Origin of the sequence: Arthrobacter sp. Soil782 (assembly GCF_001428435.1) — a bacterium.
GTDB lineage: Bacteria > Actinomycetota > Actinomycetes > Actinomycetales > Micrococcaceae > Arthrobacter_D > Arthrobacter_D parietis.
Window position 1 is genome coordinate 57,672 of the sequence record NZ_LMSO01000001.1, and the last position, 56,794, is coordinate 114,465.

General features: G+C 64.1%; 54 protein-coding genes (1 of these 54 running past the window's edge). 35 read left to right on the forward strand and 19 right to left on the reverse strand.

Going from position 1 to position 56,794, the window contains the following annotated elements; genetic code table 11:
• Window positions 1–780: the 5' portion of a metallophosphoesterase gene (locus tag ASH00_RS00265; RefSeq protein ID WP_235563098.1), read on the reverse strand. The gene continues 156 nt to the left of window position 1, outside the view; the window shows 780 of its 936 coding nt (coding positions 1–780); its start codon is at window positions 778–780; its stop codon lies off the left edge, out of view.
• Window positions 781–782: 2 nt separating this feature from the next.
• Complete coding sequence (locus ASH00_RS00270; protein WP_162252833.1) at window positions 783–3,128, reverse strand: transglycosylase domain-containing protein; 2,346 nt, start codon at window positions 3,126–3,128, stop codon at window positions 783–785.
• A gap of 37 nt (window positions 3,129–3,165) precedes the next feature.
• Between ASH00_RS00270 and ASH00_RS16540 the strand changes: the two genes are divergently transcribed.
• The 4 genes from ASH00_RS16540 (at window position 3,166) to ASH00_RS00285 (ending at window position 5,844) form a co-directional block, all read left to right on the forward strand.
• Window positions 3,166–3,327 carry a DUF4177 domain-containing protein gene (locus ASH00_RS16540; protein WP_157358939.1) on the forward strand — a complete coding sequence of 54 codons (162 nt, stop codon included), beginning with the start codon at window positions 3,166–3,168 and terminating at the stop codon, window positions 3,325–3,327.
• A complete protein-coding gene (locus ASH00_RS00275) occupies window positions 3,324–3,806 on the forward strand; it encodes a RidA family protein (RefSeq protein ID WP_056543422.1) in 483 nt (160 codons plus the stop codon). The genes ASH00_RS16540 and ASH00_RS00275 overlap by 4 nt, the downstream gene beginning before the upstream one ends.
• 5 nt (window positions 3,807–3,811) lie before the next feature.
• Window positions 3,812–4,723, forward strand: a complete 912-nt coding sequence (locus tag ASH00_RS00280; RefSeq protein WP_056543425.1) for an NUDIX hydrolase — start codon at window positions 3,812–3,814, stop codon at window positions 4,721–4,723.
• Window positions 4,724–5,268: 545 nt separating this feature from the next.
• Complete coding sequence (locus tag ASH00_RS00285; RefSeq protein ID WP_157358940.1) at window positions 5,269–5,844, forward strand: hypothetical protein; 576 nt, start codon at window positions 5,269–5,271, stop codon at window positions 5,842–5,844.
• Between the two features lie 26 nt (window positions 5,845–5,870).
• Here ASH00_RS00285 and ASH00_RS00290 read toward each other — a convergent pair whose 3' ends face one another.
• On the reverse strand, window positions 5,871–6,548 hold the full coding sequence (locus tag ASH00_RS00290) for a Crp/Fnr family transcriptional regulator (RefSeq protein ID WP_026544229.1): 678 nt from the start codon (window positions 6,546–6,548) through the stop codon (window positions 5,871–5,873).
• A gap of 207 nt (window positions 6,549–6,755) precedes the next feature.
• Here ASH00_RS00290 and ASH00_RS00295 point away from each other — a divergent pair, with 207 nt between their 5' ends.
• From ASH00_RS00295 to ASH00_RS00310, 4 genes are all read left to right on the forward strand, one after another.
• On the forward strand, window positions 6,756–7,940 hold the full coding sequence (locus tag ASH00_RS00295; RefSeq protein ID WP_056543429.1) for a MarP family serine protease: 1,185 nt from the start codon (window positions 6,756–6,758) through the stop codon (window positions 7,938–7,940).
• 162 nt (window positions 7,941–8,102) lie between these two features.
• Window positions 8,103–9,797: an ABC transporter substrate-binding protein gene (locus ASH00_RS00300; protein WP_056543432.1), complete on the forward strand. Its 1,695-nt coding sequence runs from the start codon at window positions 8,103–8,105 to the stop codon at window positions 9,795–9,797.
• A gap of 85 nt (window positions 9,798–9,882) precedes the next feature.
• Window positions 9,883–10,887, forward strand: coding sequence for an ABC transporter permease (locus ASH00_RS00305; protein WP_056543435.1), 1,005 nt, complete (start codon window positions 9,883–9,885; stop codon window positions 10,885–10,887).
• Window positions 10,884–11,828 (forward strand): ABC transporter permease, encoded by a 945-nt coding sequence (locus ASH00_RS00310; RefSeq protein ID WP_056543438.1) that lies wholly within the window; start codon window positions 10,884–10,886, stop codon window positions 11,826–11,828. Before ASH00_RS00305 ends, ASH00_RS00310 begins: the two co-directional genes overlap by 4 nt.
• Window positions 11,829–11,985: 157 nt before the next feature.
• Here ASH00_RS00310 and ASH00_RS00315 read toward each other — a convergent pair whose 3' ends face one another.
• From ASH00_RS00315 to acs, 4 genes are all read right to left on the reverse strand, one after another.
• Complete coding sequence (locus tag ASH00_RS00315) at window positions 11,986–13,719, reverse strand: ABC transporter ATP-binding protein (RefSeq protein ID WP_056543441.1); 1,734 nt, start codon at window positions 13,717–13,719, stop codon at window positions 11,986–11,988.
• Window positions 13,720–13,723: 4 nt separating this feature from the next.
• The gene (gene aroQ / locus ASH00_RS00320; RefSeq protein WP_056543443.1) at window positions 13,724–14,200 is read right to left on the reverse strand and encodes a type II 3-dehydroquinate dehydratase; all 477 of its coding nucleotides are present in this window, start codon (window positions 14,198–14,200) and stop codon (window positions 13,724–13,726) included.
• Between the two features lie 50 nt (window positions 14,201–14,250).
• Window positions 14,251–15,549 carry an MFS transporter gene (locus ASH00_RS00325; RefSeq protein WP_056543446.1) on the reverse strand — a complete coding sequence of 433 codons (1,299 nt, stop codon included), beginning with the start codon at window positions 15,547–15,549 and terminating at the stop codon, window positions 14,251–14,253.
• A gap of 161 nt (window positions 15,550–15,710) precedes the next feature.
• Window positions 15,711–17,693 (reverse strand): acetate--CoA ligase, encoded by a 1,983-nt coding sequence (gene acs / locus ASH00_RS00330; protein WP_056543449.1) that lies wholly within the window; start codon window positions 17,691–17,693, stop codon window positions 15,711–15,713.
• Between the two features lie 304 nt (window positions 17,694–17,997).
• Here acs and ASH00_RS00335 point away from each other — a divergent pair, with 304 nt between their 5' ends.
• Genes ASH00_RS00335 through ASH00_RS00345 form a run of 3 tightly spaced genes read left to right on the forward strand, consistent with a single transcriptional unit; the run spans window position 17,998 to window position 20,903 of the window.
• Window positions 17,998–19,404: a hypothetical protein gene (locus tag ASH00_RS00335; protein WP_157358942.1), complete on the forward strand. Its 1,407-nt coding sequence runs from the start codon at window positions 17,998–18,000 to the stop codon at window positions 19,402–19,404.
• 39 nt (window positions 19,405–19,443) lie between these two features.
• A complete protein-coding gene (gene nth, locus ASH00_RS00340) occupies window positions 19,444–20,223 on the forward strand; it encodes an endonuclease III (protein WP_056543455.1) in 780 nt (259 codons plus the stop codon).
• Complete coding sequence (locus ASH00_RS00345) at window positions 20,220–20,903, forward strand: NUDIX hydrolase (protein ID WP_056543457.1); 684 nt, start codon at window positions 20,220–20,222, stop codon at window positions 20,901–20,903. Before nth ends, ASH00_RS00345 begins: the two co-directional genes overlap by 4 nt.
• A 40-nt stretch (window positions 20,904–20,943) precedes the next feature.
• Here ASH00_RS00345 and ASH00_RS00350 read toward each other — a convergent pair whose 3' ends face one another.
• Window positions 20,944–22,650, reverse strand: coding sequence for a bifunctional 3'-5' exonuclease/DNA polymerase (locus ASH00_RS00350; protein WP_056543460.1), 1,707 nt, complete (start codon window positions 22,648–22,650; stop codon window positions 20,944–20,946).
• Between the two features lie 154 nt (window positions 22,651–22,804).
• Here ASH00_RS00350 and ssd point away from each other — a divergent pair, with 154 nt between their 5' ends.
• The 7 genes from ssd (at window position 22,805) to ASH00_RS00385 (ending at window position 27,697) form a co-directional block, all read left to right on the forward strand.
• On the forward strand, window positions 22,805–23,872 hold the full coding sequence (gene ssd / locus ASH00_RS00355; RefSeq protein ID WP_056543463.1) for a septum site-determining protein Ssd: 1,068 nt from the start codon (window positions 22,805–22,807) through the stop codon (window positions 23,870–23,872).
• Window positions 23,873–23,929: 57 nt separating this feature from the next.
• Window positions 23,930–25,060: a TadA family conjugal transfer-associated ATPase gene (locus tag ASH00_RS00360; protein WP_056543466.1), complete on the forward strand. Its 1,131-nt coding sequence runs from the start codon at window positions 23,930–23,932 to the stop codon at window positions 25,058–25,060.
• A 1-nt stretch (window position 25,061) separates the two neighbouring features.
• On the forward strand, window positions 25,062–25,787 hold the full coding sequence (locus ASH00_RS00365; protein ID WP_082565807.1) for a type II secretion system F family protein: 726 nt from the start codon (window positions 25,062–25,064) through the stop codon (window positions 25,785–25,787).
• Window positions 25,784–26,347: a type II secretion system F family protein gene (locus ASH00_RS00370; RefSeq protein ID WP_082565808.1), complete on the forward strand. Its 564-nt coding sequence runs from the start codon at window positions 25,784–25,786 to the stop codon at window positions 26,345–26,347. Before ASH00_RS00365 ends, ASH00_RS00370 begins: the two co-directional genes overlap by 4 nt.
• 281 nt (window positions 26,348–26,628) lie before the next feature.
• Window positions 26,629–26,955 (forward strand): DUF4244 domain-containing protein, encoded by a 327-nt coding sequence (locus tag ASH00_RS16915; protein ID WP_056543474.1) that lies wholly within the window; start codon window positions 26,629–26,631, stop codon window positions 26,953–26,955.
• 53 nt (window positions 26,956–27,008) lie between these two features.
• Entirely contained in the window at window positions 27,009–27,329 is a 321-nt protein-coding gene (locus tag ASH00_RS00380) for a TadE family type IV pilus minor pilin (RefSeq protein WP_157358944.1), read from the forward strand.
• On the forward strand, window positions 27,326–27,697 hold the full coding sequence (locus tag ASH00_RS00385; RefSeq protein WP_056543479.1) for an Rv3654c family TadE-like protein: 372 nt from the start codon (window positions 27,326–27,328) through the stop codon (window positions 27,695–27,697). Before ASH00_RS00380 ends, ASH00_RS00385 begins: the two co-directional genes overlap by 4 nt.
• Here the strand turns inward: ASH00_RS00385 and ASH00_RS00390 are convergent.
• Window positions 27,694–30,063 (reverse strand): DEAD/DEAH box helicase, encoded by a 2,370-nt coding sequence (locus ASH00_RS00390; RefSeq protein WP_056543482.1) that lies wholly within the window; start codon window positions 30,061–30,063, stop codon window positions 27,694–27,696. The two genes, ASH00_RS00385 and ASH00_RS00390, sit on opposite strands and share 4 nt — an antisense overlap.
• Before the next feature lie 27 nt (window positions 30,064–30,090).
• Window positions 30,091–30,741 (reverse strand): GNAT family N-acetyltransferase, encoded by a 651-nt coding sequence (locus ASH00_RS00395; RefSeq protein WP_056543485.1) that lies wholly within the window; start codon window positions 30,739–30,741, stop codon window positions 30,091–30,093.
• 98 nt (window positions 30,742–30,839) lie between these two features.
• Between ASH00_RS00395 and trhO the strand changes: the two genes are divergently transcribed.
• Window positions 30,840–31,757, forward strand: a complete 918-nt coding sequence (trhO, locus tag ASH00_RS00400; RefSeq protein ID WP_056543488.1) for an oxygen-dependent tRNA uridine(34) hydroxylase TrhO — start codon at window positions 30,840–30,842, stop codon at window positions 31,755–31,757.
• 20 nt (window positions 31,758–31,777) lie between these two features.
• On the opposite strand, the gene srmL is transcribed toward trhO, so the two are convergent.
• Both srmL and ASH00_RS00410 read right to left on the reverse strand, forming a co-directional pair.
• Window positions 31,778–32,893 carry a PheS-related mystery ligase SrmL gene (srmL, locus tag ASH00_RS00405; RefSeq protein ID WP_056543490.1) on the reverse strand — a complete coding sequence of 372 codons (1,116 nt, stop codon included), beginning with the start codon at window positions 32,891–32,893 and terminating at the stop codon, window positions 31,778–31,780.
• 186 nt (window positions 32,894–33,079) lie between these two features.
• On the reverse strand, window positions 33,080–33,535 hold the full coding sequence (locus tag ASH00_RS00410; RefSeq protein WP_157358948.1) for a hypothetical protein: 456 nt from the start codon (window positions 33,533–33,535) through the stop codon (window positions 33,080–33,082).
• 47 nt (window positions 33,536–33,582) lie between these two features.
• Between ASH00_RS00410 and ASH00_RS00415 the strand changes: the two genes are divergently transcribed.
• From ASH00_RS00415 to proC, 4 genes are all read left to right on the forward strand, one after another.
• Window positions 33,583–35,211 (forward strand): DUF7059 domain-containing protein, encoded by a 1,629-nt coding sequence (locus ASH00_RS00415; RefSeq protein ID WP_056543496.1) that lies wholly within the window; start codon window positions 33,583–33,585, stop codon window positions 35,209–35,211.
• Window positions 35,212–35,323: 112 nt separating this feature from the next.
• Entirely contained in the window at window positions 35,324–38,083 is a 2,760-nt protein-coding gene (gene topA, locus ASH00_RS00420) for a type I DNA topoisomerase (protein ID WP_056543499.1), read from the forward strand.
• Window positions 38,084–38,151: 68 nt separating this feature from the next.
• On the forward strand, window positions 38,152–39,138 hold the full coding sequence (locus ASH00_RS00425; protein ID WP_056543501.1) for a Ppx/GppA phosphatase family protein: 987 nt from the start codon (window positions 38,152–38,154) through the stop codon (window positions 39,136–39,138).
• A gap of 248 nt (window positions 39,139–39,386) precedes the next feature.
• A complete protein-coding gene (gene proC, locus ASH00_RS00430) occupies window positions 39,387–40,220 on the forward strand; it encodes a pyrroline-5-carboxylate reductase (protein ID WP_157359027.1) in 834 nt (277 codons plus the stop codon).
• Window positions 40,221–40,256: 36 nt separating this feature from the next.
• Here the strand turns inward: proC and ASH00_RS00435 are convergent, their stop codons facing one another.
• Both ASH00_RS00435 and ASH00_RS00440 read right to left on the reverse strand, forming a co-directional pair.
• A complete protein-coding gene (locus ASH00_RS00435; RefSeq protein ID WP_056543507.1) occupies window positions 40,257–40,925 on the reverse strand; it encodes a potassium channel family protein in 669 nt (222 codons plus the stop codon).
• Window positions 40,918–42,330 (reverse strand): TrkH family potassium uptake protein, encoded by a 1,413-nt coding sequence (locus ASH00_RS00440; protein WP_056543511.1) that lies wholly within the window; start codon window positions 42,328–42,330, stop codon window positions 40,918–40,920. Before ASH00_RS00440 ends, ASH00_RS00435 begins: the two co-directional genes overlap by 8 nt.
• A 158-nt stretch (window positions 42,331–42,488) precedes the next feature.
• Between ASH00_RS00440 and ASH00_RS00445 the strand changes: the two genes are divergently transcribed.
• The 5 genes from ASH00_RS00445 to ASH00_RS16260 all read left to right on the forward strand — a co-directional run bounded on the left by ASH00_RS00445 (window position 42,489) and on the right by ASH00_RS16260 (window position 46,227).
• Window positions 42,489–43,637 carry an acetoin utilization protein AcuC gene (locus ASH00_RS00445; RefSeq protein WP_056546417.1) on the forward strand — a complete coding sequence of 383 codons (1,149 nt, stop codon included), beginning with the start codon at window positions 42,489–42,491 and terminating at the stop codon, window positions 43,635–43,637.
• A 111-nt stretch (window positions 43,638–43,748) separates the two neighbouring features.
• Window positions 43,749–44,198 (forward strand): ArsR/SmtB family transcription factor, encoded by a 450-nt coding sequence (locus tag ASH00_RS00450; RefSeq protein ID WP_056543514.1) that lies wholly within the window; start codon window positions 43,749–43,751, stop codon window positions 44,196–44,198.
• Window positions 44,199–44,484: 286 nt separating this feature from the next.
• Window positions 44,485–45,564, forward strand: a complete 1,080-nt coding sequence (locus ASH00_RS00455) for a 3-deoxy-7-phosphoheptulonate synthase (protein ID WP_056543517.1) — start codon at window positions 44,485–44,487, stop codon at window positions 45,562–45,564.
• Window positions 45,565–45,718: 154 nt separating this feature from the next.
• Entirely contained in the window at window positions 45,719–45,931 is a 213-nt protein-coding gene (locus tag ASH00_RS00460) for a helix-turn-helix domain-containing protein (protein ID WP_056543520.1), read from the forward strand.
• A gap of 197 nt (window positions 45,932–46,128) precedes the next feature.
• Window positions 46,129–46,227, forward strand: a complete 99-nt coding sequence (locus ASH00_RS16260; RefSeq protein WP_003792170.1) for a 30S ribosomal protein bS22 — start codon at window positions 46,129–46,131, stop codon at window positions 46,225–46,227.
• Window positions 46,228–46,275: 48 nt separating this feature from the next.
• On the opposite strand, the gene ASH00_RS00465 is transcribed toward ASH00_RS16260, so the two are convergent.
• Window positions 46,276–47,118 carry an HAD family hydrolase gene (locus tag ASH00_RS00465; protein ID WP_082565809.1) on the reverse strand — a complete coding sequence of 281 codons (843 nt, stop codon included), beginning with the start codon at window positions 47,116–47,118 and terminating at the stop codon, window positions 46,276–46,278.
• A 133-nt stretch (window positions 47,119–47,251) separates the two neighbouring features.
• Between ASH00_RS00465 and ASH00_RS00470 the strand changes: the two genes are divergently transcribed.
• Both ASH00_RS00470 and ASH00_RS00475 read left to right on the forward strand, forming a co-directional pair.
• Window positions 47,252–47,521, forward strand: a complete 270-nt coding sequence (locus ASH00_RS00470; RefSeq protein ID WP_056543526.1) for a glutaredoxin family protein — start codon at window positions 47,252–47,254, stop codon at window positions 47,519–47,521.
• 151 nt (window positions 47,522–47,672) lie between these two features.
• Window positions 47,673–48,383, forward strand: a complete 711-nt coding sequence (locus tag ASH00_RS00475; RefSeq protein ID WP_056546420.1) for a redox-sensing transcriptional repressor Rex — start codon at window positions 47,673–47,675, stop codon at window positions 48,381–48,383.
• Between the two features lie 25 nt (window positions 48,384–48,408).
• Here ASH00_RS00475 and ASH00_RS00480 read toward each other — a convergent pair whose 3' ends face one another.
• The gene (locus ASH00_RS00480; protein WP_056543529.1) at window positions 48,409–49,077 is read right to left on the reverse strand and encodes a hypothetical protein; all 669 of its coding nucleotides are present in this window, start codon (window positions 49,075–49,077) and stop codon (window positions 48,409–48,411) included.
• Window positions 49,078–49,190: 113 nt separating this feature from the next.
• Window positions 49,191–49,742, reverse strand: coding sequence for a YceI family protein (locus tag ASH00_RS00485; RefSeq protein WP_056543531.1), 552 nt, complete (start codon window positions 49,740–49,742; stop codon window positions 49,191–49,193).
• Window positions 49,743–49,944: 202 nt separating this feature from the next.
• Here ASH00_RS00485 and ASH00_RS00490 point away from each other — a divergent pair, with 202 nt between their 5' ends.
• From ASH00_RS00490 to ccsB, 5 genes are all read left to right on the forward strand, one after another.
• The gene (locus tag ASH00_RS00490) at window positions 49,945–50,610 is read left to right on the forward strand and encodes a histidine phosphatase family protein (protein ID WP_056543535.1); all 666 of its coding nucleotides are present in this window, start codon (window positions 49,945–49,947) and stop codon (window positions 50,608–50,610) included.
• Between the two features lie 86 nt (window positions 50,611–50,696).
• A complete protein-coding gene (locus ASH00_RS00495) occupies window positions 50,697–51,269 on the forward strand; it encodes a TlpA family protein disulfide reductase (protein WP_056543537.1) in 573 nt (190 codons plus the stop codon).
• 35 nt (window positions 51,270–51,304) lie between these two features.
• Window positions 51,305–52,072, forward strand: coding sequence for a cytochrome c biogenesis CcdA family protein (locus ASH00_RS00500; protein WP_056546421.1), 768 nt, complete (start codon window positions 51,305–51,307; stop codon window positions 52,070–52,072).
• A 31-nt stretch (window positions 52,073–52,103) separates the two neighbouring features.
• Complete coding sequence (resB, locus tag ASH00_RS00505) at window positions 52,104–53,792, forward strand: cytochrome c biogenesis protein ResB (protein ID WP_056543540.1); 1,689 nt, start codon at window positions 52,104–52,106, stop codon at window positions 53,790–53,792.
• Window positions 53,792–54,823, forward strand: a complete 1,032-nt coding sequence (ccsB, locus tag ASH00_RS00510) for a c-type cytochrome biogenesis protein CcsB (protein ID WP_056543542.1) — start codon at window positions 53,792–53,794, stop codon at window positions 54,821–54,823. The genes resB and ccsB overlap by 1 nt, the downstream gene beginning before the upstream one ends.
• A gap of 20 nt (window positions 54,824–54,843) precedes the next feature.
• On the opposite strand, the gene ASH00_RS00515 is transcribed toward ccsB, so the two are convergent.
• Together ASH00_RS00515 and ASH00_RS00520 are read right to left on the reverse strand one after the other, a co-directional pair.
• Window positions 54,844–55,488, reverse strand: coding sequence for a response regulator (locus tag ASH00_RS00515; protein WP_056543545.1), 645 nt, complete (start codon window positions 55,486–55,488; stop codon window positions 54,844–54,846).
• Window positions 55,481–56,776: a sensor histidine kinase gene (locus tag ASH00_RS00520; RefSeq protein ID WP_056543548.1), complete on the reverse strand. Its 1,296-nt coding sequence runs from the start codon at window positions 56,774–56,776 to the stop codon at window positions 55,481–55,483. Before ASH00_RS00520 ends, ASH00_RS00515 begins: the two co-directional genes overlap by 8 nt.
• Window positions 56,777–56,794 lie beyond the last annotated feature (18 nt).

The following is a 56,794-nucleotide window of genomic DNA, read 5'->3' on the forward strand; positions in this document are numbered from 1 at the left end:
ATCACAATTGCTGACAAGGGCGCCGTACCCGGGAACGCATACCTGTCCGCCATGTGTGTGGCCGGCGAATATCAGGTCTGCTCCGCCGTCGGTGAAGGTGTCGAGGACACGCTGGTACGGGGCATGGGCGACGCCGACACGAAGGTGGGGTGCCTCGCCTGCGGTGCTGCTTCCCGCCGGGAAGCCGGCGAACTTGTCCCGTCCCAAATGCGGATCATCAACGCCGCTCAGATCGAGCCGGACGCCGCGAACAGCAACCGACTGCGACCGGTTGGTCAGATCAACCCAGCCTGCGGAGCCGAACCGCGCGAACATTTGCTGCCAGGGAAGTTCCTTCAGCGGCTTGTCTGCCTTGCTTGAGGAGGGACCGGTGAAGTACTTGAACGGATTCTGCAGCCGCGGTGCGTAGTAATCGTTGGAACCGGGAACAAAGACACCCGGGAACTCGAGGAGCGGTTCGAGCGCATCCAGGAGGGGCGCAAGCGCCTTGGGGTGGCTGAGGTTGTCGCCGGTATTCACCACGAGGTCCGGCTTCAACTCGGCCAGGCCCTGCAGCCACTTGGTCTTGGCGGCCTGACGGGGCACCATGTGGATATCCGAGAGGTGCAGGACCTGCAGCGGCCTGCTGCCGGGGGGAAGAATCGCGAGGTTCTCCTTGCGAAGTCCGAAGAGGTTGCGCTCGACGAACGCTGCGTACCCGAAGGTGGCGACGCCGGCCGCTGCTGTTATGCCCAGCGCTACCGCTGCGCCGTTACGCGAACCCTCTGTGGTTGTCCCCACGATCAGCCGTTACCTCCGCCGTTGCCGTTTCCATTACCGTTGCCGTTCCCATTGTTGCCTGAATTGTCCGGGGGCGTAACGGGCAAGGTGTTACCGCCGGGTGCCGGAGGGAGAATCAGCTGACCGTTGTTGGTTGTGCCGTTGGTTGTCCCGTTGGAATTCGGCTGCTGTGAGAACTGGTCCTGCTGTTCCTGGCGGCTGGTATTGATCATGTTCGACGGCGGGTCAGCAAACGGCTCGGGCTGGTAGGAACCTTGGATCTGCTGCATGTAGCGGGCCCAGGACGGCGCAGCGATCAGCGAACCGTCGATCTCCGGGTAAGTCCGTCCGCCAATCTGCATTCCGCTAAGGCTCGTGTTGCCTTCTTTCCAGTTACCGATCCACGAGGCCGTTGCCATGGCGGAGTTGTAACCCATGAACCAGGTCTGCGAGCGGGCGTCATTGGTGCCGGTCTTGCCGGCCATGGGGATGTCGCCGAACTCAAGCAACTGGCCCGAACCGCGCTCTATCACTGCCTGGGTGGCGTAGTTTACTCCGCGCGCGATTTCCTTCGGGATGACCTGCTCACATGATTCCGGCGGAACCGGATAAGTGTCTCCGTTGACCGCAGTCACTTCAACAAGTGCCCGAGGCTCGCATTTGAGGCCTTCGGCGGCAAGGGTGGCATAGGCGGTTGCCATCGACATCGGGGAGACGTCGCTCGAACCACCGATGAGCATCGGGACGTTGACATCGACCGGAAGTGGCTCACCCTCCGAGCTCTTCCCGTTGTGCACGCCCATCTCGAAGGCCATGTCACGGATCTTGCAGAGGTCGAGCTGTTCGGCGGTCTCGAAGGTCACCGTGTTGTAGGACTGCGCAAGGCCTTCAAGAACGGTGTAATTGCCGTAATTGGTGTCGCCATAGTTCTGCGGCTCGTACTCGTAATTCGGGTCGTCGCTGAGGATCTCGTAGAACCCTCGCGGCAGGCAGCTGGCCTCCCAGCGATCGCCGGCAGGGTAAGCCTTCTTGCTGCCGTCCACCACTGTATTGAGCGACCGGCCGTCTTCCAGCCAGGCGGCCACGACAAACGGCTTGAAGGTCGAGCCCGGCTGGAATCCGCCGAGACCGCCAATGGGTTTGTTCGGATCACCCTTGTAATAGGAGTCCACGTTGAAGTTCTGCACGGAGTCGCCCGGCGTTTCACCCGGCATGAACCGCGTGTTCTGAGCCATGACCAGGATGTCTCCGGTGCCCGGCTCGAGGCTCACCATGGAGTGACCGACGGCGGGATCGGTGGTCTCGCGGTTCGCTGTCTCATTGATTGCCGTCTGGGCAGCTGCCTGTGCGCGCGCATCGAGTGTGGTTTTGATGGTCAGACCGCCGCGGTACAGCAGGTTCTCCCGGTCCTCACGGGTTTCGCCGTAGGCAGGATCATTGAGGACCAGGTGCGTCACGTAGTCGCAGAAGTAGGGTGCCTGCTCGGCGCCTACGCAGCCATTAAGGACCGGCGTAATGTTCAGTCCGAGATCGGAGGCAACGGCGGCGTCATACTCTTCCTGAGTAATTTTGCCGGTCTCCAGCATGCGGCCGATCACCAGGTTGCGGCGCTCCAGCGAGCGCTCCGGGTAGAGCTCGGGGCTGTAGAAGGTGGGACCGTTGACCACGCCGGCCAGCAACGCGGCCTGCTGGATGTTCAGGTCTTTCGCCTCAACGTTGAAGAAGTACTTGGAGGCGGCCTGGACGCCGTAGGTGTTGCCGGTGAACGGCACAATGTTCAGGTAGCCGGCGAGAATCTCGTCCTTGCTCAGCTCCTTCTCCACGGCGATAGCCAGCTTCGCTTCACGGAGCTTGTCGCCCAGGGTTTTTTGACCGCTGAAGGTGATGTCGCCGCCGCTCTGCATGCTGGCGTCGATGAGTACGTTGTTGACGTACTGCTGCGTGATGGTGGAAGCCCCACGGGTGGTGTCGCTGCTGATGTTGCTGATGGCAGCGCTGATGATGCCCTGCAGGTCAACGCCGCCGTGGTTGTAGAACTGGTCATCCTCGATGGCGATCAGCGCATCAGTCATGTTCTCGGAGACCTGATCCAGCGTCACGGGCTGGCGGTTCTCCTCATACAGAGTGGCGATCAGCGAGCCGTCGGAGGCAACGATCTTGGAGGGTTGGGCGAGCGCACCGCGCTCAAGCTCAGCCGGGAGGTTCTCGAAGAACTGGATGGACGCGGAGGCGCCGGTGCCGGCAGCAGCAGCCACGGGCACGAGGAGACCGGCAGCAAGCACCCCACTCAATCCACTGATTCCAAGAAATGCAATGATTTTCCCCAGGGTGGTTGCCGTGTCAAAGAAAGGAGATTTACGAGCAGCCATGCACTCCAGTTTACAAGCACGCGCTACCCTGTGAGTCATGACCAAATGGGAGTACTCCACAATTCCGCTCATCATCCATGCAACGAAACAGATTCTCGACCAGTGGGGTGAGGACGGCTGGGAGCTCGTGCAGGTGGTTCCGGGGCCTGACGGCAACGGTCTGGTTGCCTATCTCAAACGGGAGAAAAACGCGTCGTGACCAGCGCCAATGAAGCAGTGTCAGCGGTGGAGAGCAGGCTGAAGGATCTCGGGATCACCCTCCCCGAGGTGGCCGCTCCGGTGGCCGCCTACGTTCCCGCAGTAGTCTCCGGCAACTACGTCTACACCTCCGGGCAGCTTCCGTTTATTAACGGTGAACTCCCAGCTACAGGCAAGGTCGGCAGTGACATAGCAGCCGAGCAGGCCAAGGAGTTTGCGGCCGTCTGCGCAGTCAATGCACTCGCGGCTGTGAAGTCCCAGATCGGAGACCTCGACCGCATCAGCCGGATCGTCAAGGTGGTGGGCTTCGTCGCGTCGGATCCCACGTTCACGGGCCAGCCCGGGGTCATCAATGGAGCGTCCGAGCTGCTGGGGCAGGTATTCGGCGAGGCCGGCGCCCACGCGCGTTCCGCCGTCGGGGTTGCGGTACTACCATTGAATGCGTCGGTAGAAGTCGAGATTATCGCGGAGTTCATCTAGTCACCGTGAACCGTTCAAGCACCAGGCTCTTCCCAGTCCCGGAAGAGCAGCAGGGTGCCGCCCGCAGCTGGATTGATCACGGCGAGCGCACCCCAATGAAGCCGCGTCCGGCGTCGTCGGTCGTGTTGATCCGTGACGCTCCGGTCGGTACCGAGGTGTACCTCTCCTACCGCCGGGGGGAGTCACCGCTTGGCGTGGTGGCCTTCCCCGGCGGAAGTGTGGAGGAGAACGACGACGATCCCGTCACCTGGTTTGGCCCCTCACCTGCCCACTGGGCAGCGGCACTGGCAACCGATGATCATCATGTTGCGCGGCGATTTGTGATTGCCGCGATCCGCGAACTTTTCGAGGAGACCGGCGTGCTGCTCGCCGGCCCGGATGCGTCGAGCCTTGTTGAGGGCACCCGCCACCCGCAGTGGATGGAAGCCCGTGAAGCAATCGCCGCCGGTGACAGGACGTTTGCGGAGATCCTCGCCAAGCGGGGCCTCGGTCTGCGCACCGACCTGATCAAGCCGCTCTCCGCGTGGCTAAGCCCCGACTTTGCTCATCGCCGTTTCGATACGAGGTACTTTGCCGCGGCCCAGCCGGTGAACCAGGAGCCTACCCTCCTGGCGAGCAAGGGCGTGTGGGGACAGTGGCGGTGGTCTGCCGAGGAGATCATGCAGCGCAATACCACCTCCCTCGGCGACGAGGTCAACCAGCCGAACACCGCCGGCCGGACGCTGAGCGAGCTCACCGTCCCGGCGGTTGAGCTCATTCTCGAGAAGATTGGCTCCTCGCGCGGCTGCATCGCCTATCTTTCCCACAAGCGGCCGATGAAGGTCTTCTCCCCCCGGCTCGTTGAGGCCGAGGGTGAAACGAAGATCGAGGTCGAGTGCTCAACCGCCACGGAAGGCTCTGAGCAGCGCGGCCGGTAGCCGCCGTCGTCCAGCTTCAATCTGGAACTTTTGCGCACCTACGGTGACTTTCCAGCGTCGGAAGCCGCATGATCTGCGCAAAAGTTGCCGGCTGTGGATAGTCGGCGCACAGGATTCGGGAATGCGTTGAGATAGAACATGGCCAAACGCGCTCCCTTGCCCGACGAACTGGTTGGACGGTCCTTCACCTTGCGGTCAGCGCTCAGCGCTGACCTGTCGATCAGCCGAACGCGCGCGAAGGATCTGACCACCCCCAGCCGGGAAGTGCGCGTGCCCGTCGGCGCTATCCATCCCGTTTTATCGCGCTGCCGACCCTACGTGGAGTTGCTGCCGGGGAGTTTCGTTTCGCATACGACCGCCGCAGAGATTCACGGGATACACCTACCGCACTGGATTTCCCACGAGCAGGTGCACTTGTCCCGTGGTAGACAGACAGCCGGACCGCGCAGGAAGGGAGTCAAGGGCCATCGCCTCGATATCTCCGAAGGAGACGTTGTTGAAATCGATGGGTTGCCTGTGACGTCGCTCGCCGAACCTGGCTGGATTTGGCAACGGTGCTACCGCTCGAGGACCTGGTGGTTGCCGGCGACCAGATCATCAGCGAACACACCCGCTCCTTCGGCCCGCCAAGGATCCCAATGGTCCCGAAACGGGACCTGGAGCGGTTCATCGCAACACACGGACGGAGCTGGGGCATACAGAGGGCGCGGTCAGCTTTTGATCGGCTTCGCGTCGGCGTCGACTCGCCACCGGAGAGTCTAGTGCGCCTGATCCTGGAGGACGCAGGGTTACCGGAATTCTCGGTGAACTATTCGCTACGGGACGCAAACGGGTTGATCGTTGCCTGGACGGACCTTGGCTGCGAGGCGTTCCGGGTCTGTATCGAATACGACGGCGAGCATCACCTGACGCCCGAACAGCAGGCCAAGGATATGGCCAGAGATGCCAAAGTTGCAGAGGTTGAGTGGGCGCAGGTGAAACTGAACCGCCTTGACCTGCCGGAGGGCGGCTGGCGGGTCGTCGCGAAGGTCAAGAAGGCACTCCTCCGGCAGGGATGGCGCCCGGGATCCCAGGAACTTTTGCGCACCTACGGTGACTTCCCGGCGGCTGAAGTCACCTGACCTGCACAAAAGTTCCCAAAGGGGGGCTAGCGGCTGCGCTGACGCAGCCGCTGGATGTCCAAAATGACGACTGCGCGCGCCTCCAGGCGCAGCCAGCCGCGCTGGACGAACTCGGCCAGCGCTTTGTTCACGGTTTCACGCGAGGCGCCGACAAGCTGCGCGAGTTCTTCCTGGGTCAGTTCGTGGGCTACGAGGATGCCGTCAGTGGCAGGGCGGCCGAAGCGGTCCGCGAGGTCCAGCAGTGCCTTGGCCACGCGGCCCGGTACGTCGGAGAAGACCAGGTCCGCCAGGGATTCGTTGGTGCGGCGCAGCCGGCGGGCCAAGGCCTGCAGCAGCTGGGCGGACACCTCGGGGCGGGTTTCCAGCAGGGCACGAAGGTTCTCGTTCTTGAGGCCGGCGAGGCGGGTCTCGGACACAGCCGTGGCCGTGGCGGTGCGGGGGCTGGGATCGAACAGGGCCATTTCGCCGAAGAGCTCACCGGGGCCGAGGATTGCCAGTAGGTTCTCGCGGCCGTCCTGTGCGGTACGGCCAAGCTTGATTTTGCCGGAGACGATGAAGTAGAGCTGGTCGCCCTGATCGCCTTCCCGGAAGACCGATGCGCCGCGCGACAGGTCCACTTCGGTCAGCTCGTCAGTGAGCGCCGCAAACACCTCGTCGCCCAGTGAAGCGAACAGGGGCGCCCTGCGCAGTACCTCGATATCCATGAAATCTCCTCTGTATGATGCAAAACCAGCCAGTTTCCCGTCCTTTCCCATCTTGCCGTACGCGGGGACGTTGTGACACCTGCTACACGCGTGTTCGCCCACGGGGTAGGGCAAATCACTCCAACCCTTCCCGGCGGACTGTCAGCGCGGGACCGTAGAATCAAAGCTCAGCAGGGGAAGTGCAGCGCTTCCTGGAAAGGGAGTGGCGTGTTCGGTTTTACACTCCTGGACATCATCCTGGTGCTGATGCTGATTGGCTACCTCATTGCCGGGCTGAAGAACGGCTTCCTGGTCACCCTCGGCGGCATCATCGGGTTCGCGGCCGGCGCAGTGGGCGCCTTCTTCGCCATACCGCTGGTCAGTGCGTCGGTATCCGAGGACTCCTGGCGGCTCGCCGCGGTGATCGCCACTGCCCTGCTCCTGGTCATCATCGGGCAGGCACTCGGCGCCGGACTGGGACGTGCGCTCAGCAGCAGGGCCGGGTCAGCTCCCGTGCGCGTCATCGACCGCCTTCTGGGAGGGGCCACCAACGTCGTTGTGGCCGCGCTGGTACTTGCCATGCTGGCTTTCAGCATCAGCACCATGGGCGTGCCCTTCCTTTCCCAGTCAATCGCATCGTCGAAGGTGCTCGGCAGTATTGACACCCTGACGCCGTCGCCCGTTCGTGCCTGGATGGCGCAGATCCGCTCCATTGCCGTTGCTGACGGCATACCCACGCTTCTTGAGGGTGTGGCGCCGGCCAGCCCGGCTCCGGTACCGGATGCATCAGTGGACACACCGGCGCTCGCCACCGCATCCCAATCGGTCCTGCGCATCGCCGGAACCGCCTACCAGTGCGGCCAGAACCAAACCGGGTCCGGATTCATCGTCGCGCCGGGCCGGGTAGTCACCAACGCTCATGTGGTGGCAGGGGTAAACCAGCCGGTCGTCGAGGTTCCCGGTGCAGGCGCAGTGCCGGGAAGCGTTGTCTATTTCGATCCGGTGAGGGACATCGCCGTGATCGCTGTGGACGGCCTGGACCGCGCGCCGCTTGCACTCGGGGAGGACCTCGAAACCGGGGACACCGCGGCCTTCGCCGGGTACCCAGCGGGCGGGCCGTTCCAGATTCAACCGGCAAGCATCCAGAACCGGTCCGACGTCCTTGTCGAGAACATCTACGGGGCTGACCCGACGGCGATCGACGTCTATACACTGGCCGCAAACGTTCAGCAGGGGAATTCCGGCGGGCCGCTCCTGGACATGGAGGGCCGCGTCGCCGGAGTCATCTTTGCGAAATCCACGGCTGATGTGCCAGTGGGGTATGCGCTGACACTGGAGGAGCTCCGTCCCGTCGTCGAACAGGCAGCAGCGCTCAGTGAAACCGTGTCCGCCGGGCAGTGCACCGAACGCTAGGAAGTGCCGGCGCTTAACCAAATCGTGATCGCTTGCTGACGGGAAATACTGCATGCGCCCGCGCTGGGAGTTAGGCTCGTCACATTAGGCAACACGGCCTGCCCGTGCGCCGCCCGGGCACAGTGACGTGTCCGCCAGGTAACAGATCATCAGGAGCACTTAATGTTCACAAGCACATCGGCGCAGGGGACGCATCCCACAAAGAAGCGCGCTGCCGCCATTACTGCCGGCGCCGCAATCAGCGCTCTGCTGCTCAGCGGCTGCGTCCAGAGCCAGCGTGAAGAGGACGGCGGCGCAGCGGCGGAGGGCGAGGTCGACTCGACTTTCGTCTTCGCGGCCTCGTCTGACCCCGCATCGCTTGACCCCGCCTTCGCGAGCGACGGCGAGTCCTTCCGCGTCAGCCGGCAGATTTTTGAGGGCCTTGTAGGCGTCGAGCCGGGCACGGCAGACCCGGCACCGTTGCTGGCGGAGTCCTGGGAAACATCCGAGGACGGACTGTCCACCACGTTCGCGCTGAAGGAAGGCGTGACCTTCCACGACGGCACCGAGTTCAACGCCGAAGCCGTCTGCTTCAACTTTGACCGCTGGTACAACTTCACTGGACTGGCCCAGGCGCCGTCGGTGTCCTACTACTACAACAACCTGTTCCGCGGCTTCGCGGATTCTCCGGATGCAGCTGTCTATGAGTCCTGCGAAGTGAACGGGGACCTCGAGGCCACCGTCACTCTCGCCAAGCCGTTCGCCGGATTCATCCCAGCGCTGTCGCTGCCGGCATTCGCCATGCAGAGCCCCACCGCGCTGCAGGAGTTCAACGCTGATGACATCGGAGGCTCCTCCGAAGCTCCCCAGCTGAGCGAATACGCGGAAGGCCACCCGGTAGGAACCGGACCGTTCAAGTTCGATTCCTGGAACGTCGGCGCTGACCTCACCGTCACCGCCAACGAGGAGTACTGGGGCGAGCAGGGCGACGTCCAGACGGTCATCTTCCGCATCATCGATGACCCTCAGGCGCGCACACAGGCGCTGCAGGCGGGAACCATCGACGGTTTCGACCTCGTCTCCCCGGCTGACATCCCGCTTCTGGAGGAGGAAGGGTTCATGATCGTTCCGCGCGATCCGTTCACCATCCTCTACCTCGGCATCAACCACGCAGTCGAAGAGCTGAGTGATCCGCTGGTCCGCGAGGCCATCCACCACGCAATCGACAAGCAGGCGTTGATCGACCAGACGCTGCCCGAGGGAACCCAGCTGGCCACCCAGTTCATCCCTGATGTTGTGGACGGCTACAACGAGGACATCACCACGTACGAGTATGATCCTGAGCGCGCCAAGGAACTGCTGGCCGAGGCCGGCTACCCCGACGGCTTTGAGGTCCAGTTCAACTACCCGACTGACGTCTCCCGCCCGTACATGCCTACTCCGGAGCAGGTGTTCACCAACCTCAGCGACCAGCTGAAGGACGTCGGTATTACGGTCACCCCGGCGCCGGATGTCTGGACGCCTGACTACCTCGACCGCATCCAGGGCACCGAGAACCACGGCATCCACCTGCTCGGCTGGACCGGCGACTACAACGACACCGACAACTTCATCGGCGTCTTCTTCGGCCAGGAGAAGCCCGAGTTCGGCTTCGACAATCCGGAACTGTTCAACGCACTCAGCGAGGCTCGCGGCATGACTGACCGCGAGGAGCAGACCGCCACGTACGAGGAGATCAACGAGCAGATCGCCCAGTTCAACCCGGCGATTCCGCTGGCGCACCCGGCGCCGTCCCTGGCGTTCGCTCCGCGGGTGGATTCCTACCCGGCGAGCCCCGTCAATGACGAAGTTTTCAACATGATCGAACTGAACGAGTAACAACTCTGGCGGAGGGACCGGCCCATTGGTCCCTCCGCTTTTGTTTGCTCTCGTCCACTCGATGCCACACTGTTGAAAGGACCTCGTGCTTCGCGTCATTGGTAAACGCCTCGCCCTGCTCGTTCCGACCCTGTTTGGACTTTCGGTCCTGCTTTTTCTCTGGGTTCGAGGCCTGCCGGGCGGGCCTGCAACAGCCCTGCTGGGCGAGAGGGCAACCCCGGAAGCGGTCGCCCGCGTCAACGAACTGTACGGTTTCGACGAACCGATCCTCCTCCAGTACTTCACCTACATGGGTAAACTGCTGCAGGGCGATTTCGGCACCTCGATCATCACGGGCCGTCCCGTACTGGAAGAGTTCGCAACACGCTTCCCGGCCACACTTGAACTGAGCGTGGTGGCGCTGATCTTCGCGATCGGCGTCGGTATCCCGCTGGGCTATATGGCCGCCCGCCATTACGGCAAGCTTGTCGATCACGGTTCGGTAGTCCTCAGCCTGATCGGCATCACTGTTCCGGTCTTCTTCCTGGCCTTCATCTTCAAGTACCTGTTCGCCATCCAGTGGCCCATCCTGCCGCCGGATGGACGCCAGAATCCGCGCATCAACGCGACGCACGTCACGGATTTCTATGTGCTGGACGGCATCCTGACGGGCGAGTACGACGCCGCGTGGGACGCCTTCCAGCACCTGATCCTTCCGGGGCTCGCACTGGGAACCATCCCGCTGGCCATCATTGTGCGCATCACGCGCGCTTCGGTGCTGGAAGTGCAGAACGCCGATTACGTTCGGACGGCCCGCGCAAAGGGCCTCATGGAAAGGACAATCCGAAGCCGGTTCATCCTGCGTAACGCGATGCTCCCGGTCGTGACGACCATTGGCCTGCAGACCGGCCTGCTCATTTCAGGTGCGGTCCTCACCGAAACGGTGTTCGCCTTCCCCGGCATCGGCAGTTTCCTCCGCGACGCCATCTTTGAACTGGACTATCCGGTGCTGCAGGGCTTCGTCATCTTCATCGCGATCCTGTACGCCCTGATCAACCTCCTGGTTGACGTTTCGTACTCCGTCATCGATCCAAGGGTGCGTGTGCAATGAGCACTGTATTGCCTCCCGCCGCGGGCGGGCCAACTTCTCCGACCACTGACCCGAGCCTCGCCGAGGGCGGCGGCACCGGCCTCTGGAAGGACGCGTTCCGACGGCTGCGCCGAAACCCGCAGGCGATTGCCGGCGCGATCATCATCGGGCTGTTCCTCCTGGTCGCCGCGCTGGCGCCGATCCTTGCACCCTACGGCGGGGAAGCACTGCCCGGGCGCACGGAAATCACCCCGACCAACATTCCCGGACCGGGCGAACTAGCGGAGTATCCGTTGGGCCTCGACCGTTTCGGTGGTGATGTGCTCAGCAAACTTATCTGGGGCGCGCAGGCCTCGCTGCTGATCGGCGTCATTTCGACGGCGATCGGCCTGGCCGGCGGAATGCTGCTCGGGCTGCTTGCCGGTGGATTGGGGGGCTGGGTGGACAGCGTCATCATGCGCTTCGTGGACATTCTGCTGTCCGTCCCGAACCTGCTCCTCGCCGTCAGTATCGCGGCCATTCTGGGACAGGGGCCCTACGCGGTGATGATCGCAATCGGTGCCTCGCAGCTTCCGATCTTCGCGCGCCTGCTGCGTTCATCCATGCTCTCGCAGCGTGGTTCGGACTACATCCTGGCAGCGCAGACGCTCGGCCTGAGCAAGCGCACCATCACCATGAGCCACCTGCTGCCCAACAGTGTGGGGCCGGTGATCGTGCAGGCGACGCTGTCCCTCGCGACAGCAGTGATCGACGCCGCTGCCCTGTCCTTCCTGGGGCTTGGCGGCGGGGTCCCGCAGACGGCCGAGTGGGGCCGCATGCTGACCTACGCTCAGCGGGAGCTGGCCTCGGATCCGTACCTGGCGTTCCTACCCGGCGCGTGTATCGCCATCACCGCGCTCGGCTTCACCCTCCTGGGCGAATCCCTGCGCGAGGCGCTGGACCCGAAGACCCGCCAGAAGTAGATCTGAGGGAAAAGCAGAGTACGACGGCGGCCGGTCACCTTTCGAAGCGAAGGTGACCGGCCGTCGTCGTACGTTAAGGAACTTTTGCGCAGCTCCGGCGGCTTCTGACGACCGGAAGCCGCCGGATCTGCGCAAAAGTTCCCCTTAGGAAGAGGGGTCAGGCGATATTGAGTTCGTTGCCCGGGATGGAAGCCAGGAGCTTCCGGGTGTAGGGGTGGCGCGGGTTCTGGAAGACTTCCTCGGAGCTCGCCGCTTCAACCAGCTCGCCGTCCTTCATGACGCAGACGTAGTCGGAGATGAGCCGCACAACAGCGAGGTCGTGGGAGATGAACAGGTAGCTCAGGCCCAGCTCGGACTGGAGGTCACCCAGAAGCTTGAGGATCTGTGCCTGCACCAGCACGTCGAGGGCGGAGACGGGCTCGTCGCATACGATCAGTTCCGGCTTCAGCGCGAGGGCCCGGGCGATGGCGACGCGCTGCCGCTGGCCGCCGGACAATTCCGAAGGGTAACGCCGCAGCGCGTTGTGCGGCAGGGACACCTGGTCCATGAGCTCGCGTACGCGGGCAGCGCGCTCCTTCTTCGAGCCGCGTTTGTAGGCGTTGAGGGGTTCCTCGACGATCCGCTCGATCGTGAACATGGGGTTCAGCGAGGAGTACGGGTCCTGAAAGACAGGCTGCACGCGCTGGCGGAAATCGGCGAGCTGCGCCTTGTCCAGGGTTGCCACGTCCATGCCGTCGAACTTCATGGTGCCCGAGGTGGGTTCGATGAGCCTCAGGAGCATACGCGCCGTCGTCGTCTTGCCTGAGCCGGACTCGCCCACGATGGCGACCGTCTGCCCGCGTGGAATGTCCAGTGTGACGTTTTTTGCGGCATAGAAGTCTTCGGAGCTGCCGCGGCGTTTGTAGATCTTGGTCAAGTCACGAATTTCGACGATGTTGTTCGTCGGTGCGGCCTCGTCTACGGAGTCGGCGTCCGCCTGGTGCTCCTCGAAGGCTGCCTGCGCCACAGCGGTGCGCTTTGCGGCGTCCTCGTGGTAGGCGCCCGGACGGAGGCGGACCGCCGCCACGCTCGGTGCGGCCCGGACCAGTGACTGCGTGTAGGGGTGTTTGGGATCGTTGAGGAGCTGGGCAGCGGGACCGGTTTCAACTACACGGCCGCGGTGCATCACCACGAGCTCCGACGCGCGCTCCGCGGCCAGTCCGAGGTCATGGGTGATGAGCAGCACCGAGGTTCCGAGCTGCTCGGTCATGGTGTCGATCTGATCGAGGATGGTGCGCTGCACGGTGACGTCGAGGGCGCTGGTCGGCTCATCGGCGATCAGAAGGCGCGGACGGCACGCGAGCCCGATGGCGATCAGCGCGCGCTGGCGCATGCCGCCGGAGAACTCGTGCGGGTATTGCTTGGCGCGGTCCGCGGCGTCGGGCAGGCCGGCGGCGGAGAGCACCTCGACCACGCGTTCCTTGACGTTCTTCTTGTCCGCGAGCCCATGCACCAGCAGGGTTTCCGCCACCTGGGTGCCGATTTTCGCGACCGGGTTGAGGTTTGACATGGGGTCCTGAGGCACCAGGCCGATAGCCCGGCCGCGGATGGTGCGCATTGCGGACTCCGGAAGGGGAACGAGGTCCCTGCCCTCGAAGAGGATGCTTCCGCTGGTGACCCGCCCGTTGCCGGGCAGCAGGCCGATGCAGGCCATCGCCGTAGTCGATTTGCCCGAACCCGACTCGCCAACGATGGCCAGCGTCTGTCCGCGGCGGAGGGTGAAGCTCGCATCCTCGACAGCGTGTACCTCGCCGTAGGTGGTGCGGAAGCTGACTGCCAGGTTCTTCACCTGAAGCATGGGGGCGTTCTTGGCGTCATCGACAACGTCGTCGATAGAGGTGATTTCCGTCATAGCTCTATCGTCCCTCATAACCGCCCTGCATCAGGTCATGGCGCGTCAGTTTGCGCACGAGGTGGTCAATGGCCAATCGGTAGCCGTCCACGCCGGCGCCCACAATCACCGCATCAACCACGGGGGAGAGGTAGGAGTGGTGCCGGAACTCCTCACGGCGGTGCACGTTGCTGATGTGCACCTCGACGATCGGAAGGCCCACCGCGCTGACCGCGTCCCGGAGGGCAACCGAGGTGTGGGTGTAGGCACCGGCATTGAGAACAATTCCGTCTGCAGTTCCGGCAGCGCCCTGGATAGCGTCGACAAGATCGCCCTCATGGTTCGACTGCCTGCAGTTGACGGCCCACCCGTGAGCACCGGCAGCGGAGGCGCAGAGGTTCTCAACGTCGTCGAGCGTGTGGGAGCCGTAGACCTCAGGTTCCCGTGTGCCGAGCAGGTTCAGGTTCGGGCCGTTGAGGATCAGGAGGGTAGTGGTCGCCATGGCTTAACTATGCCTGATTCGTCAGCGGTGGACCCGCCGTTTGGCGGGCGTCAGTCGAGGGCGGGCACGGGCCGGCGGAGGCGTGCTGCCGCCGTTGCGCCGGCAACCGTCACGAGGCTCATGAGAGCCAGCACGACGCCGGGATGCCACCATGCGCCATCTGTCGCCGCACCGAATGCCTGCGTGATCGACGGCGCAAATCCGGCCACGATCGCAGCGATGCTGTAGGAAAAGGACAGGGCGGTGAAGCTGGTGCTCGGTTCGAAGAGGTCCGCCATCAGTCCGCCAAGCGCTGCCCAGCTTGCGGTGGGCAGGATTCCGCCGAGTAGGATCGCGGCAACATAGAGCGGAGCGTCCGCAATGCTGATGACCCAGTACAGCGGGAAAGCGATCAGCGCGGTGCCGATCGCACCGCCGGCCACGACCTTCGCCGACCCGATTTTCATGGCCAGCCAGCCGAAGGCCGGGATGGTTGCAAGCTGCAGCAGCGAACCGATGAGCGCCGCGTTCAGCACTGTTTCCTGCGACAGTCCCAGCCGCTCGGTTCCGTAGGCCTGCGTGTAGGAAACCATGAGGAAGTAGGAGCCGATCCCGAGGACGGCGGACGCCGTGGCAACGACGACGGCGAGCGGCTGGGAGCGCAGCACGCTCACCAGCGGTACGCGCACCTTTTTGGTTGTCCGGAAGACCGGCGTCTCATCGATTGCCAGGCGCAGGTAGAGCGCGACGGCGAGGAACGGGAACGCAAGGAGGAACGGGATGCGCCAGCCCCACGTGGTCATGACGTCCGGTACGGTCACCGCGAGGATGAGGAAGATCAGCGAGATCAGCATGGTGCCCACGGGCGAGCCGAGCTGGGGAATGGCCGCGTACAGGGCGCGCTTCCGAGGGCTGGCATGCTCCGTGGCGATCAGGATGGATCCGCCCCACTCGCCGCCCAGCGACAGACCCTGGAGCAGGCGCAGCACGGTGAGGATGATGGGCGCCCACACGCCGATGACGCTGTAATCAGGCAGGAGCCCCACGGAACCCGTAGCCAGGCCCATCAGCAGGATGGTCCAGATGAGAGTTTTCTTCCGGCCGATCCGGTCGCCGAGGTGGCCGAAGAGGATGGCGCCCAGCGGGCGGGCCACGAAGCCCATCGCGAAGATCAGGAACGCCGAGAGCGTGCCCGCGAGGGGGTCCTGGGCGGCGAAAAAGACCTCATTGAACACGAGCGCGGCGGCAGTGCCGAAAACGTAGAAGTCATAGGACTCAAGGGCGGTTCCGACGAAGGACGCAGCGGCGGTCTTCCGGGCCATTCCTGGGCGGGTGGCCGGCGTCGGGCGGGGTGCGGTAGAGGTGGACACGCTTCAGAATTGTCCTCGCCGCGACCCTGGCGCGGCCAGCTTTCCCGGGCAAGGTCACAGTGCCGGTTGACGCACCTCACACTGCGGGCGCCGGACCGCCTCCCCTGAGGGTGGCAATCCGGCGCTCAGCCCGCCTTTGGCGTAATCCTCAGGCGCAAGCGCTACTTCCGCAGCGACGCGGCGATCTGCTGCATGATCGTTGGATCCGACAGCGTGGTGGCATCGCCGACCTCGCGGCCTTCCGCCACGTCCTTGAGCAGGCGGCGCATGATCTTCCCGGAGCGGGTCTTGGGCAGCTCCGGGACCACGAGGATGTTGCGGGGTTTGGCAATCGGCCCGATCTCCTTGGCAACGTGATTGCGCAGGGTGGTAACGACGTCGTCGTCCTGAGCTGCGGAGCCGCGCAGGATCACGAACGCAACCACAGCCTCACCGGTGGTCTCATCAGAGGCACCGACGACGGCAGCCTCCGCCACCGACGGATGGCTCACCAGAGCGGACTCAATCTCTGTTGTCGACAGCCGGTGCCCGGAGACATTCATGACGTCATCCACGCGGCCGAGCAGCCAGATGTCGCCGTCTTCATCGCGCTTGGCGCCGTCTCCGGCGAAGTACATGTTGTCGAAGCGGGACCAGTAGGTCTCCTTGAACCGCTCCGGGTCTCCCCAGATTCCGCGCAGCATCGCGGGCCACGGTTCACGGATCACCAGGTAGCCGCCGGAACCGTTGGGCACGGACTGGCCCATCTCGTCCACCACGTCCACGGCGATGCCGGGCATTGCCACCTGCGCAGACCCGGGCTTGCACGCAGTGACCCCGGGCAGCGGGGACACCATGTGCGCCCCGGTTTCGGTCTGCCACCACGTGTCCACAATCGGAGCGCGGGTTTCCGAGCGTCCGCCGTTGCCGCCGATGATTTCCCGGTACCACATCCACGCTTCGGGATTGATGGGTTCACCGACCGAGCCGAGGACCCGGATGGAGGAGAGATCAAACTTGGCCGGGATGTCCCGTCCCCACTTCATGAAGGTGCGGATGGCTGTGGGAGCGGTGTAGAGGATGGAGACCTTGTACTTCTCGATCAGCTCCCACCAACGGCCCTGGTGCGGGGTGTCAGGCGTGCCTTCATACATCAGCTGGGTGGCGCCGTTCACCAGCGGTGAGTACGCAACGTAACTGTGGCCGGTAACCCAGCCGATGTCCGCGGTGCACCAGAAGACATCGGTCTCGGGGTGCAGGTCGAAGGTGTACTTCTGCGTGAACGCTGTCTGCGTGAGGAAGCCGCCCGTGGTGTGCAGGATGCCCTTCGGCTTTCCGGTGGTGCCTGAGGTGTAGAGGATGAAAAGCGGATGCTCTGAATCGTGCCCTTCAGCGGTGTGCTCATCCGATGCCGGCCCCACGACGTCATCCCACCAGGTGTCCCGCCCCTCGGTCCATTCGACCGGCTCACCGTTCCGTTTAACCACCACCACGTTCTCGACGGTGTGTCCGGGACGTTCAAGAGCGCCATCGACGGCGGGCTTGAGGGCGCTGGGCTTGCCGCGGCGGTAGGTGCCGTCGGATGTGACCACCAGTTTGGCTTCGGCATCGTCAATCCGGCTGCGGAGGGCGTCGGCCGAAAATCCGCCGAAGACCACCGAGTGGACGGCGCCGATGCGGGCGCAGGCCAGCATGGTAATGACTGCCTCGGGAATCATCGGCAGGTAAACCGCCACGCGGTCGCCCTTCGCTACCCCGAGCGATTCGAAGGCGTTGGCAGCCTTTTTCACTGCGGTGGTGAGCTCAGCGTAGGTGTACGTGCGGGTGTCACCCGGCTCACCTTCGAAGTGGATGGCAACGCGGTCCCCGCGGCCCTGCTCAACATGGCGGTCAAGCGCGTTGTAGGCGGCGTTGACCTTCCCGCCGACGAACCATTTGGCGAAGGGAGCCTCAGACCAGTCCAGGGCCTGCGAGAAATCCTCATGCCAGGTCAGTAGTTCCCGAGCCTGGCGTGCCCAGAATTCCGGGCCTTCCTTGCCCTGCTCATACAGGTCAGCCGTGGCAATGGCATGGGCAGCGAAATCCTCGCTCGGCGGGAAGCGTCGTTCCTCGTGAAGCAGATTTTCAAACGCGTCACCAGTGGAAATCCGGGTGTCTTCAGACATTGTGAGCCCCTTCGGCCAATCGGTACTTCAGGCGGGCTTGAACAGACTCAGTCGGCCCGCGAATATGCTGGGTTCCACAGTAGTGGCGACCTCCCCCAAACCGTGTGCCACCGGTCACACAACAGATGCGAAAGGCACGGATTCTGCGGTGAGCGGTGGGCGCGCGGACCCGACATGTCCCATCATTGGTAGGAAAGGAAGTGGGCGTTGACTAGGGTTGTCAAAGAAATCCGAATCCGGCTCAACGCCTTCGGCACCTTCGACTGCGGCACCCACCGCCGTTATTGAAACGGAGAATCCCGACATGACCGAACAGCGCCAGTACGACGGCGGCGCAGACACCGCGCACAGCTCGCCGGTGCAGCAATCCGGCCGGTCCGAAACCCCTGCTGATGCTTCGCCGTCCGCCGGACCTACCGAACACGGACCCGAGGCGGTAGCCGGCCCCTTCACCCTGCGTGAAACCGTCATCGGTGTCTCCGTGCTGGTGATGTTTGTCGGAACCATCCTGCCGTTCGTTGACGGTGTCAACCTGTGGCGCACGTTTTCCCTCTTCTTCCTGGGTATCGGCATTCTCCTGCCGGTCGCTGCGCTGGCGCTGCTGGTGGCCCGCCGCCAGGGCAGCAAGCGGCTGCGCGTCGGTTCTCTCTCCGTTGACCAGTTCGCTTCGGTTGCGGCGGCCTTTGCCGCAGCGTTTTTCTTCCTTCAGACGGTCACGACGTTCGAGATCGGTGCACTGATTGCTCTGCTCGGATCGGTCGGATTCCTTGTGGCCACCGTCGGCGGCCCGCATATTGGCCTGTTCAAGCCCGATTTCGCCGGCCGTCCGTCGTCGTCCGCTCATCCCATTGCCAGGGAAGCGCTGCCCGCGAAGCAGCGCCCGCCCAAGCCGGTCCCGGCGGAGAAGGTCAGCGGCTGGAACAGCCCGTCCTCCTCAGGGGAATCAACTGCGAGTGGCCCGAGCAGCGCCGGATACAGTGCCGGTTACGCCGTCGCGGGATATGCGGCTGGCCAGGGATCGGGTGCCGCCCAAAGTCCCTCGGTGCAGGAACCTTCCGGGCAGGAACCTTCCGCGCAGCAGGATCCGGTGCACGATTCAGCACGTCAGACCGCGGGCTCTGCAGCGCACGCTGAGACGTCTGCAGCGGCGTCTCCTGAAGCCACGGAACCAGCAGCGCAGTCCGGCGCCGCTCACGCCCCGGCCGTGCCGGCAGATTCCGGCGCTGAGGATTCGGCGGCGACCGCTCCTTCCGGGACGCACGCGGAGTCGGCGGGTACCGCTGGATCCGCTGCGTCTTCTGCACCCGCTGCCTCTGTCGCGCCAACGGAGTCGGCCGCGCATGCAGCTACCGCCGCGCAACCCAGGGTCGAGGGAACCTCGCCGGACAGAACGGCGGCTCACCCCGTTGCGCAGCGCTCTAACGACGCTGGGGATGAGCACTCCTCTCATCCCCGTACGGAGTCCATCTCGGCTACCCGTGACGCTGATGAGGACGAGCCCATGCTTGAGGCTTTCTGGTTCGCCGTTGGGACACCCCGTTCAGTGGTTGACGCGCAGACGGGCGCGCCGCTGTTCGTGCTTCAGCCCGGCGACTGGGAAGTCGGCATCGAGGACCGCGGACACGAGTTCCTCGTTCAGGACAAGCGCACCGGCCGCGTCGGCGTGATGAGGGATCTGCGGAACATCGAGCGGGCCCCCACCGAGGGATAGCAACGGGCCGGTAGGAACTACGAGGAAGGACGGGCCGGCGTGGACGTATCTCCAATTGCACTGAAGCGCCGCGCGCGAAAGATTCATCGGATTCTGGCCGAAACCTACCCTTACGCCGTTGCGGAACTGGACTTCCGCAACCCGTTCGAGCTGCTGGTTGCAACGGTCCTGTCCGCCCAGACCACGGATGTCCGTGTCAATCTGACCACCCCGGCGCTGTTTGCCCGCTATCCCGACGCACGCAGCCTCGCTGAAGCCGCGGAAGATGAGCTCCAGGACATGATCCGTCCCACGGGGTTCTTCCGGGCCAAGTCGAGGAGCCTTCTCGCTCTCGCCACCAGAATCGTTGATGAATTCGACGGAGACGTGCCCGGCCGTCTCGAAGACCTCGTCACGCTCCCGGGCGTGGGCCGCAAGACCGCCAATGTGGTCCTCGCGAACGCCTTCGGGATTCCGGGGATCTCGGTCGATACCCATTTTGGCCGGCTGTCCCGGCGATTCGGCTGGACCACGGAGGATGACCCGGTGAAAGTGGAGTCCGAGGTCGCCGCGCTCTTCGAGCGGAAGGACTGGACCATGCTCTCCCATCGGGTGATTTTCCACGGCCGCCGCATCTGTCACGCCAAGAAGCCGGCGTGTGGTGCGTGCCCGGTGGCATCGCTCTGCCCCTCCTACGGAGAAGGCGAGGTGGATCCGGAGAAGGCACGGAAGTTGCTCAAGTATGAGCTGGCCCCCGGTCGCGAGGAGCTTCGCCGCCGCATGCTGGAGGGCGCGTCCCGCGCCGAGCTGCTGGCTGCCGGGCACACGTTGAGCGCATGAGCGCTTACGCTGAATTGAAAGCTTTCGCCGAACGGGCAGCCCCCATCGGGCCGGGCGCGGAAACCACCGAGTCCTGGCAGCTCCGCGGGATCGACCTGGGAACCGCGCGGCCTGCCGCGGTCCTTATCCTCTTTGGACACCTCGACGACAGACCCGCCAGGACCCACTCCGCTGCCGTCCCCGACGATCTTGATGTCCTGTTCGTGACGCGCGCGGGAACCTTGCGCAGCCATCCCGGCCAGGTGGCGTTCCCCGGCGGGAAAATCGACGACGACGACGCCAGTCCCGCCGCCGCAGCCCTGCGTGAGGCTGAGGAAGAGACCGGGTTGGATCCCGCAGGTGTGGAAATCCTGGGCGCGCTGCCGGTAGTCGGCCTGCCCGTCAGCAACTATCTAGTGACGCCGGTGCTCGGATGGTGGGCGTCTCCCACCCCGGTGCGCGTGGTGGACCACGCGGAATCATCACATGTGTTCCGCGCGCCGGTAGCGGACCTGCTGTCGGACGAGGTGCGCTTCACGGCGGTGGTCAGGCGTAACGGGCGCAAGCACAGCACGCCTGCTTTCACCATCGACGGCATCACCATCTGGGGCTTCACCGGGCTCCTGCTGTCACGGCTCTTCGACGGACTGGGCTGGACCCAGCCCTGGGATGAGAACCGGGAGCGGGACGCGCCTCTTTAGCTGGCGTTCGTCCAGCTACTTCGCCTACTTTGCCGTCCAGCTACTTCGCATCGGCGTAGGAGTTCACCACCACAACGTTCACCGGGAACTCCACCGGGATGTGGCCGAACATCAGGTGCGCGGCAGACCGAGCAGCCTCGGTGACCATCGCCGATACCCGGTCGGCCAGCTCGGCCGGGACATGCAGCATCACCTCGTCATGCAGGAAGAAGACGATGTGCGCACTGCTGTAGTCGGCAGCGCCGGCCCGTAGCCGTCGTCGTAATTCCGCCAGCCAGCACAGTGCCCATTCCGCGGCAGTGGCCTGGACCACGAAGTTGCGTGTGAAGCGGCCGCGCGAGCGAGCGAGGGAATCAGCGCGTTGCTGCTCGGCGGCGCTGCTGGTGCGCTGAGCGGCGAGCCACCGTTCCGACGGCGGAGGGCAGCCCCTGCCGAGGAAACTCGCAACGACGCCGCCCGCCTCGCCGGTTCGTGCTGCCGCCTCAACCACAGAGATTGCCTGAGGGTAGGTACGGGTCAACTGGGGCATCAGACGGCCGGATTCACCGGTGGTGGCGCCATACATAGCTCCGAGCATCGCAAGTTTGGCCTTGGCGCGGTCGCCGCCGAATCCCTGGTCTGCAATGCCCTGGTACAGGTCCAGCCCGCGGCCGGCCGTCGCCAGCGCGGAATCCTTGCCGAGCGCAGCAAGTACGCGTGGTTCAAGTTGTGCGGCATCAGCGACAATCAGCACATGGCCCGGGTCCGGGCGGACGGCATCACGTACCTGGCGCGGAATCTGCAGGGCGCCGCCGCCATTGGACGCCCAGCGCCCCGACATGCTGCCGCCGACAATGTACTCGGGGCGGAACCTGCCGCCATGTACCCAGGTGTCCAGCCAGGTCCAGCCATTGGCGGTGAGGAGGCGGGAAAGCTTCTTGTACTGCAGCAGCGGCGCAATGGCGGGATGTGTGTGGCGTTGGAGTTCCCAGGACCTTGTCGAGGACACTTCAATGCCCGCCCGGTGCAGCGCGCGCAGTAGTTCCTGCGGAGAATCCGGATTGAACCGGGGATTGTTGAGAGCCCCGCGCAGCTCAGCCGCCAGGCGCTCAAGCTCTGTAGGTCGATGGCCTTCCCGCGGGCGGGGCCCGAGCTGGGAGGTGAGCAGTTCGTCGTGGAGGTCCGCGCGCCACGGAATGCCGTGAAACTCCATCTCGGCGGCGATGAGTGCGCCGGCGGACTCAGCTGCGACCAGCAGGGCCAGCTGTGCTGGTCGGTCGCTGTTTTTGAGCGCTTGCTGCTGCTCAGCGAATTCCGCCGCTACCTGAAGTGCGTCTGCGCCGCCGGCGGGCTGTGCCGCCTCGAACAGGCTGCCCTGGAGAGGTGACGCTGCTACGGGCGGCAGCACCCGGGCGGGGTTCGCGTCCTCGGCTTCATCGGGGCGGGACTGCAGGCGGTTGCCGTACTCCGTTCCTGCGCAGGAGGGGGAGTGGCGCAGGATCTCCCGGCTGAGCGCGACGTCGTGGCAACGCTCAACGGTGACGCCTGCAGCGAGCATGCGCGGGTACCAGGTGCGCGTGCTGTCCCACACCCAGCGGACCCCCGGCCGCTCCAATTCCCGGACGGTCTCACCGATGTGCACTGCAGGAACGACGACGGCGTCTGCCGTGGGCGCTCCCGCTGAGTCCACCGGTACAAACGCTGCCTGGGCATCGTCCACTCCGCTCAGGCGCTGCCCGCCAGACGGCGGTGCAAGGACGATATACACGCCTCCTATTGTTGCCCACCTTTTCGCCCGCGGTTTCGTTGGCGGCCACTAGGAGGCTCCGGCCGTTGACCACAGTTCCTCCACTTCTGCTGAAGATATCCACATACGCCGCCACCGGCATGACCCGGTGCACTCTGGAGGGCAGGCTGGCCGTATGTCTTCGTGGATCCCAGCAGCTGAATCGGCCGCTGTCGTGCTGGTCACCTCCTCACAACGCGTCCGCGATGAGGTGGCGCGCGTGGCGGTTGCTGCGGGGCTTGCCCTCACAAGTGTTTCGACGGTGGGCGAGGCGCTGGCGCTACGTCCCGCCGTCGTGCTGTTGGACTGCAACAGTGCGCGGCATGCTGTCCCGGGCTGCGCGGTGATCGTCGTTGGTCTTGACAGTGATGAGACGGCAGCGTGGACGGCTGCCTCGCGGTGCAATGCCGATCGCGTGGCTATCCTTCCGCAGGCTGCCGGCTGGCTGGCTGAGCATCTGGGCATGCTGCAGCGCGTCCGTGATGAGGGAACGGTCGTCGGTGTGTTGGGAGCCGTCGGCGGGGTAGGTGCCAGCACAATCAGTGTTTGGCTGGCTGCGTCCGCGGCCTCACGGGAACTGCACCCGCTCCTTGTGGACGGTGATCCCTTCGGCGGTGGGCTCGAGCTCTCTCTCGGCGGTGAATCCGTGCCGGGCGTACGGTGGCCGGATCTTGGCGAAGTCCGCGGAACGTTGAACCCGGAACAGCTGATTCATGCGCTGCCGTCGCTCGGCGGCTTCTCGCTGCTGTCCATGGGCACCGAGCCGCCCGCTCCGGGAATTCTCGCATCAGCAGCAGTTCCTCCCATTATGGAGGCGGCGCGGGGAGCGTTCAATCTGACGGTGGTAGACGTGGCGCGAGGATGGTCGGCTGACGGATCACTGCTTCCGTACTGTGACAGCGTCCTCATCGTTGTACCCGGCCGTGTCCGCGCTATTTCGGCTGCCCGCGCACTCGTCGCGCAGCTGCAGCCGTTGCCCGTCCGGGCCCTCGTCCGGGGTCCGCTGGGCCCGGACCTCGACCCGGATCGGGTGGCAGATGCCATCGGTGTGCCGAACGCCGGGTATCTGCCTTACCTTCGTGCCGCCGTCGGCAGCGAAAACCAGGGGAGGGTACTGGATCTGGCAAGGCATCGCGCCGTGCGGGCTTGCGCCCGCTCAGTCCTCGACACGGTGCTTCCCGGGGCGAACAAGGCCATCGCATGAACCGGGCAGGTCAGAGCCCGCCGTGTCCGCCCTGATGCCCTGGCGGCAGACGCCGCCATGGTTGCGCAGGTACGGGACGCCGTGCTCAATGGAGCAGAACCGGTCACCGGAGCCGGGCTCGCTGCCGCAGTCCAGTCGACCGGGCGCCTACTGGGGTCCGAGGGCGCATTCCGGACCCTCGACCGCGTCCGCGCTGAGTTGCAGGGGCTGGGACCGCTACAGCGGCTCGCGGAGGACCCGGAAGTCACGGACATCCTGGTCAACGGCCCAGGCGCAGTCTGGGTTGACAGCGGCGGCGGTTTGCAGCGCAGGGATCTCAGCTTCTCCAGCGATGCTGATGTGCGCGCACTTGCCACACGCCTGATTGCAGCGGGCGGTCGCAGGCTTGATGACGGCAACCCCTGCGTTGATGTGCGGCTGGACCGGTTCCGGGTGCACGCCGTCCTCCCGCCGCTTTCCACAACGGGGACACTACTCTCCATCCGTATCCAACGGCAGAGGCACTATTCCTTCGACGAGCTGGTGTCCTCCGGGGCGTTGGATGCTCAGATGGCCTCGGTACTGCGGGGGATCGTGAGCAAGCGTTTGAACTTCCTGATCAGCGGCGCTACGGGTACGGGGAAGACAACCCTGCTCGCTGCCCTGCTGTCGCTCAGCGGGTCCAATGAACGCCTGGTCACGGTCGAGGATTCCGCTGAACTCAGTCCTGCGCATCCCCATGCCATCGGACTCCAAAGCAGGCACGGGAACCTTGAGGGCAGCGGATCCGTGGATCTGGCTGAACTGGTACGTCAGGCGCTGCGGATGCGGCCGGACAGACTGATTGTCGGCGAGTGCCGCGGCGCCGAGGTCCGCGAACTTCTGGCAGCCATGAACACGGGGCACGACGGCGCCGGTGGAACAATTCATGCAAATTCTGCGGCGAGCGTTCCTGCCCGGCTTTCCGCGCTCGCGGCCCTGGCCGGGATGGAAGTGCAGCCCCTGGCGCAGCAGGCGGCCAACGCCCTCGACGTCATCGTCCACGTGGTCCGGGCAGGCAGCGGCCGCACCGTCTCGGAGGTCGGCGTCCTCGAGAGGACCGCCGGCGGTGATCTGGTGGTCAGAACAGCGCTCGCGCGACGGGGAGCGGTATCGGAGCGTGGGCCGGCGTGGGAGGCGCTGGCTCTGAAGCTCGAGCGGGGCCGCTGACATGAGCGGAGTACTTATTGCCTGCCTGCTCTTCGCGGCGTGCGGGGTCCTGGCGTTTCCCCGCCGCTCCCCGCGCAACGATGGCCGGGGGCGCAGGAAGGTGGGTGCGCTTCTGCGGCCTCTCTCTCGGGGGCGTGCGCTGAAGACTGATCCACACGAAATCCCCTTGTTCGTCCATCAGTTGACCGGCCTGCTTCAGGCAGGCCGGACGCCTTCCCAGTTATGGGGAGACGCACTCAGCGTGCACGGCGGCAGGTCCGGAACGGCCTTCTCGTCCGCGGTGAAACCCGCGCTGGGGTCAGCCCATCAGGCTGCCCAGCTTGGACTCAGCGTTCCGGAGGTTTTGCGGGAGGCAGCCACCCGCAGCAGGGACACGGCGCTGCGGACATTGTGGAAGGACCTGGCTGCCTGTCTCGAGGTGGCCGAGCGCAGTGGAGCGCCCCTCGCGGCCGTACTTGCCCGCTACGCAGTGCAGCGCGAATCGCAGCTGGACTCTGATGCTGCCCGCGATACGGCGCTCGCCGGACCCAGAGCCACGGTCCGCTTACTTTCCTGGCTTCCGCTGTTCGGGTTCGCGGTGGGCTACCTCATTGGAGTGGATCCCCTCGCTGTCCTTCTCGGTTCGGTGCCGGGCATCGCAGCACTCTGTGCAGGATGCGTGCTCACCATCATGGGCCGGATCTGGTCGAGCAGGCTGGTGCGGACAGCCGCAGGCGATCCCATATGACCGGTGCACTCATCGCCGCTACGCTCTTTGTTGCCTGTTGGGTCCTGCATCGATCCCCGCCCCTCAGCGCCCATCCGGCAAGTTCGCTACCGGGTGGTGCGTTGGGGTCTCGGGATGATGGGCTGGATGATCCGGCGCTGATGATGGACCTGATGGCGTCCATGCTTGCCGTCGGCTCATCCCTGGAGCGCGGTCTCGACGTCCTTGCCCGGTCAGCATCAGCACCGGCGGGCGCTGCCCTGACCTCCGTCAAGACGGCACTGGACCTCGGAGCCTCCTGGGACGTCGCGTGGGCGGCGGTTCCGCACACAAAGGACGTCAGGGCGGCCCAGGAACTGGGAAATGCCCTGCGGTTCGCCGGAACCACGGGGGCGCCGTCGGCTGCCGTGGTCACCGCCCACGCAACACAGTTCAGACGGAGAAGGAACCGGGAAGCAGAGCAGCGCGCTGCTGCTCTCGGGGTGCGGCTCGTTGTGCCCCTGGGTCTCTGCTCCCTGCCGGCGTTCGTGTGCCTAGGCGTCATTCCCATCCTGGTCGGCCTCTTTCCGGCCTTCACGTAGCGGCGGTCCCCACATCGCCGCGGCCACGAGCATCGCTTACCACCGTTGCCCTCCCGCCGCAGTGCCCACCACCATCGCCGCAGCTACCGCTGCCGTGCCGCTCGTGTCGTGCTCCACAACCGCAGGGAAGTGCTGCACTTTTCCACTTACCGGTATCTCGGTGGGCCGGCCGACGGGCAGCGCGAAAGACTCGAATCAGCCGCTGAAGCGGTCCGGACGGTTCAGCAGCCGCTGAACCGCCAGTCAGGATCAAACCGGAATCCGTCAACCAAGGAGTCGTCATGACACGTTCCACCACCGCAGCAACAATTCCCACCGCAGCAACAACCCCTACCGCAGCAACAACCCGGACCAGCGGCTCGCAGGAATTCCCCGCGGGAACGAGGCCACTTGCCACAGTGACGTCCCTGCGGTCTGAGCCCGTCGAAGCCAACCGCCGTACACGGCGTGCGCTGATGCGGTCCGAGGCAGGGCTGGCAACCGCCGAGTACGCGATCGCCACCCTGGCCGCCGTGGGGTTCGCGGCGCTCCTGGTCGCAGTCCTTTCCAGCGGGGAAATCCGCGGCATGCTCATGTCGCTGATCACCAACGCCCTCAGCTTCGGCTGACCGGCGTGGAGCGGACTGGACCGCGGGTAGCGCAGCCGAAAGAATCAGGGGCCGTGACGGCGGAAGTGGCAGTAGCACTTCCGGCTGTGGTGGTTCTGCTGGCCGTCGTGCTCGGTGCTGCGGCACTCGGCTTGTCCCAGTTGCGGATTGAGGAAGCGGCGAGGGCCGGGGCCCGCGAGATCATGCGCGGCGAGTCTTCGGACGTCGTCGAGGGAACAGTCCGGCGGATTGCCGGTGAGCAGGCGGATATCGCGGTCCAGTCCAACGGCTCCACCAGCACCGTCACCGTCAACACCGCGGTGGATGTGCCTGTACTGGAGTTGCTCGACGTTAGTCTCTCAGCCCGCGCAGTTGCACTGCCGGAGCAGGAATGATGGGTCTTCGTGCAGGCAAGGAAACTGGATCCGGCACCGTCCTGATGACCGGCGTCGCCCTGGCCGCCCTGCTGCTGCTCTCAGTTGTAGTCCTTTTTGCGCAGGCGTCAGTGGCGGCCTCGAGGGCGGCTACGGCCGCGGACCTGTCCGCGCTTGCGGGGGCTGATGCTGCGCGCGGGCTCCGAGACGGGAGCCCGTGCGCGGTAGCGGCCGAAGTAGCTTCCCTGCAGGGCGCCCGGCTGACGGGATGCGTGATCGAGGGAGAATCAGGACACATCGTGCGGATTTCCACCGAGGTCGATTCCATTCCCGCGCTTCCCCCGGCATCGGGGCGTGCCCGAGCCGGTCCACCGTCATCAGATCCCTAGTGGAAGGAGGATTGCCCGCCCGACATGTCCTTGCCTGGCGCAGGCTCCCCGTCCGGGGCCTGCGCCAGCAGCATGCTGAGCAGGGTGAGTGCACCGTGCTTACTCAGCGGGTTGTTGCGGTTGCCGCACTTGGGAGACTGAACACACGAGGGGCAACCGGTGTGGCACTCACACGAGCGGATGGCCTCAGCGGTAGCACCGAGCCAGGTCTTCGCCGCCTCAAAACCCCGTTCAGCAAAGCCCGCGCCGCCTGGATGGCCGTCGTACACAAAAATGGTGGGGAGCCCGGTATCAGCATGGAGCGCAGTGGACACTCCGCCGATGTCCCATCGGTCACTCGAGGCGACCAGCGGCAGCAGACCGATCGCGGCATGCTCAGCGGCATGAAGAGCGCCCGGCAGGTCAGCCGCGCTGATCCCACTGCTCTCAAGCAGGCGGTTATCGCACTCGAACCAGACGCTCTTCGTGAAGAGATCCCGCGCACCGAGCTCCAGCGGTTCCTCCCCAAGGATCTCGTTCGAAACGAAGGCCTTGCGCTGGAAGGAGATCACCTGGGTGGTTACCTTGACCTCCCCGAAGCACACCCGGATGGGGCCCCACGAGGTGTTGCGCAGCTCGGAAATCACCTCAATCTGCGTGATGTCCCGGGCTTGTGTGTAGTAGTCGGGATTGGAGCGGGTGACTATGGCGCAGTGATCCTGCTCGTTCAGTTCCTCCACCACGTAGCTCTGGCCCTGATGGACATAGACCGCGCCCGTGTGAGCCTGATAGTGGCTCTGCGGTGAATCCATGGTCCCAAGAACGGTGCCGGTTTCACTCTCGATGATATTGATCGGGCCGCCGCCGTCCGCCCGCAGGTTCACCATGCCGGCAGCACTCTGCGGGTGTGTCCAGAACCACCCTGCCGGACGGTTGCGCAGCAACCCCTGATCTACCAACTGGTCCAGCAGGGCAGGGGCCGTTTCCCCGAAGAGGGGAAGGTCCTCAACCGTCAGCGGCAGTTCCGCCGCTGCTGCACAGAGGTGCGGTCCCAGCACATAGGGGTTGGCGGGGTCGAAGACAGTTGCCTCTACACCAACGTCGAACACCGCCTCGGGATGGTGCACCAGATAGGTGTCCAGCGGATCGTCACTGGCCACGAAGGCGGCGAGCGCGTCCTGACCTGACCGCCCGGCCCGCCCGATCTGCTGCAGCAGGGATGCACGGGTGCCCGGCCAGCCCGCCACAAGGACGGCATCCAGGCCCGTTATGTCGATCCCCAGCTCCAGCGCGGACGTGCTCGCCACACCAAGCAACCGGCCGGACCGCAGTGCGCCCTCCAACTGGCGGCGCTCCTCGGGCAGATACCCTGACCGATAGGCCGCGACGCGCGCCGGCAGCGTGGGATCCACTTCGCCGAGCAGCCGCTTGGTGTTTGCCGCGATGCTCTCGGCACCTCGGCGGGACTTGATGAAGGCAATGGTCCGAACCTGCGCAGAGACCAGATTGGCCAGCAGATCGGAGGTTTCGGCAATGACCGTCCTACGCTGCCGGGCGCCGTTCTCGCCCCGAAGATCGGTCAGCTGTGGTTCCCAGAAAGCCACCGTCGTCGACCCGTGTGGTGACGTGTCCTCGGTGAACGCCTGAACTGGAGCGCCGATCAGCTTGCCGAAGGACTCCGCGGGGGCAGCCGATGTCGCCGAGGCCCCGATGAACACGGGGTCCGCGCCGTAGTAGGCACAGACGCGCCGCAACCTGCGCAATAGGTTGGCGACATGGGAACCGAAAACACCGCGGTAGCTATGCGCTTCGTCCACGATCACGTAGGTAAGGCGCCGGAAAAACCTTGCCCACCAGGTGTGATTCGGCAGGATGCCGTAGTGAAGCATGTCCGGGTTCGCCAGTATCAGGTTGGCGTGGTCGCGGATCCAGCGACGCGCACCGGAGTCGGTGTCGCCGTCGTACGTATCTGCGCGGACCGTAGCCAGCCCCAGAGAGGAGATGGCTGAGAGTTGGTCAGCGGCCAGCGCTTTTGTCGGCGAAAGATACAGCGCGACGGCGCCGGTCGGCTCAAGCGACACTCTCTCCTCAAGTGCCGAACGGTGGATGGCGTCAAGGACCGGCAGTTGATAGCTCAGAGACTTGCCCGAGGCAGTACCCGTGGCAATGACGACGTGGGACCCCGCATGGGCGGCATCCGCCGCAGCACTCTGATGCTTCCAGGGCTCTACTATTCCTCGGTCCTGGTAGGCCTCCACCACATCAGGGTGCACCCATGCCGGCCACGGGCTGTGCACTGCGTCGCGGGCTGGGAGTTCCCTGACAGAAACGAGCTGCTCAGGATCAACTCCGCCGAGCAGCGGAATCAGGGAATCATGGGCAGCCACTTGCCCAGTTTGTCACCCCGGCACAAATCAGCGGCGGATCACAAAAGCATCAGCCAGGTGCGTCCACCCCAGATACTGGTACAGCTGGCGTCCCTCCTCGGAGGCCATCAGCAGGCCGGTTTCAACATCGTCTTCCAGGATGTCGGCGGTCAGCGCGCGCATGACAAAGCTGCCAAGGCCACGTCTGCGGTACGGCGGAGACGTGATGATGCGGTCATAGACTGCGTGTTCATCCTGCTTGGCCACCGAACCCCGGGCAGCCTCCTCACTGTTCACGGTCACCGAAACACGCCTGCAGTCATCCTCGCGAATGTGCTCGAGTTTGAACTCGTCGTCCGGTGGCCGGGGGTCTTCGACATCCTGGCCATCCATCTCTGCGCACATCAGAGCCTGCTGGCGGTCCGTGACCCGAAGACCGAGCGGAGCCGCGGCTTCGAGGAGTTCCTGCGCGCGGTTGGTGACGACGGTCAGCACACGAAGCGGATCTTCGCGGGTCTCTCCGGCGAGCTCGAGCAATTCGCCGATCGTGGGCTCATAGACGATGGTTTCGAGGTGGTTCTGTTGGTCCGTGAGCAGAACGGACAGGCTGCTCCCGTTCTCCTGCGGCGTGTAGCCTCGGCATTTTGCCCAGCCGGAAACCCAGGTGCGGACAAGTTGATCGGAAAGAGCGGCTCCCATGCCTGAACGATAGTTGGGGCCAGACCGTAAAGACATAGCCCGGGAAAGAGGTTGCCGATTTGAGACCTCGCGGGCGGCCTGCCGGTACCCTTGAATGCGTGTCAATGAACCGGATTGTCCTGTATTACGCGTTCACTCCGCTGCCCGATCCCGAAGCGGTGCGGCTCTGGCAGCGCGCCCTGTGTGAAAAATTGGGACTCCGCGGCCGCGTCCTCATCTCCAAGGACGGCATCAACGGCACCGTCGGCGGCGAACTGAACGCCGTCAAGCAGTACGTGAAGGCAACCCGCGAGTACCCGGCGTTCAAAAAGATGGACATCAAATGGTCCGAGGGCGGGGCGGAAGACTTCCCCCGGCTCAGCATCAAGGTCCGCGAGGAGATCGTGTCCTTCGGCGCACCGGGGGAGTTGAAGGTGGATGAGAACGGCGTGGTGGGCGGTGGCACCCATCTCAAGCCGGAGCAGGTGCATCAGCTGGTCAGCGAACGCGGCGACGACGTCGTCTTCTTTGACGGCCGCAATGCCCTCGAAGCGCAGATCGGCAAGTTCCGGAACGCGATTGTCCCGGAAGTGAACACCACCCATGACTTCGTGCGCGAACTCGATTCCGGGAAGTACGACCACCTCAAGGACAAACCGGTGGTCACATACTGCACCGGGGGCATCCGCTGTGAGGTGCTTTCCAGCCTGATGGTCAACCGCGGATTCAACGAGGTCTACCAGCTTCAGGGCGGCATTGTGCGCTACGGAGAGACGTACGGGGACGCGGGTCTCTGGGAAGGCTCGCTGTACGTCTTCGACAAGCGCATGCACGTAGAGTTCAGCAAGGATGCCAAGACAATCGGCAAGTGCGTTCGCTGCTCGGCGCCCACCAACAAGTTCGAGAACTGCTCGAACCTGACCTGCCGGAACCTGACCCTGTACTGCTCCCAGTGTGCCGCCGACCCCGCCACGCTTCGCTGCCCGCAGGGGTGCGAAACGGACGAGGCGGAAGCCACCGCAGTGGGCGCCGCCTGAGCTGAGCCGGCCGCCAGCTCTCACCCGGCCGCCAGCTCAAGCGCATGTCCCTCGTGCAGCGCGAGGTACACACGATCCCGTAGAGCGTTCGCTTCGGCATCGGTGAGTGTCCGGTCCAGTGCCTGCAGCGTCAGGCGTACCAGCAGATTCACCTGCCCCGGCTGGGCGTCAAGACGGACGACGGCGGCAGCCGGCAGCTGCTCCACCGGCGTACGGGCGCGGATCACCAGCGACTCCAGGACCTCTGCCTCCGGACCGAGTGCTTCCCGGGCCGCATCTCCCAGCGTTTCCTCGTCTGCGTCGGGATTGCAGAGAATCGACAGATCGCGGCGGACAGCCGGCATGAGGGAGACGGGGCGCCATGGTTGAAGATCCAGCATCTGAGCAGCGATACGGGGGTCGGGTGAGCGCAGCAGCCGGATGTCATCCACACCCTTTCGCAGCATGAGTGCCCGGTCCAGCCCTATTCCGAGCGCGAGGCCGCTCCAACGACGCGGATCCAGTCCCGAGTTACGGAGGACACCTGCACGCACGAGGCCGCACTCAGCCAGTTCGAGCCAGCCGGCGGGCGTCTCTACGTCGATCTGCAGGCCGTGCGACGTATAGGAATGGTTGGCGGGAACGGTCCGCCAGCGAGCCCCGGGCAGGACTGCCTCGACAACGGCCGTGGCCATACTACGCAGGTCAGTCTCACCCAGCAGCCCACGCGCCTTCAAGCGCCATAGGTCAACCTGGTGCGGTGTGCCTACGTGCGTGCGGTCGACGGCGTCGCGGCGGTAAACCAGGCCCGGAAGGACATGGAGCCGATCATACGGCTGCTCAATGTCCGCAAGGGAATCAAGAACGGCGGGGATTCCGGCGGACGTGTGGCTTCGAAGCATTACCGTGGGGCTGGCATGGCGCGAGTACCGGGCGTCCCGGGTGACGTCGTTCGGCGCATAGCCCAACCGGTCGTAGTTGTCCGCCGTGGCAACGAGGCCAGTGGTGCGGTGCAGTTGTGCGGGGATGCTCCAGGCCTGCGTCAACGACGTGATGACGCTGTCGAGCAGGTCCTGCAGCGCATGGGGTCCCTGTTCCGGATCGGTGAGGTCACGGATGGACAGGGCGGCGGTGAGCTGGGGGATGGAAAGGTACATGGCCGGTCCTTCGGGAAGTGTCTGAGGAGGGGGTGAAGGAACCCCCGGCCGCGGACACCGTGCGGACCTGGCTGCTAGAAGACGTACAGCGGATAGCCCTCACGGCCGACAGGCGGCCGGGGGCTGGTAAATCGCTGGCTGGTAAGCATGGAGCAATGGTACGCGACGGACAGATGTTGCGGAACGCTACGGCGCTTCTGCCGGCTTCCCGCCGGGGACCAGCCCCGCGGTCCACACCATTTCCGCACCGGAGTTGGTCACGCGGAGGGTGAGCTCGTCCGCCGCCGCACGAAGCTCAAGATGCGCTGTCACTGCCGGACTGTCGCAGCTCGTGGTGCCATTGCTGATAATCGTTCCGTCTGCGAGTAGTTCCAGGGCCATCGCGTCCCCGCCCGCACACGCCATGGTCAACTCGTACCACCCTGGTTCGACGTCATAGAAGGATCCGCCGCTCGCCGTGTCCCCCTGATGCCCGCCGGCGAAGGACATTCCGCGTTCCGTCCCCAACATTGACTGCGACCAGGACTCCAGGTCCACCGAGGACGGATCAACCTCCGGTTCCGACGCCGTGCAGGCACTGGTCATCAGGGCAACGAGAAGGCCGGAGACTGCGTGCGCTACCCGCCGCGGTTGAGTTCCCATGCGCTCAGTAAACAGCATGGAAGGCTCCGGCCCAATAGGCTTGCTCCGTGTCAATCATTGCCGCAGTACCTCAGAGCCCGCGCAGCGATGACCAGAGTCTGCTGAACAGTCTCGCAGCGGACCTGACAGCCGCGCACTACACCGTCGACGGCGTGGCAGACCTTGTGGGCACTGATGCCTACGCCGCGCTGGAGCGGGACCAAACGGTGCCCGCTCTCCTGGCCGCACGCGCCGCCCAGCGCAGCGAAGGGGAGGACAGCGCTGGAAGACCGGACAGCACAGAAAGCCGGCTTGCCGCCGTCGTACTGGTTTTCCTGCTCGGCGAGGCGCTGCCCACGGCCGTCCTGGACGGCGCACTTCCGTCAATTGGTGCGGACGGGCTGCGCTCGCTGGGACTGGTTGAAGAGTACGACGGCGGTCTCCGCGCCCTGATCGACCTGCGCCCCTACTCGTCAGATACCGGAGGCGGAATCTGGGTAGCCTCGGACCTCGGCTCCCACGTCCGGCCCGGGGTCCTGCGGACCCACCATGTGCTCGGGATCGGTAGGGCATCGCTGACGCTCGCCCAGTTCGCGGCACGCGCGCCGGTCGAACGCGCGCTGGACCTCGGCACCGGCTGTGGAATTCAGACGTTCCACCTCCTGGCGCACGCGGAGCACGTCACGGCGACTGACGTCTCGGAACGCGCGCTCGCAGTCACGCGATTCAACCTGCTGCTGAACGCCGCGGCACTGGGGATCGATCCGGAAAATTTGGAGGCCCGGGTTTCGCTTCGGCGGGGTAGTCTGCTGGAGCCGGTGCGCGGCGAGACGTTCGACCAGGTGGTGTCCAACCCGCCGTTTGTCATCACGCCGCGCCACTCCGGCGAAACCACGGATGAGCAATTCACTTACCGGGACGGCGGCCGCGCTGGTGACGACATCGTCTCCTCCCTGATCCGCGACCTTCCAGCTGTTCTGATCCCGGGCGGATCCGCGCAGCTCCTTGGAAACTGGGAGATCCCGGACGGTTTCACCTGGCAGGGCCGGTTAGCGGGATGGCTGCCGGAAACCGCAGACGCCTGGATTGTCCAGCGGGAACAGCTCACGCCCACCCATTACGCCGAGACGTGGCTGCGCGATGCTGCCGAGAACCGGAACCCGACCCGCTTCGCCGACCGCTTCAGCGACTACCTCGCCGACTTCGCCTCCCGTTCCGTCGAGCACATCGGCTTTGGCATGGTGTGGCTGCGGAACGCCGGAGGACCGGCGACGCTGCGCCGGTTCGAGGAAATCACTTACGAGCTCGAACAGCCCATCGGACCGCATCTCGTCGCAGCGGTTGAGCGGCATGACTGGCTCGGAAACTGCCGCGACCTGGCCGACGAGCACCTGCTCGTCGCCGGGGACGTCACGGAAGAGCGGCACCAGCGTCCGGGCGCTGAGCATCCCGGCGTGATCCTGCTGCGGCAGGGTGCGGGCTTCAGACGCACCACGCTGCTCAGCACGGAGCTGGCCGGTTTCGTGTCAGCGTGCGACGGCGACCTCACCGCCGGCCAGATCATCGGCGCCCTTGCGGCGCTGTTGGACCGCGACGACGACGCCTTCGCTGCTGCACTGCTGGACGAGGTGCGCAACCTGGTTGCGGACGGCTTCCTCGTTCCCGAACCGGTGTCTCCAGCCAAGCCGTTACCCTAGTGCAGGTAGGCGTACCGCATACTGAGAAGGGCAGGACGCCCACCAATTCGAATATTGAGCTCAGAATGAGCGGCTGTTCTGCTGTTAAGAAGCACCTGTATCGAGGAGTGAAGTGCCAGCTAAGGCAACGGACAAAAAGCCCGGCAAGAAGCTCGTCATCGTCGAGTCTCCAACCAAGGTCAAGACGATCGCCGGCTACCTCGGCGAGGGCTTCGAAGTCGCCGCATCGATGGGACACATCCGGGATTTGCCCCAACCATCGGACCTGCCCGCGGAGCTGAAGAAGAGCTCGCTCGGCAAGTTTGCGGTGGACCTCGAGAAGGACTTCGAGCCGTACTACGTAGTATCGGCAGACAAGAAGAAGCGCGTCGCCGAGTTGAAGGCGGCTCTGAAGGACGCCACCGAGCTGTACCTCGCAACTGACGGTGACAGGGAAGGCGAGGCTATCGCCTGGCACCTGCTCGAGGTACTGAAGCCGAAGGTCCCCGTGTACCGGCTCACCTTTCCGGAAATCACGCGTGAGGCAATCCAGCGTGCCATGGAGGAGCTGCGCGATCTCGACATTCCAATGGTTGATGCCCAGGAAACGCGTCGAATTCTTGACCGGCTCTATGGCTATGAAATCTCCCCGGTGCTGTGGCGCAAGGTCGCGCGCGGCTTGTCTGCTGGGCGCGTTCAATCGGTAGTCACCCGTCTGGTGGTCGAGCGTGAACGTGAGCGTATGGCATTCCGTGCGGCGTCGTACTGGGATCTCACGGGTACGTTCTCGCCGGAAGACACTTCGAAGGGCGAGTCCTTCAGCGCGAAACTCATCTCCGTGGACGGCACCCGGGTTGCCACAGGCAAGGACTTCAGTGACCTCGGTCAACTGAAGTCGCAGAACGTCACTGTGTTGAACGAGGCAGCCGCTAGCGCCCTTGCCGAAGGGCTTGAGCAGGCCGCATTCGAGGTTCGCTCGGTTGACACCAAGCCGTACACGCGCCGCCCCGCCGCGCCCTTCACCACCTCGACGCTGCAGCAGGAAGCCGCACGCAAGCTTCGCTACTCCTCACGGGTCACCATGCAGGTTGCCCAGCGCCTGTACGAGAACGGTTACATCACCTACATGCGTACGGACTCTGCGGCGCTGAGCGATCAGGCGATCAACGCCGCGCGACGGCAGGCCTCGGAGCTTTACGGTCCAGAGTTCGTACCTGATGCTCGCCGCGTCTACAAGGGGAAGTCCAAGAGTGCGCAGGAAGCGCACGAGGCCATCCGTCCGGCCGGTGACTCCTTCCGCACACCCGCCCAGGTGGCCAAGGAACTGCACGGTGACGAGTTCAAACTCTATGAGCTGATCTGGAAGCGCACCGTCGCTTCCCAGATGGCGGATGCAAAGGGTTCGACGGCGTCGGTGCGCCTGGGGGCCCATACGCCCGATGGCAAGGACGCGGAATTCTCGGCCTCCGGTACCGTCATCACCTTCCGCGGCTTCATGGCTGCCTATGAGGAGGGCAGGGACGCTTCGCGGGACGAGGATGACGCAACAGGCGGGACCGATCAGTCCGGACAGGGCGGCCGGTTGCCGAACCTCACCACGGGGGATGCCCTCGGCGCCGAAGCTATCCAGCCTATCGGTCACGAAACCTCCCCGCCGCCGCGCTACACGGAAGCGTCGCTGGTGAAATTGATGGAGGAACGCGGTATCGGCAGACCTTCCACCTATGCGGCAACAATTTCCACCATCATGGACCGCGGATACGTCCGAACGCGCGGACAGGCGTTGGTGCCGAGCTGGATAGCGTTCTCCGTGGTCCGCCTGCTCGAGGAGCACTTCCACGACTATGTGGATTACGACTTCACTGCTGCACTGGAGGAAGACCTCGACCGCATCGCGCGTGGCGAGGAGAGCCGCGTCCAGTGGCTCAACTCCTTCTACTACGGGGACCGCAAGGACACCGGGCTAAGCACGATCGTGAACGACCTCGGGGAAATCGATGCACGCCGCATCAACTCGGTCGAAATTGCCGAGGGCATCATCCTGCGCGTGGGCAAGTTCGGCCCGTACCTGGAGAAGCCACTGCCCGCTGATGCGCCCGAGGGCACCGAGCCGCAGCGCGCCAACGTGCCCGAGGACCTCGCTCCGGATGAGCTGACGGCGGAGAAGGCCGTTGAGCTGATGAACACTCCAGCGTCCGAGGAACGCGTCCTTGGCACGGACCCCGAAACCGGGCGCACCATCGTGGCGCGTGACGGCCGCTACGGCCCCTACGTCATCGAGCTCATTCCCGAGCCAACTGCCGAGGACCTGGCCAACCAGCCGGTGGAATACTACAAGAACGGCAAGCCCAAGCCACCCAAGAAGCCCGTCAAGGTAAAGCCGCGGACCGGATCGCTCTTCAAGTCGATGACCGTTGAGACGGTCACCCTTGAGGAAGCGCTGAAGCTGATGAATCTTCCCCGCGTCCTCGGTAAGGATGCTGAAGATCATGAGGTCACCGTTCAGAACGGGCGCTTCGGGCCCTATCTGAAAAAGGGCTCGGACTCCCGGTCGATCGGTTCGGAAGAGGAAATCTTCACGATCACGCTGGAGCAGGCGCTTGAAATCTACTCCCAGCCGAAGCAGCGCGGCGGGCGCACTGCGACGCCGCCGCTGGCCGAATTCGGCGATGATCCCGTGTCGGAGAAGCCCATTGTCGTCAAGGAAGGCCGGTTCGGCCCGTACATTACGGACGGCGTCACGAACATCACCGTGCCTAGGTCCACTGCCATCGAGGAGCTGACCCGGGAAACTGCTGTGGCGTTGCTGGCAGAGAAGCGGGCAAAGGGACCGGCGCCGCGCAAGTCCGGCGGCCGCGCACCCGCGAAGCGCAAGGCTACCGCACGCAAGTAGTTCCAATCTCCGACGCCGGCTCGGCTGACGGTTGAGCCGGCGGAACCGGCGCGCGACATAATGGGGGTATGCGGCTAGGCGTCCTCGATATCGGGTCCAATACAGTGCATCTACTCCTCGTGGATGCGCATCCGGGGGCGCGGCCTGTGCCCTATGCATCCCACAAACGCCCGCTCCAGTTGGTGAGCTACCTCGATGCAGAGGGACGGATCAGCGACGAAGGGCAAGCGGAACTGGTCGGTTTCATTCGCGAGGCTCGTGCGTTTGCAACCGATCATCGCGCAGAGGATTTTCTCGCGTTCTGCACCTCGGCCATCCGCGAGTCGGGGAACGGCGAGGACGTGCTTCGTCGCGTTGAGGCGGAGACCTCCGTGGTCCTGCAGGAGCTTTCCGGTGACCAGGAAGCGGCCATGACCTTCCAGGCGGTGCGGCGCTGGTATGGCTGGAGCACTGGGGCGCTCCTCAACCTGGACATCGGCGGTGGTTCATTTGAAATGGCGATGGGCCGCGACGAACTTCCTGAAGTTGCCCGCTCGGTCCCACTTGGTGCGGGGCGCCTAACACGTGAGTGGCTGCCCGGGGACCCGCCTGCGCCCCTCGATGTCAAAAATCTGCGCAGGCACATCCGGCAGACCCTCAAGGAACCGGCGGCCAGCTTCGCCCGTCTCGGTACACCGCATCTGGTTGCCGGGACGTCGAAAACCTTTCGATCCCTGGCCCGCATCGCCGGGGCTGCGCCGTCGGCGGCCGGACCTTTTGTTCGCCGTACCCTGCGTCTACAGGATCTTGCACTGTGGGCGAAGCGTCTGGAAGCAATGTCAGCGGCGGAGCGGACAAACCTGGACGGGGTGTCCGAGCTGCGGGCCCGACAGGTTCTTGCCGGTGCGCTTGTGGCTGAGGCAGCGTTTGAAATCTTCAATGTGTCCGAGATGGATATCTGCCCCTGGGCGCTGAGGGAAGGCCTGATCCTCCGCCGCTTCGACACTCTCATGTTTGAAGCGGATGAACCCATGCCCTCTGTTGGGGTTGGCCATGTGCGTTTGGGGACCCGTTGAGCGCAAGTACGGTAACGCGGGCCGGTCGAGTGAGCAAAAAAAGTGTGCCGGTGAGCCGCAGCGTGATTGGGGGAAACACTGCTGCGGCTCACCGGCACAGACCGAGCCAGGGAGAGCCCGGTCTCATCACTCGCACCTTTATGAGGTAATAACGACTGTACTGCTATTTCTGGATATTGAGCCGCATGCAGGCTGTGAGGATGCTGGGAATCACTTCCTCATGACACGATGGGCCGATGGCTATCAACATCCCACAGCACATTTCCTTTCTAGGCTGCGGCTCCATGAATGGCGCAATCCTGGCGGGCCTGCTGGCCGCCGGGCTTTCTCCGGCGCAGGTGACCGCCACTGTACGAAATGCTGAGAAAGCGGCTGATCTCTCCCGAAGGAACGGCGTGTCCGTTCTGTCATCAGTGAAGGACCCGGATGCCAACCGCACAGCGGCGGCCAAGGCCGACGTCGTACTGCTGGGGGTGAAGCCAGTTGGCATCCTCGACCTGGCCCGGGAGATTTCACCGGCGCTGAAGCCGGGCACGGTGGTGATCAGTGTTGCCGCTGCTATCTCCCTCGCCATGCTTGAGGCGGCTTTGCCGGAGGGCCAGCCGGTCATCAGGAGCATGCCCAACACGCCGTCGAGTCTTGGCCGCGGCGTGCTGTCCATTTCCGCCGGCACCAGCGCGACGCCCGAGCTCATGGAGCAGGCGCGCACCGTCCTGGGAGCCGCGGGCACCGTCGTCGAAATCCCGGAAGAGCAGGTCGATGCCCTTTCTGCGGTGAGCGGCTCCGGGCCGGCGTACGCGTTCTACCTTGCGGAGGCAATGGCAGCAGCCGGGGTCAAGCTCGGCCTCGATGAGGAACTCGCGAAGCTGCTCGCTACCGAGACCGTGGCCGGTGCCGGATTCATGCTTGCGGAGGAGGGTGCTGACGCAACGGCACTACGCACGGCAGTGACCAGCCCGAACGGAACAACGGAGCGCGCGATTGCCACCTTCGATGAGCAGGGCCTGCCGGATATCGTGGCTGCAGGAGCCCGTGCGGCAGCTGAGCGTGCCGCTGCCATCACCCGTGAACTCGGCGGTTGATCGTTCAGCGGTAGCGGACGGGCGGTAGGCAGGGTCTCAGGGGCGGGCGGCGAAGCGCTCGAGGAGGTCCACATGTCCCGAGACAATCAGCATGTCGCGGCTGGTCACTTTAGTTTCCGGCCGGGCGTAGGTGAAGTCCTCACCGGGTGACTTCACACCGACCACAGTGATCCCGTACTTTGAGCGCACGGCCGACTCGCCAAGGGTGAAGCCCTGCGTTTCTTTCGGCGGGTACATCTTCACGATGGCAAAGCCGTCGTCGAACTCGATGAAGTCGAGCATCCTTCCGCCCACGAGGTGAGCGGCCCGCTGCCCGGCGTCGGCTTCGGGGTAGATCACGTGATTGGCGCCGATACGCTTCAGGATCTTGCCGTGTGAGGGTGTGATGGCCTTGACCCAGAGGTTGTCAATATTGAGGTCCACCAGATTGGCGGTGATGAGGACGCTTGCCTCAATGGAGGTTCCCACACCGACGACGGCGGCTGGAAACTCCTGTGCGCCGAGCTGGCGAAGCGCGTCGATATTGGTGGCGTCGGCCTCCACCACGTGGGTTAGTGTGCCCGACCACTTCTGAACCAGTTGCTGGTCCTTCTCGATCGCAAGGACCTCACGGCCCTGCTTCACCAGCTGTTCCGCCGTGGCTGAGCCGAATCGTCCCAGCCCGATCACGAGTACGGGCGCATTGTGTGCTGGTCTGTCAGCCAATGATCGGCCTCTCTTCGGGGTAGTGGTAGAGCGTGCTGCGCTGCCGCAGGGCAAGCGCAGAAGCAACGGTAATCGTTCCGAGGCGTCCGGCGAACATGAGGGCCGAGAGCACGTACTTTCCTTCCGGTGGAAGTTCGGCGCTGAGGTTGGTGCTGAGCCCGCAGGTTGCGAAAGCGGAAATGACCTCGAAGAGGACCCGGTTCAGCTCCTCTCCGGAGATCCACAGGATCAGGCCCGTGCCGATGAGCACGATCGTTGCGCCGGTGAAGATGACAGAGATGGCCACCCTCATGGCGCCCTGCGGAATCTTCCGTCCGTAAGCGCTGACGTCCGAGTCGCCGCGGGCTTCGGCGAGGATGGCGAGGAACATGACGGCGATGGTTGTGACCTTGATGCCGCCAGCCGTGGAGGCCGACCCGCCTCCGGCAAACATGAGGGCGTCAGTCAGGAGCATCGTTGTCGGCTCCAGCTGTCCCTGATCGACCAGGTTGAAGCCGCCGGAGCGGGTCATAATCGAGGCAAAGAGCGCGTTGATCACCTTGTCGCTGCCGCTCAGGTCGCCGATGGTTCGGCTATTGGACCATTCCATCAGCCCCCACAGCACCATCCCGGCGAACACGAGGATGAGGGACACGTTGATGGTGAGCTTGGTGTGCAGGCTCCACTTCCGGACGTGGTGGCGGAACTGGACGAGGATGAGGATGACCGGGAATCCGAGGCTTCCGACGAACACACCGATCATCAGCGGAATGAGGATCCAGAGATCGGTTTCGTAGGGCACCAGACCGTCTGAGTGCGGAGTGAATCCGGCGTTGTTGAAAGCCGAGATGGCGTAGAAGAATCCGTGCCAGACTGCTAGCCAGAACGGTTCGCCGAGGATTATGAAGCGCGGGATCAGGGCCAGCGCAAGCACCAGTTCCACCAAGACGGAGGTGGTGATGACGATTCGCAGCAGTGTGCCCACTTCACCGAGACGGCTGGCGTTGTTCAGCGCGGATTGCGCCAGTAACTTGCCGCGGACGCCGAGCCGCTTGCTGACCACCAGTGCCAGGAGCGAGGCGAGGGTGAGGGTTCCAAGCCCGCCGACGAAGATGCCGATGAGGATGATCAGCTGACCGAAGAACGACCAGTGGGCTGCCGTGGACACCACAGTCAGTCCCACTACGCACACTGCGGAGACCGCTGTGAACATGGCGTCGTGCAGCGGAGTGACTTCGCCGGTGCTGCTGGCGAACGGGAGGCTTAGTAATCCGGTGAAAATGAGGACAACCAGGGCAAAGACCAACAGCGCAACGCGTGCCGGTGAACTGTTTACTACGCTGTCGATGAAGTCGCGCGCCCTGCCAAGCAGCTGCAGATGAACCTGGTCTTCCCCTCCTAACCAGGAGGGGTGTGTTCGTGCCATGCTTGCTGATCCGCTCCGTTTCTCCTGCTGAGTCCTTCGAGTAGTAAATCACTTCCACTCCTGCGCCGTGGGCAGGACGGGTCCGGATCGCGTAGCCTGCTTGAGTGGCCAGTAGCTCCGTTCCCGCCGTTGCAACGAGAGTGGTGTGGGACGAATCCATGCTCGCGTACAACTTCGGTGCCCATCACCCCATGAATCCGCAGCGGCTTGAGCTGACTGCCCGACTCATTCGCGAACTGGGTTTGTTCGACCTTCCGCAGGTTTCCGTGGAGGTTCCGGATGTGGCCGATGAAGCCAGTCTACGGACGGTCCATGACGCCTCGTATGTGCAAGCCGTCAAGGCAGCGGACGAGGATCCCGAGGTCTGCGATGGCACATCAGGGTTCGGAACTGACGACACTCCTGCCTTCGCCGGAATGCATTCCGCCAGTGCCCGATTGGTTGGCGGTTCTCTTGCTGCAGTTGATGCAGTCCTGTCCGGCACCGTTCAGCATGCCGTGAACTTCGGCGGGGGAATGCATCACGCCGGCCGGGCACGGGCAAGCGGGTTCTGCATTTATAACGATGCCGCTGCAGCGGTCCAACGCCTGCTCGATGCCGGTGTGAAACGCGTGCTCTATATCGACGTCGATGCTCATCACGGAGATGGGACCCAGGAGATTTTCTGGGATGACAAACGCGTCATGACCATCTCGCTTCACGAGACCGGCATGAGCCTTTTTCCGGGAACCGGATTCCCAAATGAGATCGGTGGTGCGTCGGCTTCCGGGTACGCGGTCAATGTCGCGCTGCCCACTACCACCGGGGATTCCGGATTCCTGCGGGCGTTCCATGCCGTTGTGCCGCAGCTGGCCGCCGCATTCGCGCCTGAGGTGATCGTCAGTCAGCATGGTTGCGACGGTCACGTGGACGATCCCCTCACCAACCTGCGCATCACCGTTGATGCCCAGCATGCCGCAGCGGTAGCGGTTCGCGATCTCGCCTCGCAGCACTGCGACGGCCGTTGGATCGCGACCGGTGGCGGCGGGTACAACATCACCTCGGTGGTGCCGCGTTCGTGGACCCTCCTTACGGCGGTGGCAGCCGGTGCCGACATCACACTGACGACGCCGGTGCCCGCCCCGTGGCGGACGTATGTCGCCGAGCGCTTTGGTCGGGAAGCACCTTCCGTAATGGGTGATGGCTCTGACACCTGGTGGCAGTCGTGGGAAGCCGGGTTTGACCCAAACGAGAATTTGGACCGGTCGATCATGGCAACACGCAAAGCCGTATTTCCGCTGCACGGACTGGATCCCTGGTTCGATTGACCTGATTCGACTGACCCTCTCGATGGTGTTGGCTAACGCACGGCTGCTTCCAGCAACCCGTGTGGGAAACCGAGGGATGCCGCTTTCGACATATACGGATATGGTAATGGGATGGTCATGGATGATGTGTTCGGGGTCATCGCCGAAGCCACCCGCCGCCAGATTCTGGGCTCATTGCGGGACGGGGACAAAGCGGTGGGTGAGTTGGTGCTTGAGCTTGAAGTAAGCCAGCCCACGGTTTCGAAGCACCTCAAAGTTCTGCGGGAAGCAGGGCTTGTCACCATGCGGGCACAGGGCCAGAAGCGCTTTTATTCACTCGAACCGGAGCCATTGCTTACCGTCGCCTCCTGGCTTGCCGAGTTCCAGTTGCCCGCTCAGAAGGTCAACTCCTCTCTCCCGTCAGCCGTCCTGGAACCGGAACTCGACGCGCTGGTCTCAGTAGGGTCGGGCGTTGCTCCCATCGATGGCGCTCAACCGTTCGGGCGTACCGTCGGCAGGGCTGCCGAACGCGCCGCCGACCTTCTGTCCCAGCTTCCGAAGCTGCGCCGCCGCAAGGAGTAGCCGCCGTGCGTGCTCCATGCCCACCGGCTGGGTGGGTGAGCGCTTAGCCCACCGCTGTCACATACCGACACCAAAGTTCACAATTCAGATGGCGCCGTCTAACCTCGTTTCATGACAACCCGTTGGTATGCGTATTTTGCGTTGGCTCTGGAGGAGCCCGCGGCCTGACACGCTGACCAACACCTTCAGAGCCAACAGGGCAGGACACGTTTCCTGCCCTTCGTCGTTTCCACGGCGGGTTCTGCAGGACAGCCCCGCCGAAGGACCACCTTCGAAAGCCGGGACCATGAAAACCCTCACTCCAGCCTCTTCCAATCTCAATGTCCGTAGCATTGATCCGCTACCCACGCCAGCCGCAGTTGTCGCTGAACTTCCTGTCACTTCCGAGGTTGCAGCATCAATCCGCCGCTCGCGCGAAGAAATCCGGGCAGTACTCAATGGAGTGGATGATCGCCTGCTCGTTATCGTCGGTCCCTGCTCAATCCATGACCCCGACGCCGGTATCGAGTACGCGCGCATGCTGGCGGACGCCGCGCAGATGCACCGCGACGATTTGCTGGTGGTTATGCGGGCATACTTCGAGAAGCCCCGCACCACGGTGGGCTGGAAAGGGTTGATCAATGATCCGCACCTGGATGGGAGCCACGATATTGCCGCCGGCCTGCGAACCGCCCGTAGGTTCCTTCTGGAGGTTGCCGCCCTGGGGCTGCCACTTGGCACCGAGTTCCTCGAGCCGATCAGTCCCCAATACATTGCAGACCTGATCAGCTGGGGTGCAATCGGCGCCCGGACCACCGAGAGCCAGATCCACCGCCAGTTGTCCTCCGGCCTGTCCATGCCCGTGGGGTTCAAGAACGGAACCGACGGCGGCATCAGGGTGGCACTCGACGCCTGCGCTGCCGCAGGTGCGCCGCAGACTTTCCTGGGGGTCGATGAGGGCGGACGCGCAGCCCTCGTCTCGACCACCGGAAACCCGGACACCCATTTGATCCTTCGCGGCGGATCCGTCGGCCCGAACTACAGCCCTGCCCACATTGCGCACGCCTCTGCCGCGCTTGCTGCGGCAGGTCAGAACCAGCGCCTTATCGTGGATGCCAGCCATGCGAATAGTGGCAAGGACCATCGGCGGCAGGCGGACGTCGCCCGGGAACTTGCGGATGCAGTATCCGGTTCCGGGACCATAGCCGGCGTCATGCTGGAAAGTTTCCTCGTAGAGGGCGCGCAGAGACTTGATGTGACAGCTGCAGGCAGACTTGCCTACGGCCAGAGCGTGACCGACGCCTGCATGGGCTGGGGTGTTACGGCATCGGTGCTCGGCGATCTCGCGAGAGGTTCGCGCCGTCGTCGTCAGGGTGGCGTTTCGTGACCTTGGCGTGCTTTCACTTTGGTCACAGGAACCACTAGAGTATCTCCCTAGACGGATAATCCTCAGGTCTCAAGGCGACACGCCGTCCGGCGTTCCATCAAGTGCGGTGGGCGCCCATCTCAGGGTTAGCTCCAGAGAAAAGGACAGTGGTGAGATGGCGAGCGGCAGCAACTTCTCCGACGTGCGCTTCCTGACAGTTGCGGAAGTTGCCGAAGTGATGCGGGTATCGAAGATGACCGTATACCGGCTGGTGCACTCAGGGGACATGCCGGCGGTCCAGTTCGGGCGTTCCTACCGAGTGCCCGAATCCGCTGTGCAACAGTATCTGCGTTCGGCATCCGTGGAGGGTGAGTCGGGTACAGGCTAGGGTCGCGGATGGTGCCGGTCAGGAAGGCCGGTCTGAGCGGGTACTCTGTTAAGAAGCGTTTTGCGTAGACGGTCGTATGTGCGGCCGCATGATGTACGTCACCGCGATGTGCGTCTTTTGTCAGATTCGAGCGTCCCTGCCGCAGTTCATGCGGTAGAGGTTGTCCGGAACCGGAATGAATAGTTTGTGAGGACTCTATGGGTTCAGTAATCAAGAAGCGCCGCAAGCGGATGGCGAAGAAGAAGCACCGCAAACTGCTTCGCAAGACCCGCCACCAGCGCCGCAACAAGAAGTAGCATCGCATCCGGTCCGCCAGTGAGGCGGACCGGTTTTGCATTTAAGGACTAGCCCCTCATGCGAGTGAAGCCGCGCCACAGGCCGTAGATGGCACCGGCTCCCGTTGCTGCCTTGAGCCCCAACGTTGCCGCACGGCGGCCGCTTCGAAAATCATAAATCGGCCAGTTGGAGTCACGGGCGTGCTTACGAAGGCGATGGTCGGGGTTGATAGCGACCGGATGGCCAACAATGCTGAGCAGCGGAACATCGTTGTAGGAATCGCTGTACGCCCAGCAACGGGACAGGTCCAGGCCCTCTTTCCCGGCAAGTTCATTGACGGCCGTGGCCTTTGCCGGCCCATGGAGGAACTCACCCACGAGCTTGCCTGTGTAGAAGCCCTCAGAGACCTCTCCCACAGTGCCAAGTGCACCCGTGAGCCCCAGCCGGTTGGCGATCACGCTGGCCACTTCGACAGGGGTGCCCGTCACCAACCAGACGCGGCGCCCGTTGCGGAGGTGCTGTTCCGCGAGGGCGCGCGCTCCCGGCCAGATCTTCGATGCGATCATCTCGTCGTAGACTTCTTCGCCAAGGGCCAGCACATCTTCATGCGCAATGCCGATAGCGAAGGCAAGAGCGGCGTCACGGACAGCATGGATGTCGGTCATGTTCTCGCCGCGCATCACGAAGCGCAGCTGTTTCCAGGCCAGCCCTGCGGCAAAACGGAGCGTGAAAGCCCGCCGCTGGTACATCTTGCGCGCCACATGGAAGAGACTGGCGCCGCGCATCATCGTGTTGTCGACGTCGAAAAATGCTGCTTCCCCGGCCGGCCCGCCCAGCGGAGAAGATTCGGCAGGCACAGTCTCCGTGGAAGACCCGGGCTCGACTGCGGGTCGGAGGCTGGCTGCGGACATAGCACGAGTCTAATCACTGGTTGGCGTTCAGCGTGTCCGCGGACACTCACAGTAACCAGCCGATCTTTCACGCTTCGAGGGCGTTCCGTAATGGCGACCTGCACGGAGCCCGCGGCCAGTAAGCTTGTGGACCATGACTCAGCAGACCCAACCGCCTGTCGCGGAATGGAGCACGGGCCTCGTGTTGGTGACTAGGCCGGACTGCCACCTCTGTCACGCCGCCCGGGAGACAGTGAACCGCGTGGCTGCCGAACTGGGCGTGCCCTGGCGGGAAGAGTCGATTGCCGATCACGCCGATCTGCTGGAACGATTCTCGGAAGAGGTGCCGGTTCTGCTTCTCGACGGGGTCCAGCGGGACTTCTGGACAATCGACGAAGCGCGCCTGCGACGGCTCCTCACCTGAGCCTTTGTGCTCAGCGCCCGCCATTGCGTCCTGACTTTGAGGCCTTCGATCAGGGACCTAAAGTGGGACTATCCCGCCGTCATCCTCCGGCGGGCGGGCGGAGCAGTTCAGGCCGCCGGCGAACAAATAACGGAGAGATGAAGCAGTGACCATGTCGGAGCTTCCCGGATTACGGTCCGCCGCCGGCGATCAGCAGGGCAGGCAAATTCCGCCTGCATCGCTCGCCCGCCTGACCATTTATCTGCGCGCCCTCAACTCCCTTCTGGCGGAGGGGATTGAACGAGTGTCTTCGGAGGAACTGGCAGACGCGGCGGGCGTGAATTCGCCCATGCTCCGCAAGGACCTCTCCTACCTGGGTTCCTACGGCACGCGGGGTGTCGGCTACGACGTCCAGTACCTGAACAGCCAAATCTCCACAGCCCTGGGACTGACCCAGGACTGGCGGGTGGCCATCGTCGGCGCCGGAAACCTCGGGCGTGCGCTCGCCGGGTACTCGGGGTTCCAGTCGCGGGGCTTCGAGGTGGTCGCGCTGTTCGACGCAGATCAGATGATTGTCGGTACGGAGGTCGGCTGGCTGCGCGTCAGCCCAGTGGAGGATCTGGCAACAGTGCTTCACAGGACGCGCGCCAATATGGCTGTTCTCGCGGTACCAGCGGGCGTTGCACAGCAGTTGTGCGATGAACTTGTTGCGGCCGGGGTGACAAGCATCCTAAGTTTCGCGCCGGTAGTGCTGCAGGTTCCTGACCGGGTGCAGCTGCGCAAGGTGGACATGGCCACGGAGCTGCAGATCCTCGCTTACCACGCACAGCGGGCGCAGGATCCGGATCTTGATGCCGGTTCCAGCGCCCGCGCGGCCCAGTAGGGCCGGTCCAGCAAGCTTCTGCGCGCTAGTGCGTGATTTGCTGCCGCTTGAAGTAGGCGTTGGACGGCTTGAGCCAGCACAGCACAACTCCTGCGACGCCAAGCAGCACCACGAGCACGTTCAGCGCGATGGAGAATCCGCTTGGCTGCAGGCTTTCCCCACCCAGCTGCGCCTGGACTTCAGCGTTACCCTGCAGCGCGGCGAGCGTCACCCAACTCATGATCATGAGCAGAACCGAAATACCCGCAAGAACAGTGGCGGTTATGCGAGCCCAGTTGTGTCCCTTGCGGATGAAGACGGCCAGCAGTACGTATACGCCGGTGGTAAGGATGCCGACAACGATCCCGATGCCGACACCGATTGCAGCCGCTCCCGCCGGCCCACCCGTGGTGCCTGATCCCATCAGGGTGGTGATGAAGTTGAGAACCCCAGCGGCGATGATCAGCCAAAAAGCCAGATTGACTTCCTTGGGGAGAGGCGGCCGCGCCTCTTCCGGCATGCGGGCTGCACTCGGATAGGCATACCCTGCGGGCTGGGCCGACTGGTAGGAGTATGGAGATGCAGGTTTCTGCGGTTCGGGGGAGAGGCCCGCACCGGAGTTCTGTGTGGGTCCGGGCTCATTGGGATTGAGTGACTCAGTTCCGGAGAGCTGGTGCGGATCGCGTTCTGAAGGATCGTGTGATGGCGTACTCATGCGCTCAGCGTACAGCCGTCAAGCTTCCGCCGTCGGGCTTTCAGGACAGAAAAAACGAGGGGGCGTGCCGGAAAGCCGGCACGCCCCCTCGAAGGGATTCGTGAGCAAAGAGCCTAGTTGGCCGAGGGTGCCACGAAAGCGGCGTCAAGGTTGATGGTCACCTTGTCGCCCACCAAAACACCGCCGGTCTCAAGAGCTGCGTTCCAGGTCAGACCGAATTCCTTGCGGGAGATAACCGTCTGGCCGGAGAATCCAGCACGGGTGGCACCGAAGGGGTCAACAGCAACACCGTTGAACTCGGTATCGATGGCAACTTCTTTGGTGATCCCGCGGATGGTCAGGTCGCCGATCAGCTTGTAGGTCTCGCCGGCGCCTTCGACCCGCTTGGACACGAAAGTCATCTTGGGGAACTGCTCTGCGTCGAAGAAGTCGCCGCCCCGAACGTGGGCGTCGCGGTTCTCATCGTTCGAGTTGAAAGATGCGGTCTTGATGGTTGCGGTAACCTGCGAATCCTCGAGTGAGGATCCAACCTGCAGGGTGGCGTCGACGGTGTCGAAGTTCCCGCGTACCTTGCTGATCCCGGCGTGGCGGACGCTGAAGCCCACTTCGCTGTGCGAGCCGTCGAAGTTCCAGATGCCCTGAGTGAGTCCGGTGGGGATAGCCATGATGTTTCTCCTGATCTGTCGTGCTTTGGGTTGGTGTGCGGCCGAGGCGACCGAACGAGCGTGTATCTCTAATAAACATGCATTTGCATCTTTTATTCCATCAATTGCTTCAATGTTCAAATATTTTTCTCTACCGCCTCTTCCGACAGCCAGTCGCCGGCCGATTTAGCCCTCTGGCGCGAGGGATGCGAAACTTGATGACATGCCCTCAGCCACCGTTCACCTCGTGCGCCACGGCGAAGTCCACAACCCGGACGGGATCCTCTATGGCCGCCTGCCCGAGTTCCATCTGTCAGAGCTCGGTCGTGAGATGGCCGAGCGGGTTGCGGGCTACTTTGCGGAGCGCAGGAAGGACGGCGCCGACATCGTGCATCTCGTCGCCTCACCCCTCACGCGCGCACAGGAGACCGCTGAACCGACAGCCCGCGAGCTGGGCCTCACCGTTGTAACCGATGAGCGCATCATCGAGGCGGAGAACCGGTTCGAGGGGATGGCGCAGGTCGCCCAGCAGATCAGGCACCCCCGGCACTGGAAGTCCCTGCGAAACCCGTTCACTCCATCCTGGGGTGAGCCGTACAGCGCCCAGGTTGAGCGCGTCATGTCCGCTGTCCACGATGCGCGGCGCGCGGCGTTGGAAGCTACGGGCGGCAAGGACGCCGAGGCGATCATGGTCAGCCATCAGCTGCCCATCTGGGTTGCGCGGCTGTCAGCCGAGAACCGGCGCCTGTGGCATGATCCGCGCCAGCGTAAATGCACGTTGAGCTCCGTAACCTCCCTCTATTTCGACGGCGACCAGCTCACCGGCGTTCGGTATGAGGAGCCCTGTGCTGATCTATTGCCGCGCGCAAAGAACATCCCGGGAGCGTAATACAATTACTACACGTTGTAGAACTCGTGGAAGCCGTTGTGACTCAAACTGAAGCCGCCCCGCGTCGCCGGTCAGGCCGCGCCCTGATGCGCCTTGCCGCGTCGGTGATTGCCGCCGTCGTTGTCCTTTCGGGCTGTGCTGCACAGGACCCGCTGGCCCAGCAAGCGGCCGAGGGCAGCAACAAGAATTACATTGCCGGCGACGGTTCCGTCACCGAGTACGCCGCTGCCGAACGCGGTGAACCCGTCCAGATCGAGGGGACCCTCTACAACGGCGAAACTGTTTCCTCATCCGCGTGGCCAGGAGAGGTGACGGTACTCAACTTCTGGTACGCAGCGTGCGCACCCTGCCGGGAAGAGGCTCCGGACCTCGTTGCGCTGCATGAGGAGTACCAGTCGGAGGACGTGCAGTTCTACGGCGTCAACATCAGGGACAGCAAGGAGAACGCCGAGGCCTTCGAGCGCAACTTCGGCATTCCCTACCCCAGCTTCAATGATTCCGACGGCGGAGTCCTCCTCGCGATGACCAGCTACGTCCCGCCGCAGGCTGTGCCGACAACTCTCGTGCTTGACAAAGAGGGCCGCGTTTCGGCCCGCATACTGGGCCTGGCCGACAAGGGAACCCTCAGCGCACTCATTGACTCCGCGCTGGCCGAGTAGTGGCTGTGTCCGCATCCCTCCCACTCGGTGCCGCTATGGCCCTCGCGCCGGCCGGGAATGCCTTTGCCGATACGGTCCTGAACGGTTCGATGCTCCTTGCTCTGCCCGTGGCGCTGCTTGCAGGCCTGGTGTCCTTCGTATCACCGTGTGTGCTGCCGCTGGTGCCCGGGTACCTCGGCTACGTCAGCGGACTCACCGGTGTGGATCTGGAGCAGCAGAAGCGTGGACGGATGGTCGCGGGAATCGGGCTGTTCGTCGTCGGGTTCTCCGCAGTGTTCATGGCGTACGGAGCGCTTTTCGGACAGCTGGGAGCCTGGCTGGCAGGCTCCCAGGAGTGGCTGATCCGGATCTTCGGGCTCGTGGTGATTGTGCTCGGCATCGTCTTCATGGGCGGATTCTCCTGGTTCCAACAGGACCGGAAGCTCCACGCCCGCGTTCCGAGCGGCCTCTGGGGTGCGCCGCTGCTGGGCCTCACCTTCGGTCTTGGCTGGGCGCCCTGCATCGGGCCCACGCTCTCGGCCGTGCAACTGCTGGCTTTCTCCAACGATGGCGCCAGTGCCGCCAAAGGCGCGCTCCTCACCTTCGTATACTGCCTGGGCCTGGGACTGCCCTTCCTGCTGATCGCGCTCGGACTGCGGCGGGGGATGGGAGCCATGAAATTCTTCCGACGCCACCGGCTGCTGCTGCAGCGAACCGGCGGCGGAATGCTGATACTGGTCGGCGTGCTCATGGCGTCCGGTGTCTGGAACCTGTGGATCAACGAGCTTCAGCAGTGGCTCGGCGGCGTGACGTTACCGATCTGAACAACTGATGGCTAAACCAAAGGAAGACTCCATGGCAACGAAGGAGCGAGAAGACGGCGTCGCGCTGCCCGCTCTAGGATTCCTCGGCACCGTGCGGTGGATGTGGACTCAGCTGACGAGTATGCGTACGGCTCTCTTCCTGCTGCTCCTGCTGGCGGTCGCCGCCGTGCCCGGTTCGCTCTTCCCGCAACGCCCGGCAAACCCGGCAGTCGTCACCCAGTACATTCAGGACAATCCGGAGACCGGACCCATTCTGGACTGGTTCCAGTTGTTCGATGTCTACTCGTCCGTCTGGTTCTCAGCGATCTACCTGCTCCTGTTCATCTCACTGATCGGGTGCGTCATCCCGCGCGCGATGGTCCACGGCCGTGCCTGGCGGTCGAAGCCGCCCCGGACTCCAAGCAGGCTCTCGCGGATGCCCGCTCACGGGACATTCGTCCTGCCGGCCGCGCAGGAGTCCCAGCCCAGCGGCCAGGGAGGGGAGCGGCCCGCCTCGGCGGGTGCCGCGGTCGTCGACGCCGCAGCTGTGCTGAAGAAGCGCGGGTACCGGGTGGATGTGCGAGATGAAAACAGTGCGCGGCCCTCCGTCGGCGCAGAGCGGGGATTCCTGAAGGAGCTCGGGAACCTGGTGTTCCACGTGTCCCTCATCGGCGTGCTGGTTTCCGTTGCCGTTGGCGGGCTGTTCGGATACCGGGGACAGAAAATCCTGATCGAGGGTGAAACCTTCGTGAACACGCTGGTGGGTTATGACTCCTTCACGCCGGGCACCAACTTCTCCGAAGACAACCTGGACCCGTATTCGATCACGCTCGAGGACTTCGAGGTGCAGTTTGACCGGCAGCTCACGCATTACGGCCAGCCCATCGACTTCACCGCCACCATGACCACCAAGACCGCTCCCGGGGCTGAACCGGAAGAGCAGATCCTGAAGGTCAATGAACCGCTGACCATCGGCGGCACCAGCGTTTACCTGGTAGGCAATGGCTACGCTCCCGTCATTACGGTGCGCGACGGCGAGGGCAACATTGCGCACCAGGGACCTGTTGTGTCCATTCCACAGGACGGACTCTTCACCTCCCTCATAGTGCTGAAAGTGCCGGACGCACAGCCGAACCAGCTCGGTTTTGTCGGGTTCTTCCTGCCCACCGCAGCAGTAGACGAGAACGGCGTCTCCTTCTCCCGCGACCCGGACCCGTTCCTTCCTCAGCTGAACCTCAACTCCTACTACGGTGACCTCGGGCTCGACGACGGAGATCCGCAGAACGTCTACGTTCTGGACACGGACACCCTGACCGAGCTCAACAGCCGGAACAGCGAAGCTGGCGGCATTGTGCTCGACGCCGGGGAAACGTTCGAACTGCCCGATGGCAAGGGCTCCATCACCTTCGACGGGCTGCGCCGCTATGCAGCCCTGGACATCACGCATGACCCGGCTGAGCTGGGCGCCCTGGTGTTTTCCTCGCTTGCGCTTGCCGGGCTCAGCGCGTCCCTGTTCATCGGCCGCCGCAGGGTCTGGATTGCCACCGGCACACGCACTGACGGCAGCATCACGGTCGAGTACGGCTTGCTGGCGCGCGGTGAAGACCACCGTCTGGCGGGCGAAGGGGCAGCGATCGAAAAACTGCTCCGGCAACGCTGGCTGGCAGACAGCACCGAAGACGACGAGAATGGGACAGCGCACGCGGGGGCGTCAGCGCCCGGAAGCGGTAAGGACAACTGATGCAGAACATAAACCAGACCCTGGGACAGTACAGCGAGCTCTTCATGCTGCTCGCTGCCCTGGCGTACACAGTGGGATTCCTCGCGTTCACCTGGGACCTCGTCAAGAGCAGCCGGCGCATCCGCGAGATTGAAGCCGGTCTCGCGGAATCCGCCAAGGACCGGGAGCTGGTGCTTGCTGGCGCCGTGGCCGGAGGCAGGCGCGGAAAGGCATCCGCTGACGGCGCTCCAACGGGCTCAACCGCCGACGACGCCATGGACTATCAGGGAGAGCGACGCTCCGCCGCCCGCATCGCCGTCGCGCTCACCATCGTTGCTGCGGTGATCCATGCAGTAGCTGTTGTCACCCGCGGCGTTGCCGCTGGCCGCGTGCCGTGGGGCAATATGTACGAGTTCTGCACCACCGGCGGGCTGGTGGTCGCCGTCGTCTTCCTGTTGGTGCTCACCCGCAAGGACCTGCGATTCCTCGGAACCTTCGTGATTGGCCTCGTGGTAGTCATGCTGTGCGCAGCCACCATTGGATTTCCGACGCCGGTGGCAAACCTGGTGCCTGCGCTGCAGAGCTACTGGCTCATCATCCACGTGTCCGTGGCCGTTGCTGCCTCCGCCCTTTTCACCCTGACCTTCGCGATGTCCGTACTTCAGCTGATCCAGGCCAGCCGGGTTGCTCGTCTCGCCTCCGGCGGTGAAGACCGGCTGCCGTTCATGCGGCTGGTTCCCTCCGCGCTGAGCCTGGAGAATCTCTCCTACCGGATCAACGCGATCGCGTTCGTGATGTGGACCTTCACCCTCATGGCGGGCGCAATCTGGGCGGAGAAGGCCTGGGGCAGGTACTGGGGCTGGGACACCAAGGAAGTCTGGACTTTTGTGATCTGGGTGGTCTACGCCGGTTACCTCCACGCCCGGGCAACCCGTGGCTGGACCGGGACAAGGGCGGCCTGGCTCTCGATTGTCGGCTACCTGTGCATCGTCTTCAACTTCACGATCGTCAACATCTACTTCTCGGGACTGCACAGCTACGCCGGAGTCTGATCCAACGCGAAGTTAAGCCTTCAGCTCCTGATGATGCGTTGCTGCCTCGCCGTTGATATGGCGGCGGTGCGGTTGTCCACGCCGAGCTTGTCGTAGATATGGACCAGATGCGTCTTCACGGTTGCCTCGCTGATGAACAGCTCTTTGGCAATACGCCGGTTCGGCATGCCGGTGGCAAGGAGTTCCAACAGTTGGATCTCGCGGGCGCTCAGGGACGTCGTCGGGCTTGAGATGCGGCCCATCAGACGCGCGGCTACTTCCGGTGCGAGCGCTGTCTGTCCGCGGGCGGCTGACTGCACCGCTCGACGGATTTCTTCCGGCGGAGCGTCTTTCAGCAGGTATCCGCCGGCGCCGGCTTCCACAGCAGCGATGATGTCTGCATCGGTGTCATAAGTGGTCAGGATCAGTACCTGCGGCGGGTCATCCAGTGCGCGGATGCTCCGGGTCGCGGTGACGCCGTCCATGCCCTCGCCCATCTGGAGGTCCATGAGCACAACATCCACCGGCTGACCGAGGGCCGCGCGTTTTTGTATTTCTGCCAGGGCGGCAGCGCCGTCAGCCACGTCTCCGGCCACGAAGACGCCGTCGAAGTCGTTGAGCATTGCCCTCAGGCCGGCCCGGACAACCGGATGGTCGTCCACCAGAAGTACGCGGATCTCAGTCATCCGCTGTCTCGTCATCAAACGGCAGCAGGGGCAAACGGATGCCGACGACGGTGCCCTCACCTGCCTCGGACTCGATGTCAAGAACACCGCCCAAGGCGCTGATCCGCTCCCGCAGGGCCCTCAGCCCGAATCCGGTTCCATCTGTCCGCTTCGTCGCAGACTCCAGTGCACCATCCACATTGAACCCCCTGCCGTTGTCGTAGATATCGAGCGCTACCTCTGAGCCCACAAAGGTGAGCGTGACGACGGCGGTGCCCGCCCCTGAGTGCTGCAGGGCGTTGGACAGAGCCGATTGCGCGGCACGCAGGAGCGCAACCTCGTACGGAGCCGGCATCCGGACGGGTGTGCCGTCAATCTCGAACCGGCAACGCAGGCTGGTGCCCTGGGCTGCTGCCTGCTGTTCGACGCTTGCACAGGTTCTGCGCAGGCTGCCGACGAGGAATTCGGGATCACCTTCAGCCGCACTCAGCCCGCGCACAAAGCGGCGCGCGTCCGCAAGATTGTCGGACGCCGCCTGCTGCACGGTGCGGATGCGTTCCCGCGCCGTCTCCGTTGCCCCGGCTTCGAGTGAGGCTTCGGCTGCACGTGAGATGAGGACAATGCTGGACAGGCCCTGCGCCAGCGTGTCATGGATTTCCCGGGCCAGACGCTCCCGTTCAGTGAGCACTCCGGCCTGGTGCTGCGTCCGTGCAAGCTCGGAACGGGTGCGCCGGAGCTCCTCGAGCGACTGCCGCTGGTTGACGCCCTCGAGGTAGAGGCTCTGGTAGACGATCGTCATGACTACCGCGAAGACCGCACCGAACGTCGGACCGAGGATCATCGGCGCCTGGAGCTCTCCCTCGCGGCTCCACTGGGCCGCAATGACGACGCCGGTCAGGAGGACGATCGCAACCACGGCATGCCTGGTGCTGAGCAGGTGCAGGTGCAGGAAGAAGAGGGCGAATGCCAGCCAGGAGAAGTCGGCGCTGAACACCATGAGGACAATCCAGAGCCCGGTGATCCCAGCCAGCCAGAACCGTGTGTAGTGCGTTCCATGCGACGACGACGGCGGCAGCACCTGCCGCTTCGCGGCCCGCTTCTCGCTGATGGTTCCGGCCAGGTACAGTCCGCCGAGGCACAGGGAGACCAGAAGAACCGGATACACCACTGCGGGGCCGGGTTCCGAACTCACGGTCGCCGCCACTCCTACCAGAAGCAGTGTCAGGAAACCGGCGTGGAGGGTGATCCGGAGCATCCGCAGGACGGTTGGAGCGGCCATGTATCCGGCCGTGCTCGCGGGCTCTCGCATACAGTAACCCTAGCCGCG

Bases quoted from the DNA above. Each gene is read 5' to 3' on its own strand.
- aroQ (WP_056543443.1), bottom strand. From the start codon at position 14,200: ATGGCGACCACTACCCTCCTGATCCTCAACGGCCCGAACCTGAACCTG.
- ASH00_RS00345 (WP_056543457.1), top strand. From the start codon at position 20,220: ATGAGCGCTTACGCTGAATTGAAAGCTTTCGCCGAACGGGCAGCCCCC.
- ASH00_RS16915 (WP_056543474.1), top strand. From the start codon at position 26,629: ATGACACGTTCCACCACCGCAGCAACAATTCCCACCGCAGCAACAACC.
- ASH00_RS00500 (WP_056546421.1), top strand. From the start codon at position 51,305: ATGGCCCTCGCGCCGGCCGGGAATGCCTTTGCCGATACGGTCCTGAAC.
- ASH00_RS00335 (WP_157358942.1), top strand. From the start codon at position 17,998: ATGACCGAACAGCGCCAGTACGACGGCGGCGCAGACACCGCGCACAGC.
- ASH00_RS00490 (WP_056543535.1), top strand. From the start codon at position 49,945: ATGCCCTCAGCCACCGTTCACCTCGTGCGCCACGGCGAAGTCCACAAC.
- ASH00_RS00495 (WP_056543537.1), top strand. From the start codon at position 50,697: ATGCGCCTTGCCGCGTCGGTGATTGCCGCCGTCGTTGTCCTTTCGGGC.
- ASH00_RS00290 (WP_026544229.1), bottom strand. From the start codon at position 6,548: ATGGATATCGAGGTACTGCGCAGGGCGCCCCTGTTCGCTTCACTGGGC.
- ASH00_RS00425 (WP_056543501.1), top strand. From the start codon at position 38,152: ATGCGGCTAGGCGTCCTCGATATCGGGTCCAATACAGTGCATCTACTC.
- ASH00_RS00455 (WP_056543517.1), top strand. From the start codon at position 44,485: ATGAAAACCCTCACTCCAGCCTCTTCCAATCTCAATGTCCGTAGCATT.
- srmL (WP_056543490.1), bottom strand. From the start codon at position 32,893: ATGTACCTTTCCATCCCCCAGCTCACCGCCGCCCTGTCCATCCGTGAC.
- ASH00_RS16260 (WP_003792170.1), top strand. From the start codon at position 46,129: ATGGGTTCAGTAATCAAGAAGCGCCGCAAGCGGATGGCGAAGAAGAAG.
- ASH00_RS00445 (WP_056546417.1), top strand. From the start codon at position 42,489: ATGCTCGCGTACAACTTCGGTGCCCATCACCCCATGAATCCGCAGCGG.
- ASH00_RS00370 (WP_082565808.1), top strand. From the start codon at position 25,784: ATGACCGGTGCACTCATCGCCGCTACGCTCTTTGTTGCCTGTTGGGTC.
- ccsB (WP_056543542.1), top strand. From the start codon at position 53,792: ATGCAGAACATAAACCAGACCCTGGGACAGTACAGCGAGCTCTTCATG.
- ASH00_RS00360 (WP_056543466.1), top strand. From the start codon at position 23,930: ATGGTTGCGCAGGTACGGGACGCCGTGCTCAATGGAGCAGAACCGGTC.
- ASH00_RS00450 (WP_056543514.1), top strand. From the start codon at position 43,749: ATGGTCATGGATGATGTGTTCGGGGTCATCGCCGAAGCCACCCGCCGC.
- ssd (WP_056543463.1), top strand. From the start codon at position 22,805: ATGTCTTCGTGGATCCCAGCAGCTGAATCGGCCGCTGTCGTGCTGGTC.
- ASH00_RS00315 (WP_056543441.1), bottom strand. From the start codon at position 13,719: ATGACGGAAATCACCTCTATCGACGACGTTGTCGATGACGCCAAGAAC.
- ASH00_RS00395 (WP_056543485.1), bottom strand. From the start codon at position 30,741: ATGGGAGCCGCTCTTTCCGATCAACTTGTCCGCACCTGGGTTTCCGGC.
- ASH00_RS00310 (WP_056543438.1), top strand. From the start codon at position 10,884: ATGAGCACTGTATTGCCTCCCGCCGCGGGCGGGCCAACTTCTCCGACC.
- resB (WP_056543540.1), top strand. From the start codon at position 52,104: ATGGCAACGAAGGAGCGAGAAGACGGCGTCGCGCTGCCCGCTCTAGGA.
- ASH00_RS00520 (WP_056543548.1), bottom strand. From the start codon at position 56,776: ATGCGAGAGCCCGCGAGCACGGCCGGATACATGGCCGCTCCAACCGTC.
- ASH00_RS00470 (WP_056543526.1), top strand. From the start codon at position 47,252: ATGACTCAGCAGACCCAACCGCCTGTCGCGGAATGGAGCACGGGCCTC.
- ASH00_RS00270 (WP_162252833.1), bottom strand. From the start codon at position 3,128: ATGGCTGCTCGTAAATCTCCTTTCTTTGACACGGCAACCACCCTGGGG.
- ASH00_RS00485 (WP_056543531.1), bottom strand. From the start codon at position 49,742: ATGGCTATCCCCACCGGACTCACTCAGGGCATCTGGAACTTCGACGGC.
- ASH00_RS00480 (WP_056543529.1), bottom strand. From the start codon at position 49,077: ATGAGTACGCCATCACACGATCCTTCAGAACGCGATCCGCACCAGCTC.
- ASH00_RS00365 (WP_082565807.1), top strand. From the start codon at position 25,062: ATGAGCGGAGTACTTATTGCCTGCCTGCTCTTCGCGGCGTGCGGGGTC.
- ASH00_RS00515 (WP_056543545.1), bottom strand. From the start codon at position 55,488: ATGACTGAGATCCGCGTACTTCTGGTGGACGACCATCCGGTTGTCCGG.
- ASH00_RS00385 (WP_056543479.1), top strand. From the start codon at position 27,326: ATGATGGGTCTTCGTGCAGGCAAGGAAACTGGATCCGGCACCGTCCTG.
- ASH00_RS00440 (WP_056543511.1), bottom strand. From the start codon at position 42,330: ATGGCACGAACACACCCCTCCTGGTTAGGAGGGGAAGACCAGGTTCAT.
- ASH00_RS00465 (WP_082565809.1), bottom strand. From the start codon at position 47,118: ATGTCCGCAGCCAGCCTCCGACCCGCAGTCGAGCCCGGGTCTTCCACG.
- ASH00_RS00300 (WP_056543432.1), top strand. From the start codon at position 8,103: ATGTTCACAAGCACATCGGCGCAGGGGACGCATCCCACAAAGAAGCGC.
- acs (WP_056543449.1), bottom strand. From the start codon at position 17,693: ATGTCTGAAGACACCCGGATTTCCACTGGTGACGCGTTTGAAAATCTG.
- ASH00_RS00410 (WP_157358948.1), bottom strand. From the start codon at position 33,535: ATGGGAACTCAACCGCGGCGGGTAGCGCACGCAGTCTCCGGCCTTCTC.
- ASH00_RS16540 (WP_157358939.1), top strand. From the start codon at position 3,166: ATGACCAAATGGGAGTACTCCACAATTCCGCTCATCATCCATGCAACG.
- ASH00_RS00475 (WP_056546420.1), top strand. From the start codon at position 47,673: ATGTCGGAGCTTCCCGGATTACGGTCCGCCGCCGGCGATCAGCAGGGC.
- ASH00_RS00460 (WP_056543520.1), top strand. From the start codon at position 45,719: ATGGCGAGCGGCAGCAACTTCTCCGACGTGCGCTTCCTGACAGTTGCG.